Raw genomic sequence first — 57001 nt, 5'->3', positions numbered from 1 at the left:
TCAACTTCTCCGACGGTGCCGAGGCGAAGAACGGCCCCTGGGCGAGCGGCCCGTCGTTCGACGGCAAGGGCGAGTACTCGTACCACGACGGCCCGACGACCTCGGTCCCGATGCCCCCGCCCACGCACCCCGACGTCCGGCTCTACGGCACCACCGAGCTCCCGAACGTCGTCGAGAAGACGGCCGGCCTGGTGCAGGACAAGCTGAACAAGGAGTAGTCCCGACGGTCGCCCACGCGACCGACGGAACGACGGGAGGCCCGGCGCACGACGTGCACCGGGCCTCCCGTCCGTCAGGTGGTCACCGCACCGGCGGGGCGGACCCGCCCACGGTCATCAGCGCCCCCGTCTCGGGTTCTTCGTCACGTGGTGCCTCGAAGATGCCCGAGTAGGCGCGGGCGGCGCTCCACCCGGCGATCAGCAGGGCCGTGCCGAGGACCGCGGCGACCCAGGGGGCCAGGAACGACTGCTCGACGAGCCGGGGCGCGGCGACCCAGGCCAGGAAGGTGCCGGTCAGGCTGCCGGTGGCTCCGAGGAGCACGGCGGTGCGCCGGTCCAGGCTCGTCAGCGCGAGCGCCGCGGTGACGACGAGGACGGCGACCACCGCGTTCAGCAGGACGGACGTCATCGCTCAGCTCCTCACTCGGCGGTGGTGCCGGAACCGACCGCGAGCTGCTCGGACCCGCCGCCGACGGAGACGGCGATCTTGCGGGGCTTCGCGGACTCCTTGACCGGGATCGTGATGCTCAGCACGCCGTTGTCGTACCCGGCGGTGATGCGCTCGGCGTCCAGGCCGTCGCCGAGCGTGAGCTGCCGGACGAACGTGCCGGGCTGGCGCTCACGCGTGATCCACTGCGAGCCCTCCGGCGCACCGAGGGTGCGCTCGGCGCGGATCGTCAGGACGGAGCCGTCCACGTCGATGTCGACGGAGCCCGGGTCGATGCCGGGCAGGTCGACGTCGAGGACGTAGTGGTCCCCGGTGCGGTACAGGTCCATCGGCATCGAGCGCGGGCCGGCGGCGGTGCCGAGGAGCGAACCCGCGAGTCGGTCGAGCTCGCGGAACGGGTCGAAGTTCATCGTCATCGAAATCAACTCCTTCGTGGTTCTCGTTGAGTCCCCTCGACTCAACTGCCACCGTTTTAGCACTCGACCCTTGTGAGTGCCAAAAGAACGCTCAGAGGACGCCGAGAACTCAGCCGAGCAGGGGCTCGAGCCGTACGACTGCCATCCGCAGGTGCACCAGGGCCTTGCCGGGGGACTCCACCCGGGCCGCGGGCGCGGACAGCGTCAACCCCGCCACGAGCTCGCCGCGCTCGCCGCGGACGGGCAGTGCCAGGCACCCGAAGCCCCGCACGAAGGCACCGACCTGCGACGCCGAGGCACCGCCGGCGGCGTGCAGCCGCCCCATCGCACTCGACCCGGGTGCCGATCGCAGGGCGGTCGCGTCGAGGAGCGGGAAGTCCGGGTCGACGTTGACGTCGCAGATCCCGTCGGCGTCGTACCGGGCCAGGTGCACCCCGGCACGGACCGCCGATCGCACGTCGGACAGCACGGACCGGACGGCGCGGGGGAGTGGTGGGACTAACGGGGCCGCGGCCGGGGCGACGCCGGCGAGCTCCGAGACCTTGTGCCCCAGCGCGAAGCCGCGCAGGTCCGGCAGGCGCACCAGATACTCGTCCTCCACGAGCAGCGTGATGAGCCGGTAGGTGGTGGCCCGCGGCATCCCGAGCGCATCCGAGATCTGCTGGGCGGTGACGCCCGGCCCGGCGTGCGCGACCGCCTCGAGCACCGCGAGGGCGTTCTGGATCGCCTTCGGCTGCCGCGCGCGGAGACCGGGTTCGCTCACCGCACCCCCGTCCCGTGGCCGGGTCCGGCGGACGACCGGGAGGCGCCCAGCAGGTCCGCCTCGACCGGCACGTCGTACACTGCCCGGCTCCGACCCCGTCGCCAGGGTCGCCGACGGGTCGCCACCAGGAACGCGACCACCACCGCGGTGACCGCCCCGACGGCGAGGACGACGGCCGGCCACCGGGGCGATGCGGCCTCGACCCCGGCGTAGGTGAGCAGCACGGCGGTGAGCAGGACACCGGTCGTCACCGCGGTGGTCGCCACCCCGGTCGTCAGCTCGCCGATGCGTCGCAGGAACACCGGAGCTGCGAAGCACGTCATCGCGTACGCCGTCAGGTACCCGAGTGCCGCGACGACCAGTTCGGCCTCCATCAGGGACCAGGTCGGGATGCCGGTGAGGAGCCCGAGGACCGGCAGTGCGGTCAGCACCGAGCACGCCAGCACGCCCGCGACGAAGGGTGCCCGGAAGCGTGGTGACGCCCGCCCGAGCGCGGCCGGCAGCACCCCTTCACGGCCCATCGCGAACAGCACCCGGACGAGCGCCGTCGTCGAGGCGATCGCGCACGCGGCGAACGAGGCGGCGATCCCGAGGTCGAGCGCCCACCCGACCCACTGCATGCCGAACGCCGTGGCGAGCTCGTTGACCGGCGACGCGCTCGTGGCGAGGTCGGCGCCGATCGCGGCGAACCCTGTCTGCTGGGCGGCAGCGCTCACGACGTAGAGCACGCCCGCGACCAGGACGGTCCACGAGATCGCGCGGGGGATCGCCTGGAACGGGCGGCGGGCCTCCACGCCGAGCACCGACGCGCTCTCGAACCCGACGAAGGCGGTGACCGCGAGCGCCGTGCCCACCGCGAAGGGCGCCGGTGCGGTCGGGCCGAGTGCGAGGGCGGACGTGTCGACGGGCTGCAGCCGTGCGACCAGGGCGACGATCAGCACGACGATGACGGCGACGGACAGGGTCTCGACGAGCAGGGTGAGGCGCGTCGACAACCGGACCCCGAGGGCGATGACGGCGAACACCGTGGCGCCCATGGCGGTGATCACCACGACCGTGACCAGGGAGCCGGTGCCGGCAGTCGGGACGAACCGGGACAGCAGGTAGTCGAGGTAGTAGCCGCTGCCGGTGAGCGAGAACATCGCGATGAACCCATAGCCGAGCAGCAGTGCGGCGCCCGCGACCACACCGGCTGCCGGCCCCAGGCCGAGCGAGACGTAGGTGTAGAGCGAGCCGGTGCCCGCCACGCGTCGGACGAACTGGTTCACGGTGCGTCCGACCAGGAACGACAGCGCCATCGCGGCGAGCAGGGACCACGTCGCGCCCTGCCCGGCGACGGTCGCGACGAGCACCGGGATCGTGGTGGCCGCCGCCGACGGTGCGACCGCGGACACCGACTGCGCCAGCACGTCGACCGGGCCGATGCTCCGCCGGGACAGCCCGTCGACGGGTGAGCGCGTACCGATGCCCGGCACCCGGGGTGGGTCGGCGATGGCACGGTCGAGCGCGGTCATGCGGCAACGGTACGGGGGCTGCGTTGCCCCGGTGTCTCGGTCGTGTTTCGCGGTGGTCTCGGGCAAATGAGACGCCTCGTCCGGGCCGTCCCATTCGGGTGCGTGCGGGTTTCACACCCGTGGAACGGGGGCGCAACGGCAGCGCGGGACCGTGGTCCCACCCGACCCAGTCACCCGAACCGGAAGGCCACGATGTCCAGCATCACGAAGGACCCCGCGTCACTCGGAGCCGTACCCGCACCGCAGCGGACCATGCGCGGCTCGCTCGGCGTCACCGCGATCGTGTTCATGGTCGTCGCGGCCGCCGCCCCGCTCACCGTCGTCGGCGGTGCCGCCCCGCTGGGCATGCTGCTCGGCAACGGCGTCGGGTTCCCGTCGCTCTACGCCGCGTCCGCCGTGATCCTGCTGCTGTTCTCGGTGGGGCTGGCGGCGATGACCCGGCACCTGCCGCGACCCGGCGCCTTCTTCACGTTCGTGGGCCACGGGCTCGGTCGTCCGGCCGGTGCGGGGGCGGCCACGCTGGCGCTGCTGACCTACACGACGATCCAGGTCAGCGTGCACGGCTACATCGGGTACCTGCTCGGGGTGACCGTCACGGGCCTCGGTGGGCCTGACATCCCCTGGTACGTGTGGTCCCTGGTCGTCGTGGCGCTCGTCGGGGTGCTCGGCTACCGGCACATCGACCTGTCGAGCAAGGTCCTCGGCGTCCTGCTCGTCGGCGAGGTCGGGATCGTGCTCGTCCTGGTCGCCGGGATCGTGTTCCGCGGCGGTGCCGATGGGCTCTCGCTCGCGCCGTTCGAACCGACCCACGTCATGTCCGGCTCACCCGGCGTCGGCCTCATGTTCGCCATCGCGGCGTTCATCGGGTTCGAGGCGACCGCGATCTTCCGCGACGAGGCGAAGGACCCGGAGCGCACGATCCCACGGGCCACCTACACCGCCGTCATCGGCATCGGGGTGTTCTACACGCTGGCGTCGTGGGGACTCGTGATGGCCTGGGGTCCGGACGGCGTGCTCGCCGAGGCCGCGAAGGACCCGGGCGCGCTCATCCTCACCACGGCGGCGCGGTACATCGGCACCGCGGGCGAGGCCGTCATGAACGTGCTGCTGCTCACGAGCATGTTCGCCTGCGTCCTGTCCTTCCACAACGTCATCACCCGGTACCAGCACTCGATGGCGAACGCCTCGCTCCTGCCCGGTCGTCTCGGCACCGTGCACCGCAAGCACGAGTCGCCGCACACCTCGAGCGTCGTGCAGACCGTCACCGCCGCCGTGCTCATGGTCCTGTTCGCCGTCCTCGGCCTCGACCCGGTCCTGCAGGTCTTCAGCTGGTTCGCCGGCGTCGCCACCCTGGGCGTGGCGCTCCTGATGGCCGCGACGAGCCTCGCCGTCATCGTCTACTTCCACCGGAACCGTGCCGACCGCCGCATCTGGAACACCGTCATCGCCCCGGTCCTGGGGTTCGTCGGGCTCGTCGCCTCGGCCGTCCTGATCTGGGCGAACTTCCCGACGCTCGTCGGTGACGTCGACGGTTCCGGAGCGAGCGTCTTCGGTGTCGTCAGCACCGTGCTCACCGGCCTCGTCGTGGTCGTGCCCGCCGTCGGCGTGCTGCAGGCCGTGGTGCTGCGCCGGCGCGACCGCCGCCGCTACGACCAGATGCTCGACCGTCTCGCCAGCGACGGCTGACCGACCCACCCGACCCGCGCCTCCAGACCGAACCGAAGGAACCACCAGCATGACGCTCACCGATCCCGTCACCGCCACCACCCACCCGCTCGCGAACCTGAGCCCTGACGAGTTCACCGCCGTCCGCGACGTCGTCACGGCGCAGCCGGACTGGACCGACACCACGCGCTTCGTCTACGTCGGCCTCGACGAGCCGCACAAGCAGCAGGTCCTGGCCTGGCAGGCCGGCGACGGTCCCCTGCCGGACCGCCGTGCCCGCGTGATGCTCCTCGACATGGCGACCGGACGCTCCACCGACGGCGTCGTCTCGATCACCGACCGGATCGTCCTGTCCACCGACGTGCTCGACGGGTCCCGTGGACAGCTGCCCGTCCTCATCGAGGAGTTCGACGCCGTCGGCGAGATCGCGAACGCGGACGAGCGCTGGGTCGCCGCACTGGCGAAGCGCGGCCTGACGCCGGACGAGGTGAAGTGCGTTCCGCTGTCGGCCGGGTACTACGACTACCCGGAGGAGGAAGGGCGCCGGATCCTCCGCGTGCTCGCCTTCCGCCAGGACCACCCCGCCGACCACGTCTGGGCGCACCCCGTGGACGGCCTGTCCGTGTACGTCGATGCCGCCAACCGCGCGGTGACCCGCATCGTGGACGTCGCGGAGATGCCCGTGCCCGCCACGTCCGGCAACTTCGACGACCCCGCGGTGCAGGGCGAACCGCTCGACCTCAAGCCGATCGTCATCACGCAGCCCGAGGGGCCGTCGTTCTCGGTCGACGGCGAGTTCGTCGAGTGGGCGAACTGGCGGTTCCAGGTCGGGTTCGACGCCCGTGAGGGGCTCGTGCTCCGGCAGCTGTCGTGGCAGGACGGTGCGCGGCTGCGGCCGATCGTCTACCGGGCCTCGATCGACGAGATGCTCGTGCCCTACGGCGACCCGTCGCCGGTGCGGTTCTGGCAGAACTACTTCGACACCGGCGAGTACCTGTTCGGACGCTTCACCAACTCGCTCGAGCTCGGTTGCGACTGCGTCGGCGAGATCAAGTACTTCGACGCCGTCCTGGCCGACGAGCTCGGCAACCCGCAGACCATCCGGAACGGCATCTGCATGCACGAGGAGGACTTCGGCACGCTCTGGAAGCACGGGGACATCTACACCGGGTCACAGGAGGTCCGGCGCTCCCGTCGGTTGGTGATCTCGTTCTTCACCACGGTCGGCAACTACGACTACGGGTTCTACTGGTACCTGTACCTCGACGGCACGATCGAGTGCGAGGCGAAGCTCACCGGCGTCCTCTTCACCTCGTCGTACCCGGGTCGGACGGAGTCCGGTGCGGACTACCCGTACGCTTCCGAGGTCGCGCCCGGTCTCGGCGCCCCGTACCACCAGCACCTGTTCTCGGCGCGGCTGGACATGATGGTCGACGGGCTGTCGAACGCGGTGGACGAGGTCGATGCCGTCCGGGTCCCGGTCGGCCCGGGCAACGAGCACGGCAACGCGTTCACGAAGTCGGTCACCCGGCTGTCGTCGGAGTCGACCTCCGGCCGTCTCGCCGACGCGTCGAAGGCCCGGACGTGGTTCATCTCGAACACCGAGGAGCGCAACCACCTCGACCGCCCGACCGGGTACGTGCTGTACCCGCAGGACGCTCCGGTGCTGCTCGCGGACGACTCGTCGTCGGTGGCCGCACGCGCCGAGTTCGCGCGGAAGCACCTGTACGTGACGCAGTACGACCCGGCCGAGCGCTTCGCCGCCGGTGACTTCGTGCACCAGAACCCCGGCGGGGACGGCGTCGCCCGGTACGTGCAGGGTGACCGTCCGCTCGACGGCGAGGACATCGTGCTGTGGCACACCTTCGGCCCCACGCACTTCCCCCGGCCCGAGGACTGGCCCGTCATGCCCGTCGACTACGCCAAGTTCACGCTCAAGCCGTACGGGTTCTTCCCGCGGAACCCGGCCCTGAACGTGCCGGCGTCGATCGGGGCGTCCGCCGGGTCGCACTGCTCGCACCACGTCTCCGGCGCCGTCGAGGCCGCGCACAACGCAGCCGAGCACCAGCACGACCACGGGCACGACCACGGGCACGGACACTGACGTGACCGACCTGCTCGGGCTCGCGGCCATCGTGCCGGCGTCGGCCGGGGCCTGCTGCACGGTCGGGGCGTGGCGCCCCGGCCGTGCGGTCGACGTGGTCGCCGCGGTCGCGATGGTGGCGGCGATGGTGGACGGGGCGTTCGGGCCCCGGCTCCTGCCGGGTGTCCTGTGGTTCCTGGTGCTGGCGCTTCTCGCCGTGGTGGTCGCCGGGGTGCACCGGTTGCAGTCCACGTCCACCTGGAGGCGCGGGTCGGCTCAGCCGCCGGGCGCGGCCTCGGCGCACGGCCGGTACGGGCGGCTGCACGCGGCCCTGGGCCTGCTGGTGATGGGTGCGACGGGGGTCGGCATGGCGCACGACGCCGGGGCCGCGGGGATGCACCAGCACCTCGGGGTGGTCGCGGTGACGTGGCAGGTGGTGCTCGGCGGGTTGACCCTCGGGTACCTGGTGCTCACCGTCCACATGCTCCGTGACGGCGTCCGGCGACGATCACGTGCGCTGCCGCTGGTCGAGACCCTGGCGATGGGTGTCGCGGTCGCGGTGATGTCCGCGGCGATGGTCTGAGGCGCGAGCCGCGAGCCGCGAGCCGCGAGCCGCGTGCCGGTGGCGGTCCGTCCTGCTCAGCGCTCCAGGAACGGGTCGATGACCGCCCACGTCGCGTCGGGGGCCTCGAGGTGGGGCAGGTGCCCGGCCGCCGGGACCTCGGCGAACACCGCGCCCGGCACGGCCGCCGCCACCGCGCGACCGTACGCCGGGGTCACGACCCGGTCGCTCGCGCCGAACACCACGAGCGCCGGCACCCGTACGGCCCCGAGTCGACCGAGCAGGGTCGGGTCACTCATCGACCGGCCGGCGACGACCGCCATGGTCTGCCCGTTCGAGCGCTGCACCGCGCGCTGTTCCTCGGTGACGGACGCCGGGTCCTGGTACCCCCGCGCGGGATCGTGCCAGGCGACCTCGGCCAGCCCGCGGGCATCGAGGGCGAAGAAGTCGGCGATCGGTTCACCCTCGACCACGGCCCCCACGCCGTCGATGTCGACGACGGCACCGACGACCCCGGCGAACCGGTCGTCGGCAGCTGCCTGCACGGCCATCTCGAGGGCGATCCAACCGCCGATGGAGGAACCCACGAGCACGACGTCCTGCTCCCCGGCGGCGAGGAGCTGCTCGAGGTACACGGTCGCCAGGGCCGGGACGGAGTCGATGCCGTCCGGGCGCGGGGTTCCGTCCCACCCGGGGTGCGTGGGGGCGACGACGTGGAAGGCGGGTGCGAGGTGCGCGACGAGCGGTGCGACGGTCCGGGGGCCACCGCCGCCGTGCAGGACGAGCGCGGTGCGGGTGCGGGGGTCGGTCATGGGTTCTCCGTATCAACATGCTTATGTACGAGTATTGATACCGTAGCACCATGCCGACCGACCTCGAAGCCCTGGGCCACGCCGTCAAGCGGGCGCAGTACCGCAACCACCGCACGATGGACGCCGCCCTGCGCCACCTCGGCGTGACGCTCGTGCAGTGGGATGCCCTGCGCGCGATCGACCGGATGCCCCGCGCCTCGGGGCACGACCTCGCCGTCGCGACGTTCCAGAGCGACCAGGCCTTCGGCACCCTCGCGAACCGGATGCTCGACCGTGGGCTCATCACCCGGACCGCCGGGCGGGGTCGTCGGATCGAGCACACCGTCACCGAGGAGGGCCGGCGGGTGCTCGACGAGGGGCACCGCATCGCCGAGGGGGTGCTCGACTCCCTGTTCGCACCGCTCGACGAGCCGCGACGGGCGGCGCTCCTGCAGCTCCTCACGACCCTGGCGGACGACGCCCAACCGTTCGGCGCGCAAAACGTACACAGTGCAAATGGTTCGTTGAACTGACCGTTCACTTTGTGAAAGAGTTCAGCCGTCCGCAGGGGACACACGGCAAGCGAGAAGGGCGGGACACGACATGCACAGCACGTACTCCGGGATGCCTCGGACGGCACGGATCGGTGGCAGCCACACGCGCGTCGGTCTCACCGACCCGGCGATCATCGACGCGTACGTCGCGCGTCGCATCCAGGACCCGTCGCTGCTCGCCGGTCGTCCCGAACCGTCCTACGCGGACTTCTTCACCACCCCTGCCGCATAGCAAGGAGCGCATGACCCCATGCCGTTGACCGTCGTCCGTCGAGAGCACGTCCACCTCTACGCCCGCGAACCCGAGTCCCGGGCCGCGAAGACCGCCGTCGAGGCGCTGCTCCGCCTGCAGCACGCCGAGGACCAGCAGATCGAGTCCGCACGCATCGAGAGCGGCCTGTCGAAGAACGAGTTCCTCGCGGTCCGGTACATGCTCCAGGCGCACCGGGACGGCCGGACGATGGGGCCGAAGGACCTCGCCGTCATGCTCGCCGTCTCGAACGCCTCGGTCACCAAGATCGTCGACGGGCTCGTGCAGAAGGGGCTGCTGTCGCGCGCGGCGCACCCAACCGACCGTCGTGCGCAGGTGCTCGCCCCGACCGACCAGGCCGCCGAGAAGATCGACGCCTCGTACGCGCGCTTCCACGCGGCCGTCGTCGAGGTGCTCGAGCAACTGCCCGACGCGGACAACGCGATCCTGGCGGACTCGCTCACGAAGATCGTCGACGCGCTCGCCGCGGGCTCGCCCGCGCCGGTCGACGAGTACACGGTCGACGACGAGGACTGACGCGAGCGCACCCGGCTGACGCGACCCGGTGCGGACGGGAGGCCCGTGGTGCGCCCGCCACGGGCCTCCCGGGAAAAACCTTCCAGCGGTAAGTTGGGTGCATGACCCACCCCGCGGACGACGCCGACGCGGCCCAGCCGCGCCGCGGCGGGTACCGCAAGGGCGCCGAGCGGCGCACCCAGATCCTCGACGAGATGATCCGCATGGTGGCGGAGCAGGGCGTCGACGCATCGTCGCTCCGCTCGGTGGCCGAGGCCCTCGGGATCACGCACGCGGCACTCCGCCACTACTTCCCGAGCCGCGACGAACTGCTGCTCGCGGTCTACCGCGAGCACGAGGTCCGCGAGCAGGGCGCGCCCGACCGGATGAAGTCGGCGATCGGCGACATGCGCGAGAGCGCGTCGCGCAACCGGGCCGTGCCGGGGCTCGTGCAGCTGTACACGACCCTCGCGGCCGACGCCGTGCAGGAGGGCCACCCGGCCACGCGGGAATTCATGCGCGAGCGGTTCGCCCGGCTGCGTGCGGAGCTCGCCGCGTTGATCGAGGCGGACCAGGCGAGCGGCCGGATCCGTGCCGACCTGGACCCGGTCGACCTGGCGAGCCTGAGCATCGCGGCGTCCGACGGGCTGCAGGTCCAGTGGTTGCTCGACCCCGACGCCGTCGACGGCGAGCGGGTGCTGCGACTGCTCGAGCAGCTCGTCCCGCCGGTGCGCTGAGCGGCCAGGGGTACGCCCAGACCGCCGGTGGCACAGCGACCGGGCGGTAGAAGGGCAGCATGACCACTTCCACGCGCACCCCGCTCGGCGTCACGCTCGTCGACGGGGGCGCCAACGTCGCCCTGTTCTCGAGCACCGCCGAGCGGGTCGAGTTCTGCACCTTCGACGACGACGGCACCGAGCACCGCACCGAGCTCCGCAACCGCACCGGCTACACCTTCCACGACGTCGTGCCCGGCGTGACCATCGGCACCCGCTACGGCTTCCGCGTGCACGGAGCGTGGGACCCTGCGAACGGCCTGCGCCACAACGGCGCGAAGCTCCTGCTCGACCCCTACGCCACGGCCGTCGACGGCACCTACGAGTGGGGCCAGGCCCTGTTCGGCCACGACATGGACAATCCTGAGCAGCTGGACGACACCGACTCGGCCAGCGCGATGCCGAAGTCCGTCGTCGCCGACCGGTCCTTCGACTGGGACGGTGACACGCTGCTGCGGACCCCGCTCGCCGACACCGTCGTGTACGAGGTGCACGTCAAGGGCTTCACGAAGCAGCACCCCGACGTGCCCGAGGAGATCCGCGGCACCTACGCGGGCATGGCCCACCCGGCCGCGATCAAGCACCTCACCGACCTCGGCGTCACCGCCGTCGAGCTGCTGCCGACGCACCAGTTCGTGCAGGACTCGACGCTCCTCGACAAGGGGCTCCGCAACTACTGGGGCTACAACAGCATCGGCTTCTTCGCGCCGCACGACGAGTACTCGTCCGCAGGCAGCGCCGGGCAGCAGGTCGCCGAGTTCAAGGAGATGGTCAAGGCCCTGCACGCCGCGGGGCTCGAGGTCATCATGGACGTCGTCTACAACCACACGGCCGAGGGCAACCACATGGGCCCGACGCTGTCGTTCAAGGGGATCGACAACCGGTCGTACTACCGACTGGTCGAGGGTGACGAGGCCAACTACTTCGACACCACCGGCACCGGCAACAGCCTGAACGTCGGGCACCCGGCGGCCCTCGGGCTCATCATGGACTCGCTCCGCTACTGGGTCGAGGAGATGCACGTCGACGGCTTCCGGTTCGACCTGGCCACCACCCTCACCCGCCAGGACGGCGAGGCCGAGAAGCACTCCGCGTTCCTCGACATCATCCACCAGGACCCCGTGCTGCGCGAGGTCAAGATGATCGCCGAGCCGTGGGACACCGCCGGCTACCAGGTGGGCGGGTTCCCGGCCGACTGGTCCGAGTGGAACGGCAAGTACCGCGACGACCTCCGTGCCTTCTGGCGCGGCGACGAGGGCGCGCTCGGCGACGCCGTCCAGCGGGTCCTCGGCAGCCCGGACGTCTACGAGGGTTCGCGCCGCTCGCCGCTCTGCTCGATCGACTTCGTGACCGCCCACGACGGTTTCACGCTGGCCGACCTGACGATGTACGCCGACAAGCACAACGAGGCGAACGGCGAGGACAACAACGACGGCGAGAGCGACAACACCTCGTTCAACGGCGGCATCGAGGGGCCGACCGACGACGGCGCGGTGAACGACTACCGCGACCGGCAGCGCCGCAACTTCCTCGGCACCCTGCTGCTCTCCGCCGGCGTGCCGATGATCCTGGGCGGCGACGAGCTCGCGCGGTCGCAGGGCGGCAACAACAATGCGTACTGCCAGGACGACGAGATCTCCTGGTTCGACTGGGCCGCGGCCGACCAGGACCTGCTCGCCTTCACCACGGCGGCCATCGCGTTCCGTCGGCAGCACCAGGCGCTGCGTCCGGAGTGGTTCCGCACCGCGCCCGGTGACTCGGAGTCGACGGTGACCGTGCTCCGTGCCGACGCCGCCGGGTTCGAGGACGGCGACTGGGCCGACGGTGGCAACCGGGCCGTGACGCTCGTGCTGCACCAGGGGGACGACACCGTGGCCGTGCTGCTGAACGCGTCGGACACCACGGTGGAGTTCACGCTGCCGGAGCGTCCGGGTGGGGGCAGCTGGTCCCTCGGGCTGTCGAGCGACCCCGACCAGGCCGTGGTGGGCGACGCGGCGACGCTGCTCGTGCGCGACGCGTCCTTCACCGCGCTGGTCTGAGGCGGGAGCTCGCGCGGGTCGCTCGCGCGGCGCGGTTTCGCTTAGTGAGCAGAAATGGTCGGGTTCCTGTTCGGGACCCGACCATTCCTGCTCACGAAGTGCTGCGCGTGGTGCGCGCGGCGCTCCTAGGCGTTCGCGCCCGCGGTCAGCACGGCTGCCGCGGGGTCGAAGTCCTCGGGCAGCGGCGGGACAGCGTCGACGGTCGACGTGATGTCGACGGCGGAACCCGACTCGGCCGCGTCACGGATGCCGAGCAGCACGTCGAGCACGTGCAGCGCGACGGCGCCGGAGGCACGCTCGGGGCGGTCCTCCGCGATGGCGCGGGCGAGCTCGACGACACCGGTGCCACGACCCCAGGTGGAGCCGACCGCCTCGAGCGTCTCGGGCTCGTCCTGGCCGTAGCGCCAGAGCTGCGACGAGCCCTCGAACGTGTTCGGGTCCGGCAGCGAGATCGTTCCGAGCGTGCCGTTGATCTCGACGAAGCCCATGCGCGGCAGGGCGTGCTGGAACGAGAACGTCGACTGGGCGGACTGCCCGCCGGCGAACTCGATCAGGGCCGCGTGGTGCGTCGGGACCTCGACCGGGAACGTCTCGCCGGCGCGGGGGCCGGACGCGATCGTGCGACGGTCGAGCGACTTCGACGAGACGGCCTGCACGCGCGAGGCGGTGCCGAACGCGTGCACCAGGGTCGTCACGTAGTACGGGCCCATGTCGAACAGGGGGCCGGCACCGGTGGCGAACAGGAAGTCCGGGTTCGGGTGCCACGCCTCGGGTCCGGGGACGTGGAACAGCGTCGTCGCGGACAGCGGCTCGCCGATGTCACCGCGGGCGATGGCCCGGAGCGCCGTCTGGATGCCCGCGCCGAGCACGGTGTCCGGAGCGGTCGCGACGCGCAGGCCCTTGGCCTTCGCCGACTCGAGCACCGCGGCGGCCGACGCGTGGTCGGTCGCGATCGGCTTCTCGCTCCAGACGTGCTTGCCGGCGTCGATGATCTGCTGGTCGACCTCGGCGTGTGCGGCCGGGATCGTCAGGTTGATCACGATCGAGATGTCGTCGCGGGCGAGGAGTTCCTCGACCGATCCCGACGAGGCGACGCCGTACGTGGCCGCCTGCCCAGCGGCACGCTCGAGCAGTACGTCGGCGACGAAGCGGACCTCGACGTCGGCGAACTTGGTCAGGTTCTCGAGGTACTGCGTGGAGATGTTGCCGGCACCGATGATGCCGATCCCGACACGGCTCACTTGTCGTTGTCCTTGAGCCAGGTGAGGGACTCGGTGATGCCCTCGAAGACGTCGCCCTTGTAGGCGTCGAACTCGACCACGCGGATCGCCTGCGGTGCGGCGGCGAGGATGGCGGTCACGTCGACGTCGCCCTGACCGGCCGGCGTCTGGTTCTCGAAGGCGCGCTGCAGCGCCTCGGGCACGATGAGGGCGCTCTCGGACGAGGGCAGCGCGGTGCGGATGTCACCGTCGACCTTGCCGTCCTTGACGTGGATCGCGACGACGCGGTCGCCCAGGCCCTTGAGCACGGCAGGGGCGTCGGCGCCACCGACGGTCGCCCAGAAGGTGTCGACCTCGAGGACGGTCTCCGGCGACAGCTGCGAGACGAACAGGTCGTAGACCGTGCGGCCGTCGACCTTGTTCGTGAACTCCCACTGGTGGTTGTGGTACCCGAACTGCAGGCCACGGCCCGCGGCCTCGGCGGTCAGCTCGTTGACGCGCTCAGCGATCTTCGCGACGTCGTCGGCGGTCTGCCAGCGGTCCGTCGGGATGAAGGGGTCGATGACGGTACGGATGCCGAGGCGCTCGGCGGCGTCCCAGATCGGCGCGGTGTCCTCGGCGTCGATCACGGCGACGTGGCCGGACGGAGCCTTGAGGCCGGTGGCCGCGAACGCACGCTCGAGGTCGGTGGCGCGCTCGACGAACGCGTAGGGCTCGACGTTCTCGTACCCGATCTCGGCGACACGGGCGATGGCCTTGTCGAGGTCTTCGGCGATGGCGTCGCGCAGCGAGTACAGCTGCACAGAAGTGGTGGGCATTGCAGAGGCTCCTTCGATCCTGTCTGGGTGTCGCGGCCCGTCGAGGAGCGATGCTCCGCGGCGAGATCGATGACGACGCTACCCCAAAAACCACCCGGTGTGTAGTTTTTGCTGCCCCGTGTGACGACCCCGGTGTTGCAGACGACACGTGTCGATGTATGCTCGCGTCGAAAAACCTTGTCAGGCAAGGTTTTCATCGACTCAAGGAGGCGTCATGAGCACACCCGAACCCGGCAGCCCGGCACTGCTCAACCCGGAAGAGGGCATCACCCAGCCCGTCAGCACGGTGAAGGTGGGCATCGGCTACCAGATCGCCCTGTTCCTCGGGCAGTTCGGCCTCTTCGTCGCGCTCATGGCGCCCGTCTACGTGAGCATGCAGCTCAAGGCGCAGGCCCTGGTCGGCGACGACGCTGCGAACGTCATCGGCTCGGTGCTGCCGATCGGCGCGTTCGGTGCGCTCATCATGAACCCCCTCGCGGGCGCCCTGTCCGACCGCACCCGCACGCGCTGGGGCCGACGTCGCCCCTGGCTGCTTAGCGGTGTCGTGGTCTTCGCGATCGCCCTCGCGTGGATCGCCTACTCGCCCGACGTCCTCAACCTGACGCTGGCCTGGCTGCTCGCCCAGCTCGCCGCGAACGCCACGCTCGCCACCCTGCTCGCGAGCTTCGCCGACAACGTGCCGCAGCTGCAGCGCGGCCGGTCCTCGAGCATCATCGCGCTCGCGCAGAACATCGCCGTGCTCGCCGGCACCTACCTGTCGGTCTTCTTCGTCGCGAACCTGCCCGTGCTCTTCATCGCACCGGGCATCCTGGCGATCATCCTGGTCGCCGTGTACGCCGTCGTCGCCCGTGACGACCTGCCGACCTACAAGCTCAAGAAGTTCACGTTCCTGAACCTCATCGCGTCGTTCTGGACGAACCCGGTCAAGAACCCGGACTTCGCGTTCGCGTGGTGGTCGCGCTTCCTCATCATCCTCGCGACGTTCATGTTCACGACGTACCGCCTGCTCTACATGCAGGAGCACATCGGCATCGAGAAGCCGAAGGACGCCACGGCCGCCGTCGCCTTCGGCGTCCTGCTCTACACGATCGCGCTGCTGGTCAGCGCGGCGCTGTCCGGTTGGGCCTCGGACAAGCTCGGTCGCCGCAAGGTGTTCGTCGCTGGCTCCACGGCGATGTTCGCGGTGGGGCTCGTCGCGCTCGCACACGCCGACACGGTCACCGGCTTCTACGTGGCCGAGATCATCATGGGCTTCGCCTACGGCATCTACTCGGCCATCGACACGGCGCTCGTCGTCGACGTGCTGCCGAACGCCGACCGGCCCGGCAAGGACCTCGGCGTCATCAACATCGCGAACGCGTTGCCGCAGTCACTCGCTCCGGCGATCGCCCTGTTCTTCCTGAAGGTCGGGTCCGACGGAGCAGCCGACAACTACGAGCTCATGTGCTGGGCCGCCGGCGCGATCGCCCTCATCGGCGCAGTCGTCGTGATCCCCATCAAGCGGGTGCGGTAGCGCCCGTCGCGCAACGCGACCAGAAGAGGGACGGGCGCGGCACGCTCAGCGGTGTCGCGCCAGCGACACGCGGGCCGCGCCGACCGAGCCTGCGAGGGAGGGGTGGCGACGCCGCCACGGGCCTCCAGTCCGTCGCAGCAACCGACCCACCGGGCCGGCCCGGCGTCAGGGGGCGCCGGGGGCGGGCAGCTCCTGCCGGAGCGCCTCGGCCAGGCGGGAGGCGAACCGGCGGACCGCCGTCGCCTCGTCGACGCTCAGCGCATCGATGGTCTCGATCAGCGGAGCGTGGATGTGCCCGTACGCACGTGCGAGGTCCTGCTCGGCGGAGCCGGTCGCCGTGATGATGATGCTGCGCCGGTCCTCCGGATTCGGCCGCCGTTCCGCCCGCCCGTCGCGCACGAGCCGGTCGATGAGCTTCGTGATCCCGGCGGTCGACAGTCGCAACGCCCGCGCGAGCTGTGTCGCGTTCACCAGCTGTCCGTCACGGTGCGCGAGCACGAGGTGTCGCAGAGCGAGCGCGTCGACGGGCAACATCCCCAGGGTGCGGAGCGCCTGCTCGTCGGCCTCGTGCACGCTGTCACTGAGCGCCTGCAGGCTCGCGATCGCAGCGGCCCCCTCGGCGGTGCGCGGCTGCCGGTCGGACACGTCGGATCCGCGTTGCGGGTGGTCTTCGTCGCTCATCGTCGCCCCGTTCGGTCCGGCGTTCTGTGGACAAACGCCATGTTCCACCCCCTCCCTGAGAACCCAAACTGAGCGAGTAATCAGCCCGGCGAGACAACTGTCTCCACACGGCGCCACCGAAGCCCGGTGGCGGAGATCAGAAGGAGTGACCATGTCGAACACTGCAGGACGTCCCGCACGGAACGACTCGGTCGTGCGTGCCACCTGGAACGAGACCAAGTCCGCGCTCAAGACCACGGAGTTCTACGCCTGGCTGGTCGTGTCCATCGCGATCCTCGTCGCGTCGGCCGTCGTGGACAACGCGGACGAGGGCCACACCGGCTTCGGCGCCGACCAGGCCTGGCTGTACGTCGCGATCGTGACGGCCGCCTACGTCGTCAGCCGCGGCATCGCGAAGTCCGGCGTGCGCAAGCCCGACTGGAACGACGACGACCGACGCGACGTGAACGGCCGCTCGAACTGACGCCGAGCACCACGTGCAGCCGGCTCCCTGAGCCGGAACGAGGCCGTCCCGATCCCATCGGGACGGCCTCCGTCACGTCCGCTCGCCTCGTCGCCGCACCGATACCGTGAACCCCATGCTCGACGCCACGCCTGCCCCGTTCGACACCCCCGCCGGCCGCATCGTCGGGACGGTCGACGGCGACGTGGTGCGGGTGCTCGGGATCCCGTACGCGCAGGCCGAACGGTTTGCCCCGCCGCAGCCGATGCCACCGTTCGAGGGCGAGCTGCACGCGTCGACCCCGTCACCGGTGGCACCGCAGCCCCACGAGGAGTTCGTCGACCTGCTGCTCAACCCGATCCAGGGCATCGAGGTCGACGAGCACTGCCAGCGGCTCTCGATCACGCTGCCCGCCGACGTCCGTCCGGGCGAGCACCTGCCGGTGATGGTCTGGATCCACGGCGGCTCGTACGTCATCGGCGGCGGCGACCTCCCCATCTACGACGCCCGCGACCTGGTGACCGAGCAGCGCGTGGTCGTGGTGTCGGTCACGTTCCGACTCGGCGTGCTCGGGTTCCTCGGCGACGGCGAGACGATCCCAGCCAACCTCGGGCTCCTCGACCTGGTCGAGTCACTGCGCTGGGTGCGCGCGAACATCGGCGCGTTCGGCGGTGACCCCGACCTGGTGACGGTCTTCGGGCAGTCGGCCGGCGGGGACGCAGCTGCGCACCTGATGATCAGTGCCGGCGCCGAAGGGCTCTTCCGCCGCGCGATCATCCAGAGCGCTCCGCTCGGGCTGTCCCGCCGTCGATCCCGGATGAACCGCGCGATGGTCCGGGCGGTCGGCGCCGTGCACGCCGACACCCCGCTCGAGGACCTGCTCGACCGGCAGGCACTCGGAACCCGTGCCGCAGCGCCGTACGGGCTCGCCGCCGGCATGCCCTTCGGCACCCAGTACGGCTTCGCGCCGCTGCCCGCCGAGCGTGACCTCGACGCCGCGTGGAGCCGGGTCGCGCCCGACGTCGACGTGCTGATCGGGTCCGGTTCGGACGAGGCCGGTATGTACGTGCCGCTCGTGCCCGGCCTGCGTCGGGTCACCCGGTCGCGGGTGCTGCGGTCGGCCCTGCGGTGGTGGGTCGTGCGTCCGCTGTCCGACGTCATCTACGGGCGCGACGCCCGACGGTTCACCGAACGGCACCGACGCGCCGGCGGCCGGGCGACCTCGTACCGACTGCACCGCGGTGTCACGAGCGCCCCGACCGGAGCCGTGCACATGAGCGACCTGCCGCTGCTGCTCGGTGGCCGCGAGGCCTGGGCCGGCACCCGGTTCGTCCCCGAACGCGACTGGCCCGAGGTCGAGCGCCGCGGTCGGGCCTTCCGGGCGATCTGGGCCGACTTCGCCCGCACCGGCGAGGTCCGGGCCCCCGATGACGAGACGCTGACGTTCGACCGCGGCTGACCGGGAGCCGGCGACGGTGGCCGCGCCCCCTGAACTGGCGGTCGCGGGCCGCTGACCGGCCCCGCACAATCGTCAGCATGCCCACGACCGACGTCGACCTCCGCGCACGCATCGTCGCGGGGGCGATCAGCGCCTACCGCGTCGGGGACTTCCACCGAGTCGGACCCGACGAGGTCGCCGAGCACGCCGGGGTCTCCGCGGACGAACTCCGCCGCGCGTTCCCGATGTGGGAACTGCTGGTGGTCGCGGTCATGGACAAGTGGAACAACGGCAGCCGACGGCAGCTCTGGCCGATCGCCGAGCGCGACGGCACCGTCGCGTACCTGCGGGCCCGGCTTGTCGCGGGCATCGAGGACCCGGGGCTCGTGCGCCTCCGGGTCGCCGTGCTCAGTGCCGCCTCGAACCCCGACCACCCCGCCGCCGGGTGGTTCCGCACGCAGTACACGCGCGCGTTCGAGGACGTCACCCTCGCCCTGGTCCGCGACGTCGTCGCTGGCCGAGAGTCCCGTGGCGCCTCGCCCCGGCATGCCGCCGAGCAGCTCATGGCGCTGTACGAGGGGCTCCAGCTGCAGTCCGTCATCCGGGACGACGGGGAACCGCTCAGCGCCTTCGACCGGGCGGTCGCCCGGATGCGTGTCGGCTGGGCGGCGGCACGCGTCGACGCCTGATCCGGGTCGGGCGCGCACGTCGGGTCCGGGGCCTTGCGCGGCGAGCGGTCACGACTCCCCGCGCGGGCTGCGTCGCGTGGTCACGTTTCGTCGTTTGTGGGCGGCGGGGCCGACGGTCTGTGACCGCTCGGCATGCGGGCCGCGGGGGGTCGTGACCGGTCAGCGGGCTGGTGGAGCGTCCGCACCACCCCGGTCCACGGCCTGGAGGCCCGGCGCGGCTGGCAGACGTGGGTGCACCCACCTGGCATGGTCGGCCCATGGAGTACACGGACTACGACACCCGGCTCGCCGCCTACGGCGTGATCACGGACGGTGACCGCGTGCTCCTGGCGAAGCTGCGTCACCCCGACGCGGGCACGTGGACACTGCCGGGCGGCGGGGTCGAGTTCGACGAGACCGTCGAGCAGGCCGTCGTGCGCGAGATCCGCGAGGAGACCGGGTACGAGGCCCAGGCCGGTGCCCTGCTCGGGGTCCGACACCACATCGTCCCCGCCGAACGCCGCATCCACGCCAACGGCCGGCCGATGAAGGCCGTGCAGGTGGTGTTCCGGGCGACCATCACCGGGGGAGCCCTGCGCCACGAGCTGGACGGCTCGACCGACGAGTCGCGGTGGATCCCCGTCGCCGAACTCCCGCACCACCGCCACGGCCTGCTCGTGCCGATCGCCCTCGGCTGGGCGGGTGCCCTGGCCCGCTGACGGCTTGCGTCATCCCACGCGCAGCACCGCGAACTGCGGTGGGACCGCGGTGGGTTCCGGGGGCTGGACACCCCACCCGAGGTTGCGGAGCGACTGCGCGGTCTCTGCCGGGAACTGCCGAGCGGTTGCCTCGGCTTCTGCGCGGCGCCAACGACTGCGGAACCCCTGCACCGCGTCCCGCCACGTCGGCAGAGCGTCCACGCCGCACTCGACGATGACGAACTCGACCAGGTCGGCGAGGCTCGGCCGGAAGTGCGGGCCGCCGAGCGGGAAGTGCAACGAGGACAACCGTGCCGCATCCCGTCGGCCCGAGCCATGATCGCGCGCTCGGGCGAGCAGCGAACTGAACGCTCCGCGCTCGGCGTGCAAGTGCCAGTGCGACTGGGGCGTGGCCGTCAACGCCTCCTGGAACTCGAAGCGGACGAGTGGTTGCCGTTCGTCCGCGAGCAGAACGGCGTACCTGCTCTCGCTGACCACGAGAGCATCGAGGTGATCGACCCACCGGAACCGCATCCACGGGGCCAGGTCCGCGGTGTGGACATCGCCCACGGTCAAACGGACCGGGGTACCCCTTCCGGTCGCGGCGACTGACTGCATGATGAAGGTTCCACTGCGCTCGTCGAGGGCGTAGTCGATCGACGCACCGTGCTCGGGCAGGGCTCCGTCCAGGAGCGCTTGCGCGATCGTCGCCTGGTGCCGCGCCGCCGACGCGGCCTGCTCGTTCATCGCTCACCCAGCAGGGCGGAGATGCTGTCGAGCCAGTTCTGCGTGAGGTACTCGTCCGTGAACAGGTCCCGCCACTGCTCGGTCGGGGCGAACTCCCGATCGTCCAGGTTCCACTCTGCGCGGACCCTCGCCCGCTCCGCCAGGAGTTCCTCGCGGGTCCACTGCCGTCCCAGCACCTTCGTCATGGCCGTCCTCTCGTCGGTGAGAGGACGGTAGGACGATCAGCAGCGCCGACGCGAGCTTTCGGAATACAACATGTTCACTCCTCGATGACGCTGAGGACGTTGCCCGACGGATCCGTGAACCAGGCGATGAGCGGCCCGCCCTTCCGGTTCACACCCTTCTCGTCGGTCATCCCCTCGTACTGCAGGAACACGACACCCTTCGCGGTGAGCTCGTCGACCGCGGCGTCGATGTCCTCCACCGGGAAGTTCAGCACCGTGAAGGCCGCCGGTTCGTGCCCGGGACCCTTCGGGTAGACGAGCACCTGGTGCCCACCGCCGAGCTGCAGGAAGAGCATGCCGTGGTCCTCGGTGACCTCGACCCCCAGGACGTCCTCGTAGAACGCTTTCGCCTCGGGCACGTCGCGCACCGAGAACCCGCTGAACGCCTTCGTCGCATCGACCATGCGGCAAGTGAACCACCGCGGTCCGGCGTCGGTGCGCTCTGCGAGGATGAAGCCGTGAGCGACTCCGGCACGACCGTCGACCAGGCCGTCGAGCGCGCCGTCGAACTGGCCGGCTCGAACCGCCGCACCGTGCTCGGGATCGCCGGGGCACCGGGCGCCGGCAAGTCCACGCTCGCCCGCCGCATCGTCACCGCCGTCGACGAGCGCCTCGGTGCGGGCACGGCGGTGCAGGTCCCGATGGACGGCTTCCACCTGTCGAACGCGGCGCTCGACGCCCTCGGCCGACACGACCGCAAGGGCGCGGCGGACACCTTCGACGCCGACGGCTACGTCGCGCTCGTCCGCCGACTCGTCGCCGCCGACGAGGACGTGGTGTGGGCACCGGACTTCGACCGTCGCGTGGACGAACCCGTCGCCGGCAGCATCGCGGTGCCCCGCGCAGCCCGGCTCGTGGTGTCCGAGGGCAACTACCTGCTCGACGACACCGCACCGTGGTCGGCGCTGCCCGCCCTCTTCACCGAGACCTGGTTCTGCGCCGTCGCCGACGACGTGCGGCTCGACCGCCTGGTCGGACGGCACATGCGCCACGGCCGCGACCACGACGCGGCACGCGCGTGGGCGGTGGAGGTGGACGGCGTGAACGCCGCGAGGGTCGCACCCACGGCGATCCGGGCCTCCAGGACGGTGTGGACGTGACCGCCGGCCACCACGACGTGACCCGCCGGCCACCACGACGCGACCGCCGTCCACCACGACCTGACCGTCGGCCACCACGACGTGACCCAGACCACCACGACGCGACACCGACACGAGGAGCGCCCATGACCATCGCCATCACCGGAGCGACCGGCAACATCGGGGGCGCCGTGAGCGCCGCGCTCGCCGCGGACTCGGTGCCGTTCCGGATGCTCGTGCGCGACGCCTCGCGTGCGCCGGAGCTCCCCGGCACCGAGGTCGCGGTCGCGACCTTCGCCGACGTCGACGCGAGCCGGACGGCGCTCGAGGGCGTCGACGTGCTGCTCATGGTCTCGGCTGCCGAGGCCCAGGACCGCCTCGACCAGCACCGCGCGTTCGTCACCGCTGCAGCTGACGCGGGCGTGCGGCACGTCGTCTACACGTCGTTCCTCGGCGCGGCTCCCGACGCGACCTTCACGCTCGGACGCGACCACTGGGCGACGGAGCAGGCGATCCGCGAGAGCGGGATGGCGTTCACGTTCCTGCGCGACAGCTTCTACCTGGACTTCGTCGAGGACCTGGTCGGCGAGGACGGCGTGATCCGCGGACCGGCCGGCGACGGCGCCATGGCCGCGGTGGCACGTGCCGACGTCGCCCGCGTCGCGACCGCGGTGCTGCACGACCCGGACGCCCACCGTGACCAGACGTACGAGCTGACCGGCCCCGAGGCGATCACCCTCGCCCAGGCGGCGGCGATCGTGTCCGAGGTCCGCGGCCGCACGGTCAGCTACCACCCGGAGACCCTCGACGAGGCGTACGCATCACGTGCGCAGTGGAACCCGGAGCCGTGGCAGGCCGACGCCTGGGTGAGCACCTACACGGCCATCGCCGAGGGGGCGCTCGCGCACGTGTCCGGCGACGTCGAACGCATCACCGGGCGCGCGCCGATGTCCCTGCGTGAGGTGCTCGCCGCGGGCTGACCCGCGCTGGTGGCGTGCACCGGGCCCGACCGACGGACCGGGCAGGCCGCAGTGCCACACGGTCCACGCGATGCCGTCCGCCCGGTGCGGCTGCATCGGCAGGCGTGCGTGCCGGGCGCCGCTGCCCAGTGCTCGACAGCCCCCGGCCAGTGCGGCGCGCAGGACCGGGTCGGTGCGGGGTGCGTGGGCCTCGACGACGAGGACTCGCAGGCCGTGGGCGATCCTCCGGCGGATCTGGTGCGTCGTGAAGACGGGCACGGTGCCCGAGAACCCGCCGTCGGTCAGCACGGGGAGTCCCGTCGCGTCGATCACGGGTGCGGAGACGTGCCACGTGTCCGTCATGAAGAGCGGTCCGTCGTGCCGGTACCCCTCCAGGCGTCGCGCGGTCGCGACGAGTCGGCTGAGGGCACGCGGGTAGGGCGTCGACCCGCCCCACGGGTCCGGGCGCGACACGTGGAAGACGTCCGGGCTGCCGACGGGGATCGGCCAGCGCGCGGGCCACGGCCCGACCGACGCGTCGACGCCGCTGCCGTCGCGGGTCGCGTCGAGGGCTTGCAGTGAGAACGCCGCGGGTCCGGCGACGAGCGCGAGCCCGGCTGCGAGCGCGATGACCGTCCGGGAGGCCCGGTGCCGGTCCGGCCCTCGCGTCGCCTCCCAGCGGGGTCGCCACCACACCGCCACCAGCGTCGCGACGACGGCGACCGTCGAGACGGTGATCGCGGGCCCGGCGAGCACGCTCGGCATCGCGGTGCCCCGGGCGAGGAACACCACCCAGCCGAGCTGCGCCGCGGCGAGGACGACCGGGAGCGCCCGGAGCCCTCGAGCCTGCGCCCGGACCAGTCCGACCGCACCGCGCCACCCGAGGGCGGCGAGCAGGGCGAGCTGCACGCCGATCGCGGCGACGTAGGCGGTGTGCGGCACCGCGGCCACCGAGAGCACGGCGGCCGCAGTGCCGAACCAGGTGACCAGGACGGCGAGGGTGGCGGCTCCGGCACGGGTGTCGAACGCGTGACCGAACGGGGAGCCGAGGGCACCGGGCCGCTCAGCACGGCGGCGGACGAGCACCACGGCCGCGACCACCACGCCGAACACCGCCGCGGGCAGGAGCCAGGCGACCTGCGACGCCAGGTGTGGTCCGAGCAGCTTGCCGAACCCGGCCGGACCACCGCGCCAGGTGTGCGGACCGAACGGCACCGTGAACGACCGGACCGACCCGGGCACCGCGCCGGGCAGGAACCGGTCGATGCCGTTGTACCCGAACACCATGGCGAGCGGACTGTCGTCGGTGGAGCCGTCGGCCCAGGGCCGTGAACCCGACGGGGTGAGCGCGAGCGCGGTGACCCACGACAGGGAGGCCACGACCGCGACGATCCCGAGCACCCCGGCGCGGACCACCCGTGCGCCGAGGCGGAACGAGCGGCCGTCGTGCCGGGCCGTGGCCAGCAGGGTGCCGAGCAGCAGCGCCGGCAGGACGAACCAGGCCTGCACCATCTTCGCCTGGAACCCGACGCCGACGGCCAGGCCCGCGGCGACGAGCGGCCACCAGCGTCCGGTCAGTGCCGCGTGCTGCCAGCACAGCAGGGCGACGGCCAGCGCGGCGGTGACCATGCCGTCCTCCATCGGGTGCGCGAACATCGACACGAAGACCGGCGTCGACCCGGCGGCCGCTGCGGCGACGAGGCCCGTGCCCACGCCGGCCCAGCGGAGCCCGACCAGGGAGCAGGCCCACAGGGTGACGAGGCCCTCGACGACCTGGGGGAACGCGAGCGCGGCGGTGGAGTGCCCGAACAGCCGGAGGCTCAGCGCCTGCGGGACGGCGAAGCCGCTGAGCTTGTCGAGCGTCACCGTCGCCGAGGGGTCGAACGCGCCCGAGAACAGCGCCGGCCACGACTCGGACATCGACCGCGCCGACGCCTGGTAGTAGCTGAAGTCCCCGCCACGGCCCAGGTTCCAGGCGAGCAGCACGGTCGTGCCGGCCGCGATGACGAGCAGGGTGAGCCGTGCTGCGAGCGGCTGGTCCCGCCACCGGGCGGGTCGTCGGATGTCCACCCTCCGGACCTTGGCGGTCCGGGGTGACGGATGGCCGGGACCGTGCCGCCAGCTCGCCCCGAAGCCGGTCCGCGCGCTGAGGGGTCGTGCGGGTGCACGCCCCGTCGGTCAGCGGCTCGGGGGGCGAGCCGGAGCGGCGTCTCAGCCGGCGTTCGGGTTCGGGGTCAGGACACCCGTCGTGCGGCGAACGTCCCGACGACGCCGAGGGTGAGCACCGCGACGAGCACGACCAGCAGCGGTGCCGTCCAGGTCCCCGTCGCTCCGTGCAGGGCTCCGGCGACGAGCGGCCCGGCCGAGCCGAGCAGGTACCCGCCGCCCTGCACGAACGCGGACATGCGGCGGGCATCGGCGTCGCTCGAGACGATCCGCACGATGACGATGAAGATCACGGTGATGCCACCGCCCTGGGCCGCACCGCCGAGCACGGACCACAGCAACCAGAGCTCCGGGGCGAACAGCAGCCCGAGCGGCATCGCCAGCCACAGCGTGCCGACGAGCGCGATGATCGGTGCCGGACGCCAACGGGTCGCGAGCAGCGGGACGCCGAGCGCCCCGACGACGGCGAGGATCTGGAACACCGACGAGCTCGCACCCGACGACGCCTTCGAGAAGCCGATCTCGTCGTGCAGCAGCGTCGGGATCCAGGCGGTGAGGGCGTAGTACGAGAACGCCTGGCCGCCGAACGCCAGCGTCAGGCCCCAGGTGATGAGCCGTCGCGCCGGTCGGATGGGTTCGGCGGCGGCGACCCGTGCGGCCTCGGCGGCGCGGGCGGTGCGGATCGCCCCGGTGTCGAGCACCTGGTCGACCGGACCGGTGACGGGCAGTGGCTCGTCCTGCTCGGACGGCAGCGGGCGGCGCCACGCGGCACGAGCTCCGACCGCGTACGTCCAGGCAGCGGCGGCGATGAGTGCGAAGACCGCCCAGATCGCGATGGCGACCGGCCAGCCCCAGAGTGCAGCCAGGGGAGCGGTGCCGAGCGACGTGATCATCGACCCGACGTTGAGCGCCGACGTGTACACGCCGGTGACCAGGCCGACACGCTCCGGTGAGGTGTCCCGCCGGATGACCACCGGGATCACCACGTTGCCGATCGTGATGCCGATGCCGATGACCGCGGTGCCGATCAGCAGCGCCGCCGACGAGGGCATCGAGCGCACGACCGTGCCGGCGAGCACGATGACGAGCGACAGGGACACCGCGCGCTCGGGGTCGGTCTTCGCGATCACCCAGCTGGCGAACGGCGTCGCGAGCGCGAAGCACAGCACCGGGATCGTCGTCAGCAGCCCGGCGATCGTCGCGGTCAGGCCGAGGTCGGCGCGGACGTCCCCGATGACCGGGGCCGTCGCGACGATCGGGCCGCGGAAGTTCAGGGCGATGAGGACGATGGCCGCGGGCAGCAGCCAGGCGGCACCGCGCAGGCCCCGACGTGCGACGTCGTTCATGCGGACGGCGTCGCGGACGGCAGCAGGATCGGCAGCAGGTCGAGCGGGGTGGCGGCGCGGGCGATGGTGCCCTCCGCCTCGTCGGGGGAGCCGTAGCCCCACTCGGCGAAGACGACCGGGACGCCGTGCACGGTCGCGCCCTCGACGTCGTGCTTCCGGTCGCCGATCAGCACCGGACGGCTGATGTCGAAGCCGTGGGCCTCGAGGCGGCGCAGTGCCTCTTCGACGACGTCGGCCTTGCTCGACCGGACCTCGTCGTCGCTGGCGCCGGTGATGATGTCGATGTCCCCGGTGAGCCCGTAGTGCTCGAGGATGTAGGTCGCCGGGGTCTCCGGCTTGCTCGTCGCCGTCGAGATCGGCAGCCCCGCCTGGTGCAGGGTGTGCAGCACGACGTCGATGTCCGGGAACATCTCGGAGTCGAGCGCCCCGTGCGAGAAGTAGTGCTCGCGGTAGACGGCGAGGGTGCGGTCGGCGAGCTCGTCGTCCATGCCCATCGCGATCCGGAACGTGTCCATGATCGGCGGACCCACGAACGACATCAGGGTGTCGTGGTCCGGCACCGGGACGCCGACGGTGCGGAAGGTGTGCGTCAGGCTCTCGAGGATGCCCGGCGCGGAGTCGCTGATGGTGCCGTCGAGGTCGAACAGGATGGCGGAGAACGGGCTGGTCATGTCCTGCCCACCCTAGCCGGGCCGTGGCGGTGACCATCCGGGATCCGTCGGTGGCGGGGCGGGCGGGCGCCGCGCCTCCAGGCCGGGGACCGGACGGTCCTCGTAGCGCCCGGAGGGCGACGTCGACCGACGGCGCTCGCCGATCAGCGGCGTTTCCGCGAGAACCAACCCCCGGCGGTGAGCGAGAGGCCGGCGATCACGGCGATGACGACGATCCAGATGATTGTTGTGGTCTCCACGTTGTGCTCCTGTCGGTGTTGTGCGGCGGGTGTGGTGCTTGTCAGGGGTTCGGGTGCTGCGGGCGGGTCCGGGTCGCGCGGACCGACCTGCGGAGACGGCTGCGGCCGCCGGTGATGGACCGGTGGTAGACCCTCGCGCCGCCGACCGCGGCGATCACCGTGGCCGCGGCGATCACCGCCACGGACGCCACGAGGTCGACACCGGCGACCTCGCCGGCAGCGAGCCGCATCGGCATGAGGATCGCGGAGAACGGCGGGATCAGGCTCATCATGCGGACCCACGGATCCCCGATGCCCTGGAGCGCGAGGATCGCGACGACGAACACTGCTGCGTTCAGCAGCTGGAGGGGCAGCAACGACGAGGACAGTGCCTCCGGCCGCTTCGCGGTGGCGGCGACCGCCCCGTAGATGAAGCCGTAGAAGGCGAACCCGAGGACGAACCACATGATGCTGACGAGCGCCGCCGGGGCGATGAGGTCCTGCAGGCCAGCCGTCCCGAACACCCGCACGGCGCCGATCCCGACGAGGGCGAGGATCGCCATCTGGATGAGACCGAAGAGGCCGGTGCCGACGACCTTGCCGACGAGCAGGGACACGGGGCGCACGCGCGAGAACAGGATGTCGACGACCCGCGTCGTCTTCTCCTCCATCGTTCCCTGCGCGACCGACCCGCCGAGGCCAGCGATCTGCGTGAACAGCACGATGGACACGACGTACGCGAGCACGAGACGTGCTGCGTCGCCGGACGAGTCGGAGACTGCACGGACCACCGGTTCGGGGACCGAGACCGGACTCCCGGTGGCGTCGGCCACCATCATCTCGAGTGTGCCGGTCCTGATCGCGGCTGCGACGGCCAGGCCGGCGGCCTCGTCGGCGCTGTCGGCCATCGTGACCGTGACCCGGCCGTCGGCCACCGCTGCCGTGCCCGCGACGTCGCCGGCATCGAGGGCGCTGGCCGCCTCGCCCGCGGAGTCGACGGCACGGATGCCCACGCCGGGGACCGCGCCCCGGTCATGCGCTGAGAGCGCGGCGACGGCCTCGGGAGTCGCAGCGAACTCGAGCGAGGTCGAGTTCGTGTTGCCGGCCAGCAGCCTGGGCGCGAGCGCGAGCGCCACGATGAAGAGACAGCTGACCACCATGCCGATCCAGAACGACCGCATGCGCAGTCCGACGTGGACCTCGCGGCCGGCGATGTGGCCGACCTGTCGGAGGTCGAGCCGTGGTCGATCAGAGAGCATCCTGCGTCACCGCGTCTCGGTAGAGGTCGGACAAGGTCGCGCGGGCCCGCTCGACGCCGATCACGTCGATGCCGACGGCCAGGCGTCGGAAGACGTCCGCCTCGGTGCCGGACGGTACCCGGACCACGTGGCGATCCGGATCGGTCGTCGTGCCGCTGAGCGCATGGCGGCCGCTCGTCACGACGTCCGCACCGAGCTCGGCGAGCACACCCGGGGCGACGGGGGTGGCGGTGCGCACGACGTGGAGGTTCTCCGTCCCCTCGAGGAGGTCGTCGACCCGGTCCTCGGCGACGATCCGCCCGTCGTGGATGATGACCACCCGGTCGCACACGCGTTCCATGAGGTCGAGCTGGTGACTCGAGAACAGGATCGGGCGGCCGGAACGTGCGGTGTCGGCGAGGACCGCGCCCATCGCGTCGACGCCGCTCGGGTCCAGGCCCGAGAACGGTTCGTCGAGCACGAGCGCCGTGGGGTCGCCGAGCAAGGCGGCGACGAGCTGCACACGCTGCCGGTTGCCCAGGCTGAGTTCACGGACGACGTCGCCGAAACGATGCCGGATCCCCAGCACGTCCCCCCACCGCGCGACCTCGGCACGAGCCTGTCGGCGTCCCATGCCGTGGAGCCGGGCCAGGTACACGAGGTGGTCACCGACCCGCATCTCCGGGTAGAGACCCTGTTCCTCCGGCATGTACCCGATGCCGCTGCGGTAGGCGGAGTCGATCGGGCGCCCACCGACCGAGACCGTCCCGTGGTCGGCCTCGAGCAGGCCCAACAGGATCCGCATCGTCGTGCTCTTGCCGGCGCCGTTGCTGCCGATGAAGCCGGTGACCTGCCCCGACGGCACGGTGAAGGAGACCCCGTCGAGCACGAGCCGGGACCCGAAGCGCTTGTCGAGGTCGCGGACCTCGATGGTGCCGGCCGGGTTCATGCCGGCCGCCGGAGGACCGCGACCCAGAGCGGGTTCTCGCCCGCTTCGTAGGGTGTGCCGTACCAGTCGCCGAGCAGCGCGACCCGTTCGAGGCCGGCGTCCTCCGCCCACGCGGCGAGTTCGTCGGGCTCGACGAAGGCGACCCGTTCGTCGAACTGCGTCACGGACCGCGGTTCCTCCCACCGGTGCGCGACGGACCAGGTGTCCGCCGCCGTGTCCAGGCGGTAGGTCGACGTCAAGCGTGCACCGTCCGGGCGTTCGGTGACGACCGGCAGGGGCTCGATGCCGAACCTGCCGACCGCGGTCGCTCGGTCGTACGCCTCGACCACGAGGTGGCCACCCGGCGCGAGCCAGGACGAGGCTCGTCGCACAACGCCTTCCCGGTCGGCCGGGTCGGGCAGGCAGGAGATCGAGCCGAGGACACAGGCGACGAGGTCGGCCGATCCGCTCGTTTCGGAGTGGTCCCGCATGTCCGCGTCGACCACCGTCGTCCGGGCTCGGGTCGAGGCATCCTCGGCACCGAGGTTGTCCCGCAGGCGGTCCACCATCGCGGACGACACCTCCACGGCGCGCACGGTGTGTCCCGCGCGCGCCAGCGGGATCGCCACCCGGCCGGTCCCGGCACCCAGTTCGACGATCCGGGACGCGGGAGCGACGAGGCTCCCGAGCGCCTCGGCCTCGAGCGCGCCACCGTGCTCGAACACCCGGTCGTAGACGCTCGCCCACGCTCCGCCGTACCCGCCGGAGCGATCGATGTCCTGGCGGTCCCGGTCGATGTTGCTGTCGATCACGATCGGTCCTCCGTCGGCGCGGGCAGTTCCGCACCCTCGATCCGCGGGACGAGCCCGGAGACGAAGCGGTACTCGGGATCGCCGGACTCGTCGTAGCCGCTGTAGAGCACCACCATGAACTGGAAGGCGTCGCTGCCCGGTTCGAGGTCGCCGGAGCGCTCTCGGCGTTCGACGGCGTGCCGGATGTAGTTGGCCACGAGCCGGTACGAGGACGCCTGCTGCATCTGCTCGACCTCGAGCGAGTTGAGCGCGATGAGGTCGATGCCGACGTCGAAGAACGCTTTCTCACGGCGTCGGCCGGGGAACCAGAACGCGTGCACGAGTCGCCGGCGGACGATGCTGGAGGCCTCGTGCCACGGGGACACCTGGCCGTCCGCACCGCGTGTGCGGTACATCAGGTGGAAGTCCTGGGTGGCCGGCTCGGGAGCGAAGAACCGCCAGTTCGGGATCGTCAGCCCGACCGGGTCCAGGCTCCGGAGCCGGTCGAAGCTCCGCTGCGGGTGCTGGGTCAGGAGCGTCAGGACGAACCAGCCAGCGAACACCGCCTCGACGGCGGTCGTGATGACGGTGGTGGATGCGGGTCGGCGGCCCATCAGCGCGCACCCTCCGCTTCCACGGGTACCCGCGGTGTCGTGTGCTCGAGGACGACGGCGGCGATACGGGTGACGACGGCGCGGTCGGCGAGGAGACCGAGGTGATCGGTGTCGTCGACCACGGTGAGACGACCGTCGTCACCGGCGGCCACGAACTCCTCGTCGAGCGCCCGCTGGTGCGGGTGTTCACGCAGGGTCCGGTCGGCAGCGACGACGTCGACACGAGCCGAGGTCGGCGGCAGGCTCCCCACCGGTGCGCGGAACACCTGGTACAGGCTCGTCCACTCCCGTTTGGCGGTGGACCACAGGGCGTGGTCCCGCAGCTCGGCCCGCAGCCGCGCTGCGACCTCGTCCGGGTAGAGGAACACCCACGGCGGGACGTCGAGCATCACACCGAGTCCGAGCCGGAGCGAGGGTGCGACGAGTCGCATCGACATGTCGAGCATGCGGGCACCCTCGGCCTGCACCGCGGACACGGCGACCTCGCCCGGGTGTGTCGGGTCGATGAGCACGACCCCGGTCACCCGTGACCCCAGGCGCTCCGCCGCACGGGTGACGAGGTACCCGCCGAGCGAGTGCCCCACCAGCACGACGTCCCGATCGGCGGCGACCGCGTCGACCAGGTCGACCAGGTCGTCGACGGACTCCTGCAGGCTGTAGCTGTCACGTGAGAAGTAGCTGCTCGCGCCGTACCCGGCGCGGCTGTAGAACAGGGTGTCGACCTGTCCGGCGAGCTCCTCGCCGTACCAGTGCCAGTAGGTGGCGGAGGACTGGTGGCCGCTCTCGAACACGACGAGCGGCAGAGCCTCCGCACCGGGTGCGCGCCGGAGGCGGTAGGACAGCACGTTCCGTGACGGGGTGCGGTGCCTCCGGGCCTCCGGCCCGTCCGCTCGCTCGATCCCGGCGCGGCGCACCAGCGCGGAACCGACGCCGACGACGGTGAGGATGCCGGTGACCGAGGCGACGATCGCCGGGAGCCGAGCGGGCGAGCGGTGCGCGCCTGCCGTCAGCGACCGCGCCGCGCGCCCCTGTACCACCGAGAGGATGGCCGGGTAGGTCGCCATGAAGGCCCACACGAAGCGGGCGAGTCCCATGTACCGCGCGTTCGCCAGGTGGAACGCGGCCATCGCGCCGACGACCCCGTAGGCAGCGCGGGTCGGCAGCACGAAGACCAGCGGGAACGCGGTCTCGAGTACGAGGACGGCGTGCGCGGCGAGTCGGGAGAGGCGGGGGTGCGCGGTCAGGAACCGGTAGAGGCCCTCGTCGCCGTACGTGCGGGTGCGCAGGATCCCCGGGAGCGCCTCGCCGGTCCGCCACGTCCGACTCACGATCTTCACCAGGCCGGAGACGCTGTACGACAACGCGGCCTGCATCGCCAGGAACCACACCGCCGCTTCGGCCGCTCGGGGTGAGCCGCGACCGACACGGCCGAGGGCTGCCGAGGTCTGCACGAGGAAGGCGAGCTGGTCGGACCCGTCCGAGCCGTAGTGGTTCTTCGGGTGCAGCACGAGCGCGCTCGCAGCGAGGAAGGCGTTCGCCGGGGCCCGGTGTGCCGTCACGTGCAACGGCAGGAAGAGCGACAACCCCGCGCCGATCCGGAGCACGTGGACGACGTTGTCGATCTTCTCGTCCGAGACGCGGTCGAGGAAGGGCATCAGCCGAGGGAACCGGGTAGCCATCGCGCTGCGACCGTACGTCCAGTCGCCCAGGCCGCCGGGACGTTGGTCACGTCGGCTGAAGAGGTACTCGACGCTGCTGAGCACCTGCGTGACCGCGCTCATCCGTTCGGCCGCGAGCAGTGCCGTGCGCGGTCGCGACACGGCGGTCAGCACGTCGCCGATGCCGGCTGTGATCGCCCGGAGACGGGGTGCGCGGAGCGGAGGAAGGTGCGCGAGGACGGACCGGGCGTTCACGCGCGGTCCCCGCTCGCGGGTCGCTGGTGCATGTGTGTGTGGCCTCCTGGGCGAGGGAGTCGCTTGTGCGACCCGTCTGGACGAGGACGTACGTGAGCCGACCGCTGCGCGGTCGAGCGGGGTGCCGGCCGACGAGGAACCGTCGGCCGGCACAGGTGGTCAGCCGATGGCCTGACCGATGGTGAACCCGGCGGTGAAGGCGGCGGCACCCGCCGCTGCGCCCTTGAACGCAGCGACGAAACCGGGGCAGAAGGCCGCGGCCGTGGCGGGCGTCGCGAGGACCGGGACGGAGGCGCTGAACCCTCGGCTGGACACGTCGGCGAAGGGCAACGTCGCGAGCGCGGCGTCCGCGTTCACTTTCTCGAGCAGCATCGTCACCACCCCTAGTCGGCCGTCGCGACGCCGACCCACACGCCGGCACCGAACAGCCCGGCGAAGGCAGCCGCGCCGGCGACCGCTCCCTTGTTGGCTGCCACGAACGCGGCAGCGGCCGTGACGGTGGCCGGGGTGGCCAGCACGGGCAGCTCCCCTGGTGCTCCGGACCAGTTGGTGCGGTCCATCTGCAGGTTCGCGATCGATCGATCGCTGTTCACACGTGACGCGAGTGACGTCATGGTCTTCCCCATTCCTCTTCCGTTATCGACATCGATCACGGCCGGCACCGCCCCGGAGGGCGACGAGATGACGGAGGACAGCTGCGCCGGTCGCCCCGCGACTCCCCCCTGTCAACTCTTACAGGTTTGGTCACAGGGGTCGCGGGTTCGCCCCTCTTTCGAGGGGTGTCACATGCGATTGACACGGAAACCTCAGGTCTCCGTACCCCAGAAGGAGGACCCGGGTCCGGCCTGCTTCAGAACAGGCGGGTGTGCCCGCCCTCGATGCCGCGCATCGCGTCGTAGTCGAGCACGAGGACGCGGATGCCGCGGTCCTCGGCGAGGGTGCGCGCCTGCGGAGCCACCGTCTGCGCCGCCAGCACGCCCTGCACCGGACGCAGGTGCGGATCGCGGTTCATGAGCTCGAGGTACCGGGTGAGCTGCTCGACCGCGTCGATGTTGGCGTTGCGCTTCATCTCGACCGCGACGCTCGCCCCTGCGTCGTCACGGGCCAGGATGTCGACCGGCCCGATCGCCGTCATGTACTCGCGGCGGACCAGGGTGTGGCCGTCACCGAGGAGCTCGATCTGCTCGGCCAGGAGCTGCTGCAGGTGCGCCTCGACCCCGTCCTTCACCAGGCCCGGGTCGACGCCCAGGTCGTGGGTCTCGTCGGACACGACCTCGTACAGGGAGACGATGAGCTTGTCCTGCGTCTTCTTCTGCGTGACCGTCCACACCTGGGTGATGCCGGCGCTCGACTGCTCCTCGTCCGGCTCGGTGATCTCGATCGAGCAGGGCGGGCTCATCCAGTTCAGCGGCTTGTAGCTGCCGCCGTCGGAGTGCACGAGCAGGGAGCCGTCCGCCTTGAGCATGAGCAGGCGGGTCGCGAGCGGCAGGTGGGCTGAGAGCCGGCCCGCGTAGTCGACGGAGCACCGGGCGATGACGAGACGCACCCCGGAAGCCTAACCGGCGCGGTGTGATGAGCCGGACCGGGCGCGCGGCCTGTGCAGCGCGCACGGATTCACATGCCTGTAACGACGTTCTGCACATGTACCGCAATCCCCTGCCGTCCTACCGTGGCTGACACCCCGATCGGCCCACGCCGACACCCCTCCCCGAGGAGCCACGATGGCCAGCGAGACCGCAGTGTCAGCACCACGAACCCCCCGTTCCGAGTCGGTCGCCGTCGACGACTACTCGCTCAGCCGAGTCCCGATGTCCGCGCGCTACGGCTGGTTCCAGGTCGCCGTGCAGCGCTTCGGGCAGATCTCGGCCCTGTCCCAGTTCCTGCTCGGTGCGACGCTCGGCTTCGGCATGAGCTTCTGGGACGCCTTCTGGGCGATCACCCTGGGCGCCGTGATCCTGGAGATCGTCTCGGTCCTCGTCGGCGTCATCGGCGTCAAGGAGGGCCTGAACACCTCGGTCATCGCCCGCTGGACCGGGTTCGGCAAGGCCGGCTCGGCGCTGGTCGGGCTGGCGATCGGGCTGAGCCTGATCGGCTGGTTCGGCATCCAGTCGGGTGTCTCCGCGGCCGGCCTCGTCTCGATCCTGCCGATCCTGCCCGCGTGGGCGTGGTCGCTCGTGTTCGGGCTGCTCGTCACCGCGATCGTCCTGCGCGGGTTCCACTCGATGCAGTGGCTGGCGAACGTGACCGTGCCGCTGTTCCTGGTGCTCGTCGGCTGGGCGGTCATCGTCGAGCTGAGCCGGCACTCGATCGCCGAGCTCGCCGCGCGTGCCCCGGCCGGCCCGGAGCTGAGCTTCGTGGCCGGGACCACCCTGGTGGCCGGCGGGTTCATCGTCGGTGCGGTGATCACGCCGGACATGACCCGCTTCAACCGGTCGGTCGGCGACGTCGTCAAGCAGACGCTGCTCGGTGTGACCCTCGGCGAGTACGTCATCGGCCTGGCCGGTGTCCTGCTCGCCCACGCCGTCGGCTCCGCGGACATCACCCGCGTGATCACGTCGAGCGTCGGTTGGGTCGGCATCCTCGTGATCCTGCTCGGCACGTTCAAGATCAACGACTGGAACATCTACAGCTCGAGCCTCGGCGTCACGAACTTCATCGACGCGGTGTTCGGCAAGCAGGTGAACCGCGGGCTCGTGACGCTCGTGATGGGCGTCGTCGGCTCGGTGCTCGCCGCGGTCGGGTTCCTCGGGGCCCTCACACCGTTCCTGTCCGTGCTCGGGGTCGTCTTCCCGCCCATCGCCGGGATCATGGTGGCGGAGTACTTCGTGGTGAAGCGCTGGCGCCGCGAGCTGAGCGACGCCGAGAACATCCCGGCGACCTCGCCCACCTGGGTGCCGGCCACCCTGGTGATCTGGGCGATCGCCTCGCTGATCGGGTACTTCGTCGCCGTCGGCATCCCGTCGATCAACTCCGTGGTCATCGCCTTCGTGCTCTACGTGGTCGCCGGCAAGGTCGGGCTGATCCGCGGCGTCGGTGTCAGTCGGACCGAGGCAGCGCCGGTCGCCGCCGCGCCCGCCGCACCGGCCACCCCCGCCGCCTGACCCGGGCGGTCCCCGAACGGCCGGTCGCGTCGCCGCACCCCTGATCCGCGCGACGGCGCGGCCGGTCCCCACGAACAAGCACCACGCTACGAACCACCACCACCCCCGCGAAGACCGCGCGAACACCCCGCACCCGCACCCCGCACCCGCACCCCGCACCCGCACCACCGCACCCGCACCACCGAAGGAACCCCCATGCGCATCGGCATCGACGTCGGCGGCACCAACACGGACGCCGTCCTGATGGACGGCAGCACCGTCCGTGCGGCGGTCAAGCGGTCCACCACCCCCGACGTGACCTCGGGCATCGTCGCCGCGCTCGACGGTCTGCGCGAGCAGCACGCCTTCGGGCCCACGGACATCGACGGCGTGATGATCGGCACCACCCACTTCATCAACGCCCTGGTCGAGGCACGCGGCCTCGCCCCGACCGCCGCGGTCCGCCTGGGCCTGCCGGCGACGGCGTCGCTGCCCCCGTTCACGGACTGGCCCGCGCACCTGGTGTCGGCCGTGCACGCACAGCCGTTCCTGGCCCACGGCGGCCACGAGTTCGACGGCCGCGTGATCTCGGAGCTCGACCCCGAGGAGCTCAAGCGGCACGCGGGCGCCATCGCCACCGCGGGCATCCGCTCGGTCGCCATCTCGTCGGTGTTCTCCCCGATCAACGACGAGTTCGAGCAGCGCGCGCAGGAGATCATGGCCGCCGAGCTCGGGCCGGACGTGGCGTTCTCGCTGTCGTCCGAGATCGGTCGCATCGGCCTGCTCGAGCGCGAGAACGCGACGATCATCAACGCGGCGCTCCGTGAGCTCGCCGACCGCATCGTCGACGGCCTGGCCGGGTCGGTCACGGGCAGCGGCATCGACGCGCCGCTGTTCCTGAGCCAGAACGACGGCACCCTGATGGACGTCGAGTACGCCCGCCGCTACCCGGTCGCGACGTTCGCCTCGGGCCCGACGAACTCGATGCGCGGCGCAGCGGTGCTGTCCGGCTTCGACACCTGCGCGGTCGTCGACGTCGGCGGCACGACGAGCGACGTCGGCGTCCTGACCGCGGGCTTCCCGCGTGAGGCCACCGGCGAGGTCGCCGTCGCCGGCATCCGCACGAACTTCCGGATGCCCGACGTCCTGTCCGTCGGCATCGGCGGCGGCTCCCGCATCCGTGAGGACGGCAGCGTCGTCGGCCCGGACTCGGTCGGGTACCGCCTGACCGAGGAGGGCCTGGTCTTCGGCGGTACCACCCTGACCGCCACCGACGTCGCCGTCCGCGGTGGCCGTGGTGCGATCGGGGACCCGTCGCTCGTCGCCGGGGTGCCCGCCGAGGTCGCCGCCCGCGCGCTCGACGTCATCGCGGAGCGCGTCGCCGACATCGTCGAGCGGATGCGCACCTCGTCCGACCCGCTGCCGGTCGTGGCGGTCGGCGGCGGCTCGGTGCTGCTGCCGGACACCCTGCCCGGACTCGGCACCGTGCACCGCCCGGAGCACTACTCGGTCGCCAACGCCATCGGCGCGGCGATCGCGCAGGTCAGCGGCGAGGTCGACAAGGTCTACGCGATCAGCGACGGCCGCCGGTCCGCCGTGGTCGACGAGGCTCGGCAAGAGGCCGTCGACCGTGCCATCGCGGCCGGCGCCGACCCCGGCTCGGTGGACATCGTCGACTTCGACGAGGTCCCGATCCCGTACCTGCCGGGCAACGCGACGCGGATCCGCGCGAAGGCCGTCGGCGACCTGGCACTCGGGGCGCTGGTCCGATGAACGTCACGCACGCCGCGCCCCGCGCCGCAGCCGCGCAAGCCGCAGCAGCGCAAGCCTCAGCCACGCAAGCCGCCCCCACAGCACCCCTCCTCACCGCCATCGGCGCCGACTGCTCCGCCCTCGCCCGCGGCGCCGCGATCCTCGGCACCGGCGGCGGCGGTGACCCCTACATCGGCCGCCTGCTCGCCGAGGCCGCCGTCCGCGCCCACGGCCCGGTCGAGATCGTCCAGGTCGAGGACCTGCCCGACGACGCCGTGGTGCTCTCGGTCGCGATGATCGGCGCTCCCACGGTGATGGTCGAGAAGCTGCCGTCCGCCGGTCAGTTCGCCGAGGCCATCCGCAGCCTGTCGGCGTTCCTCGGGGTCACCCCCACCCACCTGGCCTGCATCGAGGTCGGCGGCGTGAACTCGACGACCCCGATCGTCGCCGCGGCCGAGCTCGGCCTGCCCCTGGTCGACGGCGACGGCATGGGCCGCGCCTTCCCCGAGGTGCAGATGGTGCTGCCGACCCTGTCCGGGGTCAGCGCGACACCGATGGCCCTGGCCGACGAGAAGGGCAACACCGTCGTCTTCGACACGGTGGACAACCGGTGGGCAGAGCGGCTCGCCCGCACGGCGACGGTCGAGATGGGCTGCTCCGCGATCACGGCGCAGTACGCCATGTCCGGCGCGCAGGTGAAGGAGTCGTTCGTCCGCGGCAGCCTGTCGCTGAGCGTCCGGCTGGGCGAGACGCTGGTCCGCGCACGCAGCGAGAACGCCGACCCCGTCACGGCGGTCACCGAGGTGCTCGGCGGCACGGTCGTGTTCGAGGGCAAGGTCGCCGACATCGAGCGCAAGACCGTCACCGGGTTCGCCCGTGGCACGGCCCGCATCGCCGCTTCCGGCAGCGACACCGGCCTGGAGGCGGTGCTCCGGTTCCAGAACGAGCACCTGCTGGTCGAGGTGGCCGGCCAGGTCCGCACCACGGCTCCCGACCTCATCATCACCCTGGACGCCGAGACCGGCGAGCCGATCACCACCGAGGCCCTGCGCTTCGGCGCCCGCATCCGGATCGTCACCGCACCGGCCGACGAACGCTGGCACTCCCCGGACGGCCTGCGCCTGGCCGGCCCGCGGTACTTCGGCTACGACACCCCCGCGGTCCGCCACGACGGCACCACGAGCGCGGGCGAGACGAACACGGGAGCGCACCGATGAGCTGGATCCTCGACGTCGACGACCTGCCCGACCTGGCCCGCGGCGCCGCGCTGCTCGGCACCGGCGGCGGAGGCGACCCCACCATCGGGATGCTGCTGGTCCGTGCCGCGATCGAACAGCACGGCCCCGTCACGATCCTCGACCCGTCCGAGGTGCCCGACGACGCCCTCGTCATCCCCACCGCGCAGATGGGCGCACCGACCGTGGTGCTCGAACGCATCCCCGCCGGACCGGAACCCCTCGGCGCCCTCCGTCGGCTCGAAGCCCGCCTGGGCCGGACGGCGACCGCGACGATGCCCATCGAGTGCGGTGGCATCAACTCGATGATCCCGCTGCTCGTCGGTGCCACCGGCGGCCTGCCCGTGGTCGACGCGGACGGCATGGGCCGCGCGTTCCCCGAGCTGCAGATGGAGACGTTCTCGGTCTACGGCGTCCCCGGCAGTCCGCTGGCGATCAGCGACGAGAACGGCCACGGCGTCATCATCGAGACCGGCACGGACAACAAGAAGATGGAGTGGCTCGCCCGCGGGGTCACCATCCGGCTCGGCGGCGTCGCCTACATCGCCGAGTACGCCATGTCCGGCCGCCAGGTGCGGGAGACCGCCGTCCCACGCACGCTCTCCCTGGCACTCGCCGTCGGTCGGGCCATCCGGGTCGCCCGCGAAGCCCACCGCGACCCCATCGACGCGCTCGCCGAGGCCCTCGGCACGACGATCTACACGCACCTGCGCGAGCTGTTCGACGGCAAGGTCGTCGACGTCGAGCGCCGCACGGTCGACGGGTTCGCCCGCGGTCGTGCCACCGTGCAGGGGACCGACGGCTCCGAGCTCGAACTCCGGTTCCAGAACGAGAACCTCGTCGCCCGGCGGGACGGCCGCCTCGTCGCCGTCGTGCCCGACCTGATCTGCGTCCTCGACGCCGAGACCGCCGAGCCCATCACCACCGAGCGGCTGCGGTTCGGGCAGCGCGTCCGGGTGATCGGCATCTCGACGCCCGACCTGATGCGGACCCCGGAGGCGCTCGCCGTGTTCGGGCCGTCGTGCTTCGGGCTCGACGAACCGTTCGTCCCGGTCGAGGACCTGCACGAGCACGTCCGCCCGGCCGCCCCGGCGGTCGGCTGACGAACGGCCGCGCGCCGACGCCGGCGCCCGGCCCACGCACCCGACCCCGGGCCCCGACCCCGTGCTCCGGCCCCGGGCTCCGGCCCCGGGACGCGACCACGGCAGCAGAATGGACCCATGGACCAGGGTGAGCGGCGGGGCGGCGGTGTGGCGGGCCTCCAGGCGGACGACGCGACCGTCTTCGGGCGCGGCACCGCCCTGCTCGGCTGCGGCGGTGGCGGCCGCGTCGACCACATGGTCAGTGCGCTCCGCTTCGCGCTCGGCGACCGCAGCGTGCCGGTCGTCGACCTCGACGATCCCGTGCTCGGATCGGTGGTGGCCGTCGGGCTGATCGGCTCGACGACCGTGCTCGAGGAGAAGATGCCGAGCGGCGAGGAGCTGCCGGCCGCGCTCGCGGCGGTCGAGCGCTGGACGGGCACCCGTGCCGACGCCGTCGTCGCCGCGCAGATCGGCGGCGTGACCGGACCGGCTGCGGCCCTCACCGCACACGCCGCCGGACTGCCGCTCGTCGACGCGGACCTGGTCGGCCGCGCGGTCCCGCGCATCGACCAGCTGTCGGTCTTCGTCGGCCCGACCACGACGGTCACGGCCGCCGCGGCGACCACGAGCGGTCTGCGGATCGTCGTCGACGCTCGGCACCCCCACGACGTCGAGACGGTGTGGCGCGAGGCCGTCTCGCACAGTGGCGGCTGGGCCGCCTTCGCGATCGGCCCGGTCCCGGTGGCGCTGCTGCGCGAACGGGCCGTCGTCGGCAGCGTGCAGCGCGCCCTCCGGATCGGACGCGCAGCGGGTGGCGCACGCGACGCGGCGGAACTCGCCGCGCTCATCGGCGGCCGCGTCGTCGCGCAGGGCCGGGTCATCGACGTGCAGCGCGAGGGGGACGCGCTCGCGTTCGTGCGCAGCAGCCTGGCCATCCGCGACGCCGGCACCGGCGCGGTCGCCCGGGTCGAGGCGGGCAGCGAGTACGTGCACTGCCTGGTCGACGGCCTGCCCGTCGCCAGCACGCCGAGCGTCATCACCGTCGTCGACGCGCGCTCGCTCGCGCCGGTGGCGACCGACCGCACGCGGGTCGGCAACGAACTCGCGGTGCTCGTGCTGCCGTCGGCACCGTGGTGGTGGGCGGACCCCGACCGCACCGCGCGCATGGGACCGCGGGCGTTCGGCATCGACGCCGACGTCGTGCCCGAGGCCGTGGGCCAGGTGCTCGCGTGAACGCCGTCGGTGACCTGCTGCCGCTCCTGCCGCCCGGCACCCGCCTGCTCGTCGGCCACGGCAGCACCGCGGTCCGGAGCGTCCGCGGGGTGGTGGGGACCCCCGACCAGGTCGGCCGGTCCCTGTCGCAGGGCGACGACGTCGTCGTGCTGCTCACCCCCGTCGACCGCGCGGATGCGCGCTTCGACGTGCTGCTGCGCCGGGCGTCCGCGGCCGGCACCACCCTGCTCGTCGTCGACGGGGCGCTGGAACTCGGCCCCGGCACCACGACGCTCGCCGACCGGCTCGGCGTCGCCGTGCTCGCCACCCCGGACCCCTGGGCGACCTCGGTCCGCCTGCACGAACTCATCGGCACCGGGATGGGGCCGGCGGCCCGGGCAGCCCTCGACGCCTCCCGCGTCGCGCTCGACGCCGGCCCCGAACTCGACGACCTGTTCGCCCGGCTCGACCGCTCGCTCGGCCACCCCGTGCGGTTCCTCGACGCCTCGGGCCTGGCACTCCGCGGAGCCGCCGTTGACGACACGGCCCGCGCCGTGCTCGTCCGCCGCGCCGGCACGAGCGACGTGCTGATCGCCGAGGGCGTCGACGAGACGCTCGTGGCGATCCCGGTCGGCACCGGCATCGGACCGCGCGCCTGGCTGGCTGTCGGCCTGCCCGTCCCGATCACCGCCGAACAGCAGGTGGTCGCGAGTGCCCTGCAGGTCGCCGCCGTCGCCGTCGGGCACCGGCTGCTGCTCACCCGGCTCGACGACGAGCGTGACGCCCGCTACCGGATGGCCATGCTCGACGAGCTCCGCGCGGCCGACGGAGCACCGGCCCCGCAGCTCGTGCAGCGGACCATCGCCGCCGGGTGGCGGCTGGACGCCTGGCACGTCGGTGCGCGCGTGGTCGCGCGGCAGGGCGTCGACCTGGTCGCGCTCCGCCAGCAGGTCGACGCCGCGGTGCGGGCCGAGGGACTCGACGCGGTCGTCGTCGAACAGGCGGACGGCTGGGTGCTGTGGCTGTCGGAACCCGACGAACCCGGCCGGGAGGCAGTGGCCGACATCGCGGGTCGGCTGCGGCGCGCGCAGAACACACTCCGCACCACCGTGGAGACCAACGTGGGCGTCGGCAGCCTGCAGGCGGGCCCTGCCGGGCTGGTCCGGACGCTCGGCGAGGCGGGCGACGCCGCCCGCCTCGCCGCCAGCCGTCCGGAGTCGGGGCACTTCGTGCACGTCGACCGGCTCGGGCTCGCGCAGCTGCTGCTCGCGTGGACGCAGACGGACACGTTCCTACCGGCCTCGCGGCAGTTGCTCGCACCGCTCGAGCGTGGTGGCGGTGCGCTCCTGACGACGCTCGCCGCCTACCTGGACGCGGAGTCGTCGATCGCCGAGACCGCCGCGGTGCTCGGCGTGCACCGGAACACCGTGTCCGACCGCATCGCGCGGGTGGAGCGGCTGCTCGGGGTCGACCTGTCCGACCCCGAGACCCGGCTCGCCCTGCACCTGGCGACGCGGGCGCGGGCGGGGGACGGCGGCTGAGGGCGGGGTGCGTCAGCTGCGCTTGCTGGCCCGCTCGGCCTCGCTGTCGTGCTCGTGCTCGTGCTCGTGGTCGGTCGTGCTCGTCGTGTCGGTTCCGCGGGCGGGCCGGGCGGCGGCACCGGTCTCGCGCGCTGCACCCGAGGCCAGACCGGCCGCGATGATGAAGACGAAGACGATCAGCAGTGCACCGAGCAGGCCGATCTCCTCGCCGAGGAACCCGATCAGCGGCGGCCCGGCCAGGAACGCCACGTAGCCGATCGTCGCGACGGCGCTGACCTTGGCGGCTGCGGTGCGGGGGTCGTCGGCCGCGGCGGACATGCCCATCGGGAAGCCGAGGCTGGCACCGAGGCCCCAGAGCACGACACCCACGATCGCGAGCGGCACGTTGTCGATGAAGATGAGCATGCCGAGGCCGACCACCGCGACGGCGGCGCTGATGCGCAGGATCGGCACGCGGCCGAACTTGTCGATCAGCGGGCTGCCGGCGACGCGGCCGGCGGTCATCGCGGCGAGGAACACCGTCAGCACGGCTGCGCCGCCGGCGTTGTCGAGCCCGTGGCCGTCGATCATCGCGAGGGGCAGCCAGTCGTTCGCGGACCCCTCGGCCAGCGCCATGCCGAGCGCGATCACGCCGATGAGCAGGGTGGACGGCTGTGCCCAGACCTGCCAGCGGGTGAGGGGTGCCGCGATCGGGCTGGTGTCGGTGGACACCGGCTGCTCGACGAGGTGCTCGTCCTGGAACTTCGTGACAGCGACGAGCATGGCGGCGCTCGTGACGACGACGAGCACGATGAAGTGCCACGAGACCGGGATCTCGAGCTTCTCGGCCAGCGCACCGAGGCCTGCGCCGGCGAGCGTGCCGAGGCTGAACGCGGCGTGGAACAGCGGCATGATCGTGCGTCCGCCGGCCTTCTCGGCGGCGGCGCCGGAGACGTTCATCGACACGTCGCACAGGCCGTTGCCGAAGCCGAAGGCGATGAGCGCGATCCAGATGGCGGCGAAGCCCCACTCGAGCGTCACCGCGACCCCGGCGAAGATCATGCCGAGCGCCAGGCAGGCCGCAGCCACCTGCACGCCCCGACGGGCACCGAGCTTCGCGACGATGTGCCCCGCGAACGTCAGACCACCGATCGAACCGACCGCCATGCCGAGCACGAGGATCCCCATCTCGAACGTGCTCGCGCCGAGGGAGTCGCGGACGCTCGGGATCCGGCCCAGCCAGGTCGCGATGTCGAGCCCGGACAGGGTGAACACCACGAACACCGCGATGATCCAGGCCTTGGTGGTCGGGACGGTGCGGGTGGACGGCGTCGTCATGGTGGTTCCCATCGTGCTGCGGCGAGCGTGGTGCTGCGCGTTCTGGTGCGTGTCGGTGCTGGTCTTGCGGCTGTCGAATCGATTCGACTGCTCGTTCCGGCTACGCTAACGGGCGATGGACGAACCGGCAACAGGACCCGGCGCGTCGCCTTCCCGCGGCGGCGCTGCTCGTCCGTCGCGCCCGACGCTGGCCGCGGTCGCCCGTGCCGCCGGGGTCGCGCCGTCGACGGCCTCGCTCGCCTTCAGTGGTCTCGGCCCGGTGTCCGAGGACGCCAAGGCACGCGTGCTGGCCGCCGCCGCCGACCTCGGTTACGGCGGCCCCGACCCCCGTGCCCGTTCGCTGCGCCGCGGTCGTTCCGGCGTCATCGGCGTCGTGATGGACGAGCGCTTGAGCGATGCCTTCCGCGACCCGGTCAACGTCCTGACGCTCGACGGCATCGCCGAGGTCGCCGGTGCCGCCGGTGCCTCACTGTTGCTCGTCCGGAGTCCGCTCGACGACGAACAGGGCGCCGGCCCGCTGGTGGATGCCCCGATGGACGCCGTCGTGCTCGTCGGGTGCAACGTCCGGATCGACCCGGCCGTCGCGGTGCTGCGCCGTCGGCAGATCCCCGTCGTCGCGATCGAGGCGGACGAGATCGAGGGCGCTGTCCCCGTCCAGCTCGACAACCGCGATGCCTCACGCCGTGCTGCGGAGTACTTGCAGGGGCTCGGCCACCGGGACGTGACCGTCGTGACCCTGCCCCTCGACGCCGCACGCCGCCGTGGCCCGATCGACGCAGCCCGGCAGGACGAGGGCATCGCCTTCACCACACTCGAACGTCTGCGTGGTGTGCGGGAGGTCTACCCGAACGCCGTCGCGATCGAGACCGCCGGCAGCTCGGTGGAAGAGGGACGTCTCGCCGGCACCGAGCTCTTCGCAGCCGACGGTCCCCGCCCCACCGCCGTCATCGCGCAGAGTGACCTGATCGCCGTCGGGGTGATCTCGGCCGCTCTCGACGCCGGACTCCGTGTCCCCGAGGACGTCAGTGTCGTCGGCTTCGACGGCATCACGGTGGACGACAGCCTGCTCCACCGCACCCCGATCCGGCACCTGACCACCCTGGTGCAGCCGTTCGTGCAGAAGGGCCAGGCCGCCGCACGTGCCGCCCTGGCCATGCTCGAGGGGGCGGAACCACAGCCGGCGTCGTTCACGTCGGAGTTGCGGGTGGGGGATACGACGGGGCCGCCGCCGGACACCCGCACCCACCGACACTGATATCGGCCCGGTGATTGTGCGGCAGGGCGTCTAGACCTGCGCGCACTCCTGTGGTCTATGGTCGTTGCTCAACCTCAGAACAACACGTGCACGCGACCGGGTGATTGTGGAGTTGAGGTATACCTCAACTCGAAAGAGGCATCATCTCTTTTGCACCTCACTCCGCGAACATTGTGCCTGACGCTGCCGGTCTTGCCCAAGTTCGGCAGCGGCTGGACACTACGAGAGCTGGGAGGTATCGCGCTCCAGCATCTTCACAATCCGGCGAACCTCTGCGTTGAACCGCTTAGTCAGTTCCTCAGAGGTTAAGCGGTCGAGCTGTTCCGCCTTGAGGTCCGGAACCAGCGTCAGCAAGAAATGACGCTGGTCGACGCCTGCGAATCGGTCGAAATTCGGAATGTACGCAGGCGTGTTGCGCTGCGGCTTTCGGATATGCCAATATGCACGGGTAAAGGACTTCAGCTTGACCGAGTCGGGAACCTTGTATCTAGCGCGCAAGCGTTTGACATAGGCGTCCAGTCTGCTTAAGAGGGTGAAGTCATCCATTTGAGAAAAATAGTGTAACCATCCTCTTGCGGCACCTTCATGCACACAGCCGGTTATCACAAGATTAACCCTTGCAGTTAGGGCATCCGTGGCCCGAAGTTTACGGGCATCGTGCTCCGCGGTCGCGAGCTCGTGTTTATAAGCCGTGAACAGACCGACTATGGTGGACTCAAGCTTGTGAGTGCTAGATTTGCGAACCGTGATTCCGGAGGGTCCCAACTCGTAGCCTAGGAAATCGAAGGTTCCCTGCAGAGAACCAACTTGGGACTTAGAGCCCTCTGCTATATCGTGAACAGTGAGTCCGATGCGTGCGAGCGAGGTTCGTACTTCATCAAAGAGGGCTGTTGCCTCGGTAGATGTGCAAAGCAGCAGAATATCGTCGACGTAACGGAAGTAGGCCACGCGCGGGTTTGTCTGGTACGCGGCGTCAATCTCAGACATGGCGAGCTCCGCGAGGGCATTGGATAGGGGGAGGCCCTGCGGCACGCCGTAAAGGCTCGAGTAATGCGGCCGCGGAGCTTTCATTGGTACTGTAGGGGTCGAGATTGCGCGTCTGATCAGAAGCAGAAGGTTTCGCTGCCGAATCTTTCGTCCGAGATGCTTCATAATAACCGCGTGCGGAATCGACGGGTAGAAGTCTTTAACGTCGATTCGAATGAATGTATCGAATTTTGAGTCGGCGAGGACGCGGACCAGTTCGACTATCCGTGTTTGCGCCAGCGGTGTTCTAGTAGCTGGGAAGACGTCGGTTATAACAGAAGCCAGCGCTTTCAGCACAATGCGGTCGCGAGCGGTCGCGATTGAGACAACCCGTGGACGTGATCGAGACCCCTTCGAGAGGAGGTTCTCGCGATAGCTCGTATATTGATACGATCCATTGCGCAGTTTCTCCTGAAGGAGTGCCGCTATACCGTCCCAGTCGCTCTCAAGCGCATTAGCGTGCTGGCCATCACGCCCGACGCTTGTGCTGTCGAAGACGTAGGTACGGAATATGTGCCTTAAATGCCTCCTAGCAGTATTGTGGCGAAATGATGAGGACGCGGACATCTACACTCCGCCGCGGATGGCCCACGCAACGAGCGGTACTAGAACCAGTACTGGGACGATCAAGCCTAAGTAAGGTGCGAATGTCAGGGTGCTGGACGCTCGTCGATGCCATGGTGTTACCGTGGACTTCTGGTCCACGTGCGCGTAATCGGCGGGCGTGTGATTTTCCGAATCGTCGAGTAGAGCGTTGTAGCGGTCAAGGAGCTGCTTGACGGTGTCCTCGGCAACGGCAGGGTTTTCTTGGAGCGCCTCCGCCTCCACTGCGATTCGCTGTAGAGCTCTATAGTTCATAAACATATCTCGGCTACGAACTCCGTAGTTCAGCCCCGCCACCGAGATAGAAACTGCCAGCCCAAGTATTGATACGCACACAAGCACCGTCGGCCCGGTAGTCCCATAAATCTGGTCATCGCTCAGTAGGGCAACGGACGCCGCCGTGGTCGCAACTGAAAGCGCGAGAAGGCAAGTGTTCCAAGCCCGCTGGCGTGCCTGGAGCCGCTCGGCAGCCTTCAGTCGAGCCTTGTAGGTCTTATAGGAGCGCATAGCGATCCGGTCGAGCTCGTTCATCTATCCCCCCTGATTAGGGACCCGGCTGCTCATCGCATAGCGATGGTGTTGCAATCAATCAAAGCCCGTCACCGAGCCTCGCCAGTAGCGAGCGGTATTACCGCGGTTTTTCAGTAACGCCCCAGTCCTGGAGCGAGCAGCCGGGCCACTGTTAACTTAGCGCAATTCTCCAGCGCATGGCCATGCTCTGATCCCTCCGGCGCGGGTGACCAAGGTGGTCGCGGGTGGCGGTGAGAACCGCGCTGCTGCGCAAGGAGGCTAACGGCCCGTCGCGACCGTCCTCACGCAACTTCGCGAGGGCCCCGAGGCATCGAGCGCCCATCGGCCTGACCAGCTCCGGTCTTATGCGACCTGGGAATGAGGCCCTTCCGTGTCTTGCATGGGCCCCCGAAGACAAGATCGTCAACCACCTTCAGGAGCACCGGCAGGCATCCTCGATCTCTGCCAGTTTTACGCGGCAACCGGTACGAGATCTCGCACGAAACCGCGTACGTCGTCCGGGTTGAGATTTAATGCTGCGGAAGCATCGCGGACCGTCACCTTGCTCGCGGAGCCGAACATCACCTTACGAAGGAGCTGGGACGTCTCGGGGATGATGCCGCCCGGCTCAGACGACCTGTAGCCCTGATCCGAAAGCGTGACGCACATCGTCCGATACTGCCAATTGTTGAGCAACTGCAGTTCGTGGAGCCGGTGTGTGAGAGACATCGCGGAGACGCGCCAGTACGATCGTGCGGCCAGTATTCGATCAAGACTAGCTGCACGCATCGACTGCGCAAGTACTGCACTCTTGGGCATAAGGAAGGCTGCGGCAAATCGATTCGCTTCGGCTTCCCGTTCCTTCGACGTGCTCGGGGACATGTCGATATCGCTGTGCAGAACGAGGTGACCCAATTCGTGTGCAGCATCGAAGCGTTGGCGCTCGCCTGACTTCGACGTGTTGAGGAAGACATACGGCGTACTGTCTCGAAGAAAGCAAAACGCATCAATGTCGCTGTACTCATGCCTTAGTGCGGCGATGCGAACACCTTTGGACTCGAGCAGATGAACGAGATTGGAGATCGGACGGTCCCCGAGGCCCCATTGGCGTCGCACGATTTCAGCGGCTTGTTCTGGTTCGAGCTTGTCGAGAGTCGAAATGTCCGGGCTTGGCAGAGTGAATTGCTGCGCGATGTGCTCGTAGAACTCGACGGCGAGGCTTGCGGCGGCGAGCACGGCATCCCGCCGGGTGGCGGTTGTCTTGCTGAGCTTCCGGAAGCTCGCTGCGTCGACGGGCACAGCTTCGAGCGCCTCACGCTCGAAGAACGACAGTGGCACAGCTAGCGCATCGGCGATCTTGCCGAGTGATTCTTCACTCGGTGGCCGTTCCCCCGTCTCGAAATTGGTAAGGGAACGGGGGGACACACCGCTCTTTTCAGCCAACGCCGTCAGCGTCAGTCCAAGGCGCTGGCGCGCTAGTTTCAAGCGTTCTGGGGAAAACATGATGCGCGGCCGGTGTCAGGAACGAGGCGCAACGGGTACATCGAAGTCTCCGTCGTCGGGGTTGTTGAAGATCGAGAGGTCACCATCAAGGTCGAGGAAGCCGATCAGGATGCGCTCTTCCCATGCCACAACGGCGCCTGCCGGAGTCATCCTGCCCGGGCGCGAGAACTCTAGGTTCAGTCCACGTTCGGTGCGCTCGTGCACTAGGAACCACAGCGGCGCCTGCGCTGCCGCCGACACTAGATCGGCAGCTTGCTCCACGTTCGGGTCCTCGAAGAGCGACAGGACGTCAACCTGTGGGGCAGCCAGCGATTTTCGCGTTGCCTTGCCCTTCTTTCGCGTGCGCGGCGACTTCCGGTGGTCGGAGGCGGCGACGTTGGTGCCCGAGGCGAGGGTGAAGGCGATGAGGGCATCGGGGTGCAGGAGGCGGGGCTGGCGGTCGACCCATACGAGCTCCCAGCCCTCGTCGGCGAGGGCCAGTGCGAGCTGCTCCATCGTGTCGTGGTAAATGTCGGTGCCAGCGGAGGATGGGAGTGCCATGGCCGTGCGGTTGGCTGCCCGGGACAGGCCGGGGCGGAGGGCTGCGTGGATAGCCCCAGTCGTCAACCCCAAGTCGTTGAGGCGGCGCTCGTCACCTTCGCCAGCGGGCAGTGCGGTTGCGGTGGCTGCCATCAGATCTCCCATGCTCGGTTGCATCAAACGCTACCACATCCGTGGTCACAAAACACGCAAATGGACGCTCTCGCAGCAATCGCGATCGCCGTCTGGCGGCGCGGGTGCATAAGACATACGAGGTTGGTACGGGCTGCTCCTCGAGTGAACTCGACTGTCAGCGCCGAGACGCGTACCCGGACGAGGGGTGTCGAAGCTGTGTCGGATCTCTAAGCTGAAGCAATGTCAGCAGCACCTGCCGGTTGGTACGACGATAAGGATCCGCGGTTCGTTCGCTACTGGGACGGCCAGGCCTGGACCGAGCATGTGCAGCTCAAGCAGTCGCCGCCGGGCGATCGCGGCAGCCGGCCATCGGACGCCCGTGGGTCGGCAGCTCCGCAGACACGTCGCGCTGCCCGAGCAGCGGAGCAGCCGCCGCGTTCGGCCATCCCAGCGGCCCAGGATAAGCCAGTCGAGAAGTTGTCGAAGCGGGAGGCACGAGAGCGTTTGCGTGCCGCGGAGGCACGGATCGAGGCGGGTGAGGCGGTTGTTGCTCGTTACCACATGCGCGCGTTCGACGACGTCGATGCGTACCGGGCTGAGCAAGAGCGTCAGCTTGCCACCCTTCGAGCGGAGTTCGAGGCTGAGCAATCGGAGGCGCGCGAGCTTTGGGCGGAGGAGCAGGCCGACGCGCGCGAACGGTTCGCCGCTGAGCAGGCGTCGCAGCGGCTCAAGGGCGAGCAAGCGGTTCAGACCGCCGAGGACCGCGTTCGTGCCGCTGAACAGCAAGCCCGGGAGGCACGTGCGACGCGCGACGAGATCAACGCGGGGATCAGCGCCCGAAGAGCAGAGTTGGTCGATTTGACTGCCGCGGTGGAACTACAGGCGGTCGGGCTTTTCGACTTCGAGAACCCAGCCGCGTCATCAACGGAGCTTGCGTCGAAGTTGGAAGCGCTGCGCTACCGCATCAAGAACGCGGTTCGTGACAAGCGCGCGGTGACGACGGCCCCACGATTCACCTTCAACAACTCCGAAGCGCAGGGCCGGAAGTTCATGACGGACATGGCGAAGGTGTTGCTGCGGGCCTACAACGCGGAAGCGGAGAACGCCATCAAGGCCACTCGAGCCGGCAACTTGCACGTCGCGCAGACGCGGCTCAGCAAGGCCGCGGAGCAGATCGCGAAAAGCGGCACCATGATCGATCTTCGCATCGAACCGAGCTACCACCAGATGCGGCTTGAGGAGATCGCCCTCGCCAACGAACACCTCCAGACGGTGCAGGCGGAAAAGGAGCGCGAGCGAGAACGACGAGCGGAACTCCGTGAGCAGCAGCGTGCCGCCGCTGAGTTGCAAGCCGAGCACGACCGACTCGAGAAGGAACGTCAGCACTACCTCTCCACCCTCGCGGCCTTGCAGGCAAACGGCGACGCGGAAGGCGCCGCTCGCGTCCAAGCGCGGCTTGAGGATGTCGACCGCGCCATCACCGATGTCGACTATCGAGCAGCAAATGTGCGAGCGGGCTACGTGTACGTGATCTCCAATGTCGGAGCGTTCGGGGAACGCATGGTGAAGATCGGCATGACGAGACGCCTGAAGCCAATGGACCGCGTCATCGAACTCGGTGACGCGTCAGTGCCGTTCCGCTTCGACGTACACGCTTTGTTCTTCGCCGACGACGCGGTCGGAGTGGAAACGATGCTGCACCAGACGTTCGCGAACCAGCGGGTGAACAAGGTCAACCTCAGACGCGAGTTCTTTTACGTCACGCCAGCCGAAGTGCTCGGAGCCCTCAAGAGCCATGCAGTCGAGGTGGTCGAGTACACCGTGGAGCCCGCCGCGGAAGAGTTCCGGACGAGCGAGCTTGCGGCTGACACCTTCACACCAGCGCCTCCGAGCGGCGGATCGATGTCTTACATGGGATCCGTCGCGTCAGCCGAAGACTGACTGACATCGGCATCAGGGCGCTGCGCGCAGCGTTGCGGGGCTCGGATGCCACCGGGCTCAACGCAGTGTCCTGGACGCCTGTCTTGGTGCTACCGAGTCGCCCCGTCGTCCGGCTCGGCGCCGCCGTGGCGCAGGCTCGTGTCGCCGGCATCGCGCGGCTCGACGCGGAGCTGCGCGCTCGCGGCGTCGACCACGGCACCACCCTGTTCGGCGGGTACATCATCGTCGCGTGGAAGCCGCACTTCCCACCGCCCCCTGGGACCTGGGAGCGGGACGCCGACGACCTCACCGCAGTCGTCCAGGGCGTGGATGAACGGTTCCCGATGTGGCCGGGAGTGGCGTCGTTCCTCCGCACCCACCACGACGAGCTCGAGAACTTCACCGTCGACGAGCTCCAGGTGTGGATCCCCGAGCACGGTTCGATCCGGGAACGTGACGGCGAGCTCGAACTGCCCCCGTAGCGGCGCAGCAGCGACCCCCTGACCGGCGGGGCCGAGGGAACTCGCCGCACCACGGCCACGGGCTCCCGCGCACGAAGCGTCCGCGGCCTAGTCGTCGGCGGCGGACAGTTCAGCCGTCATGCTCCACCCCTGACCTTCTGTCCACGACAGCGTGACCCAGCAGTCCTTCGCCCGCTTGTCGACAGGGTGCACGAAGACGCCGACGATGGTCGTCATCACCGCGTCGTTGGAGGTGACCTTCGCACCCGGTGTCAGGAGCGGCTCGCAGACCTTCCACGCCCTGACCGCGCCGGAACGCTGATCCTGTCCCACCGCCGACACGAAGCGGTGTTCGTCGTGATCCTCGAGACCCTCGACCGCTGCTTGTCTCGCGGCGGTCTCCGAGGCGTCGGAGGGTTCGCCTCCGACGTCGGTCGGGACGTTGTGTCCGGAGCAGCCGGCCAACGCGACCGCGGCGACGATCCCGATGCTCGTGAGCAGCGGGGTCCGCGAGTGGTTCCGTGCGAGCTTTATGCGACATTCCCTACGGATTGTCGAGGCACGGCGCTGGTGCGCACCCCGAGCCCCACCACCGCAACCAGGTTCACCGCACTCCCCACCAAGAATCCCGTGGTGCCACCAGCGACACCGGCGACGGGTCCGAGCACCGCCATGAGCCCAGCCCCGACGACGAACCCGGCGACCGAGGCCAGTGCGACCTGGCGTGAGCGTCCAGCGGCGAGCAGCAGCGCCGCGGGCACGAGCCCGACGGTGAACACCCACACCGCGACCATCAGGTACCGCAGGTCGGCGACGGCAGCTGCTCCCTCGGCGGGGTAGACGATGGGCAGGAACCACCCGGCGAGCAGGGCGACCAGGCCGAAGACGACGGCGGAAGCAGCAGCGAACCCGACGACGAGCAGCAGGGCGCCGCGGGAGCGCAACGATCCACCATCGGTCCGGTGCGCGAACGCCGGCACGAGCACCTGCCCCAACGCCTGCCCGAGCATCGACGCAGGCGTCGCCAGGGTGAACGCGGCGGCGTAGACACCGGCGTCGTGCGCCGACGACGTCACCTGCGCCGAGATCATCGTCAACTGCAGCAACCCGTTCGAGGTCACCACCGCCAGCACGTTCCACGCCGCGAACCCGAGCACCCCGGCAGCGGATTCGCGCGAAGCCGGCGCGAAGCCGTTGCCCCGCGGCCAGCACGCGATCGCGAACACCGTGTACCCGATGGCCAGGGGCAGCAGCACGAAGGGCTCGAGCCGGGCGACGCACGCCACCACGAGCAACCCGAGCGCCAGCACGCTCGTCACGGAGTCCCACAGCGCGACCCGGGGTGCCCGGTCGTAGCCGAGTTGGGCGCCGCGGGCGTAGCAGTAGAGGCCATAGCCGACGACGACCGCGGCACCGCCGAACACCATGCCGGGTCCGTTGCCCCAGGCCAGCGCGATCGGAACGGTGACCGCGGCGAGCACCACGCTCGACACCAACATCGAGACCCCGAGCAGCCGGTTCACCGCGGCGTCCGACCGTCGACCCCGCAGCGCGATCGCCAGGAACCGCGACGCGGTGTTGCCCGCGGCGTTCGGCCAGAGCAGCGCGACGAACACCGAGAGCGACAGCAGCGCCGTGGTCTGCCCGAGGGTCTCGGTGCCGAACACCCGACCGACGACGACGGTCACGAGCAGCTTCGCGACGCCCTGCACCCCGATGCCGACCGTGGCGAGCACGGCGGACGAAGCCACCGAAGACGACGGTGCCGCAGAAGGATCAGGCCCGGAGGACGAAGCGGGCCCAGCCGGAGACGGCCCGCTCACCGCGCCAACGCCTGTTCCACCCATCCGCGTCGGTGCGCCCGCACCCCGAGCGTCACCGCCCGGACCCCGATGTAGCCGAGGGCGAAGGCCGCCCACAACCCCGCGAGCGTCCCGCCGGCCCACCAGAGCAGCGGCAGGTACACGACGAGGTTCAGGCCTCCGGCGATGGCCAGGTACCGCGCGTCGCCGGCGCCGATCAGCACCCCGTCGAGCACGAAGACGTACCCGGCGACGGGCATCCCGACCGCGATGAGCACCAGCACGACGGGCAGGGCGTCCCGCACCGCCTGCGAGTCCGAGAACACCGGCCCGAGCACGCCGCTCACCGCCAGGGTCAGCACCCCGAGCAGCACACCACCGGCGATCCCGAGCAGCACGAGCCGTCGCGTCACCAGTCGCACCCGCTCCGGGTCACGCCCGCCGAGTCCGTGCCCGACGAGCGCCTGCCCGGCGATCGCCAGGGCGTCGAGCGCGAACGCCAGCGTCGAGAAGACGGTCAGCCCGACCTGCGTCGTCGCCAGCCCGGTGGTCCCCAGCCCGGCAGCGGCCCCGACGGTCGCGAGCATCGCGATCCGCAGCGACGCGGTCCGCAGGAACAGCCAGGCCCCCGACCGCAGGGCCCGGGCGACGCCCGAGGCGCCGGGTCGCAGCGGCGCCCCAGACGAGCGAGCGGCCCGCACCGCGATGCGCACGTAGACGACGGCCATCGCCCACTGCACGATGACGGTGCCGGCGGCGGATCCCTCGACGCCCCAGCCGGCGCCGTAGATCAGGACGGCGTTGAGCAGCCCGTTCGCGACGAACCCGATGGTCGCGACGACGAGCGGGGTCTTCGTGTCCTGCAACCCACGCAGCAGCCCGGTCGAGGCCGTCACGACCAGGATGCCGGGCAGCCCGATCAGCGAGATGGTCAGGTACGCGGTCGCGGCGGCCGACACCTCGGCCGAGGCGCCGAACAGGTCGACGAGCGGCCCGGCGAGCGGCCACCCGACCAGCGCCAGCACCACCCCCAACACGAGCGCGAGCCACATCCCGTCGATGCCCGCGTGCACGGCTCCGCGGCGGTCGCCACCACCGAGCGCCCGCGCCACGGCCGGGGTCGTCGAGTACGCCAGGAACACCAGCAGCCCGGTCACCGTCGACAGCACGGCACTCGCGAGCCCGACGGCCGCCAGCGGCGTCGCCCCGAGGTGCCCGACGAGCGCGGTGTCGGTCAGCAGGAACAGCGGCTCGACCACGAGTGCGCCGAGCGCCGGCACCGCCAGCCGCACGATGTCGCGGTCGACCGCGCGCCGCTCAGCGGTCACAGCGGGTCGCGTCGGTCGGTGCACCGCCCCATTCTGTCGGCGATGCCGACCCGTCGTGGTCACCAGGCGCTCGCCCACCGGAACGTCGACCGAGACGGAGGGGTGAACCAGACGCGGAGTGCGCCCTCGTCCACGCCGCGGTCGAGTGGCTCGCCCGTCTGGCCTCGGGCAGCGTCAGGGACAGGCCCATCCGCTCCCGAACGCCTCGTGCACGCGCCGGAGGGCTTCCGGGTTGCCCCACTCCTGCACGTTCGAGCAGTCGGCGTCCGCCCGAGCCGCGGCGAGTCCCCAGTTGCCGACGCTCTGGTACGCGTAGTGGTCGCCCGACCCCGAGGTCGACGCGCCGCCGCCGCCCGGTTGCTCCGGCAGCTGGATCTGCTCGCCGTCGGGGAAGACGAGGGTCTGCCCGATCGGATCACAGGTGGGCAGTTCCTCGGTCCGCAACGCCTCGACCTCCACCGGCGCTGCGGTCGGGCAGGCCGACAGGGTGGCCTCGCCCGCAGTCAGCGTGAGGTACCCGTCATCCTGACCCTGGTGGGTGCAGCTCGTGATCGACAGCGAAGCGGCGAGGAGCAGTCCGGAGACAGCAAGTGCGCGGAGGTTCACGGGGACGAGTCTGCCGCTGATCTGCCGTGGGCGTCGTCCCCGTTGCCCAGCCCGAGCGGAACGCTGTCCCGATCGCGGCGCGCGCCGTGACGGACTGGAGGCCCGGGGCGGCGCCGCCACGGGCCTCCAGTCCGGTGGTCCCACGTCGTCGGACCGGACGCGCGTTCCGGCCGACCACTCGCGTCAGTCGGCGCGCGGTTCTGCGGGGACGGCGCCGGTGGCGGCGTGCGCGGGGTCGGCGGCCTCGGTCGAGGGCTCGTCGGTGCCGCGGGCCCGGCCGATGACGTCCATCAGGTGGTAGACGACGATCGCGGCGATCGTGCCCACGATGATGCCGCCGAAGCTCGCCTGGCCGAACGTGAACGTGAAGTTCGCGATGCCGATGATCAGGGCGATGCCAGCCGTCAGCTGGTTCTTCGGCTTCGAGAAGTCGACGCGGTTCTCGACCCAGATCCGGATGCCGATGATGCCGATCAGGCCGTAGAGCGCGGTGGTGGCGCCGCCGAGCACGCCGGCGGGCACCGAGGAGATGACGGCGCCGATCCTCGGCGACAGGCCGAGCAGGACGGCCGCGATGGCGGCGACCCAGTAGGCGGCGGTCGAGAAGACGCGGGTGGCGGCCATGACGCCGATGTTCTCGCCGTAGGTGGTGGTGGCGGAGCCGCCGCCGACGCCGGCCAGCACGGTCGAGATGCCGTCGGCGAAGAGCGCGCGACCGGTGAGCGGGGTGAGGTCACGGCCGGTCAGCTGCCCGACACCCTTGACGTGGCCGACGTTCTCGGCGACCAGCGCCAGCACGACCGGGACGAACGCCAGGTAGATCGGGAGCTGGGACGGGTCGAACGCGGGAGCGGTGAACTCCGGCAGGCCGATCCACGGTGCTGCGCCGACCTTGGAGAAGTCGACCTGGCCGCCGATGAGCGCTGCGACGTACCCGACGAGCACGCCGATGACGATCGACAGGCGGCCGATCAGGCCCTTGAACAGGACCGTGACCAGGATGATCGCCGCCAGGGTGATGAGCGCGATGACCGGGGCCGCCGTGAAGTTGTCGCGGGCCGCCGGAGCCAGGTTGAAGCCGATCAGGGCGACGATCGCGCCGGAGACCACCGGGGGCATCAGCCGGTCGATCCAGCCGGCGCCGGCC

The 57001-nt window shown here is 70.8% G+C and carries 56 protein-coding genes and 1 pseudogene (2 of these 57 running past the window's edge); 25 read left to right on the top strand and 32 right to left on the bottom strand.

Features of this window, described 5'->3' with window-relative positions:
- On the top strand, positions 1-218 hold the 3' end of the coding sequence (locus tag KK097_RS04045) for a manganese catalase (protein WP_071404423.1). The gene continues 664 nt to the left of window position 1, outside the view; 218 of the gene's 882 nt are visible here — the last part of the coding sequence; its start codon lies off the left edge, out of view; its stop codon occupies positions 216-218.
- Positions 219-300: 82 nt separating this feature from the next.
- Here the strand turns inward: KK097_RS04045 and KK097_RS04040 are convergent, their stop codons facing one another.
- From KK097_RS04040 to KK097_RS04025, 4 genes are all read right to left on the bottom strand, one after another.
- Positions 301-627: a hypothetical protein gene (locus KK097_RS04040; protein ID WP_214529220.1), complete on the bottom strand. Its 327-nt coding sequence runs from the start codon at positions 625-627 to the stop codon at positions 301-303.
- Between the two features lie 11 nt (positions 628-638).
- Positions 639-1082: an Hsp20/alpha crystallin family protein gene (locus tag KK097_RS04035; protein ID WP_214529219.1), complete on the bottom strand. Its 444-nt coding sequence runs from the start codon at positions 1080-1082 to the stop codon at positions 639-641.
- 109 nt (positions 1083-1191) lie between these two features.
- The gene (locus KK097_RS04030) at positions 1192-1845 is read right to left on the bottom strand and encodes a helix-turn-helix domain-containing protein (RefSeq protein WP_307858374.1); all 654 of its coding nucleotides are present in this window, start codon (positions 1843-1845) and stop codon (positions 1192-1194) included.
- Entirely contained in the window at positions 1842-3359 is a 1518-nt protein-coding gene (locus KK097_RS04025) for an APC family permease (RefSeq protein WP_214543786.1), read from the bottom strand. The genes KK097_RS04030 and KK097_RS04025 overlap by 4 nt, the downstream gene beginning before the upstream one ends.
- Positions 3360-3551: 192 nt before the next feature.
- Here KK097_RS04025 and KK097_RS04020 point away from each other — a divergent pair, with 192 nt between their 5' ends.
- Genes KK097_RS04020 through KK097_RS04010 form a run of 3 tightly spaced genes read left to right on the top strand, consistent with a single transcriptional unit; the run spans position 3552 to position 7690 of the window.
- Positions 3552-5045: an APC family permease gene (locus KK097_RS04020; protein ID WP_214543785.1), complete on the top strand. Its 1494-nt coding sequence runs from the start codon at positions 3552-3554 to the stop codon at positions 5043-5045.
- Positions 5046-5094: 49 nt separating this feature from the next.
- Positions 5095-7128, top strand: coding sequence for a primary-amine oxidase (locus KK097_RS04015; protein ID WP_214543784.1), 2034 nt, complete (start codon positions 5095-5097; stop codon positions 7126-7128).
- Position 7129: 1 nt separating this feature from the next.
- Positions 7130-7690, top strand: a complete 561-nt coding sequence (locus KK097_RS04010; protein ID WP_214543783.1) for a hypothetical protein — start codon at positions 7130-7132, stop codon at positions 7688-7690.
- Between the two features lie 56 nt (positions 7691-7746).
- On the opposite strand, the gene KK097_RS04005 is transcribed toward KK097_RS04010, so the two are convergent.
- Positions 7747-8481 (bottom strand): alpha/beta fold hydrolase, encoded by a 735-nt coding sequence (locus KK097_RS04005; protein WP_214543782.1) that lies wholly within the window; start codon positions 8479-8481, stop codon positions 7747-7749.
- Positions 8482-8531: 50 nt separating this feature from the next.
- Here KK097_RS04005 and KK097_RS04000 point away from each other — a divergent pair, with 50 nt between their 5' ends.
- The 5 genes from KK097_RS04000 (at position 8532) to glgX (ending at position 12595) form a co-directional block, all read left to right on the top strand.
- Positions 8532-8993, top strand: a complete 462-nt coding sequence (locus KK097_RS04000; RefSeq protein WP_214543781.1) for a MarR family winged helix-turn-helix transcriptional regulator — start codon at positions 8532-8534, stop codon at positions 8991-8993.
- Positions 8994-9063: 70 nt separating this feature from the next.
- Positions 9064-9246: a hypothetical protein gene (locus KK097_RS03995; RefSeq protein WP_214529218.1), complete on the top strand. Its 183-nt coding sequence runs from the start codon at positions 9064-9066 to the stop codon at positions 9244-9246.
- A gap of 18 nt (positions 9247-9264) precedes the next feature.
- Positions 9265-9801, top strand: a complete 537-nt coding sequence (locus tag KK097_RS03990; RefSeq protein WP_214543780.1) for a MarR family winged helix-turn-helix transcriptional regulator — start codon at positions 9265-9267, stop codon at positions 9799-9801.
- A gap of 101 nt (positions 9802-9902) precedes the next feature.
- The gene (locus KK097_RS03985) at positions 9903-10517 is read left to right on the top strand and encodes a TetR/AcrR family transcriptional regulator (RefSeq protein ID WP_214543779.1); all 615 of its coding nucleotides are present in this window, start codon (positions 9903-9905) and stop codon (positions 10515-10517) included.
- Between the two features lie 59 nt (positions 10518-10576).
- Positions 10577-12595: a glycogen debranching protein GlgX gene (glgX, locus tag KK097_RS03980; protein ID WP_214543778.1), complete on the top strand. Its 2019-nt coding sequence runs from the start codon at positions 10577-10579 to the stop codon at positions 12593-12595.
- A gap of 125 nt (positions 12596-12720) precedes the next feature.
- Here glgX and KK097_RS03975 read toward each other — a convergent pair whose 3' ends face one another.
- Entirely contained in the window at positions 12721-13836 is a 1116-nt protein-coding gene (locus KK097_RS03975) for a Gfo/Idh/MocA family protein (protein WP_214543777.1), read from the bottom strand.
- Positions 13833-14633: a sugar phosphate isomerase/epimerase family protein gene (locus KK097_RS03970; RefSeq protein WP_171907779.1), complete on the bottom strand. Its 801-nt coding sequence runs from the start codon at positions 14631-14633 to the stop codon at positions 13833-13835. Before KK097_RS03970 ends, KK097_RS03975 begins: the two co-directional genes overlap by 4 nt.
- A gap of 214 nt (positions 14634-14847) precedes the next feature.
- Here KK097_RS03970 and KK097_RS03965 point away from each other — a divergent pair, with 214 nt between their 5' ends.
- Positions 14848-16146 carry an MFS transporter gene (locus KK097_RS03965; RefSeq protein ID WP_214529213.1) on the top strand — a complete coding sequence of 433 codons (1299 nt, stop codon included), beginning with the start codon at positions 14848-14850 and terminating at the stop codon, positions 16144-16146.
- A gap of 165 nt (positions 16147-16311) precedes the next feature.
- Here KK097_RS03965 and KK097_RS03960 read toward each other — a convergent pair whose 3' ends face one another.
- Positions 16312-16827 carry a MarR family winged helix-turn-helix transcriptional regulator gene (locus KK097_RS03960; RefSeq protein WP_214529212.1) on the bottom strand — a complete coding sequence of 172 codons (516 nt, stop codon included), beginning with the start codon at positions 16825-16827 and terminating at the stop codon, positions 16312-16314.
- A gap of 151 nt (positions 16828-16978) precedes the next feature.
- Between KK097_RS03960 and KK097_RS03955 the strand changes: the two genes are divergently transcribed.
- The 4 genes from KK097_RS03955 (at position 16979) to KK097_RS03940 (ending at position 20094) form a co-directional block, all read left to right on the top strand.
- Positions 16979-17290 (top strand): hypothetical protein, encoded by a 312-nt coding sequence (locus tag KK097_RS03955; protein WP_071404437.1) that lies wholly within the window; start codon positions 16979-16981, stop codon positions 17288-17290.
- Between the two features lie 115 nt (positions 17291-17405).
- Entirely contained in the window at positions 17406-18728 is a 1323-nt protein-coding gene (locus KK097_RS03950; protein ID WP_250896423.1) for a carboxylesterase family protein, read from the top strand.
- 77 nt (positions 18729-18805) lie between these two features.
- Positions 18806-19396: a TetR/AcrR family transcriptional regulator gene (locus KK097_RS03945; RefSeq protein WP_214543775.1), complete on the top strand. Its 591-nt coding sequence runs from the start codon at positions 18806-18808 to the stop codon at positions 19394-19396.
- 257 nt (positions 19397-19653) lie between these two features.
- Positions 19654-20094, top strand: a complete 441-nt coding sequence (locus KK097_RS03940; RefSeq protein ID WP_214529209.1) for an NUDIX hydrolase — start codon at positions 19654-19656, stop codon at positions 20092-20094.
- Positions 20095-20103: 9 nt separating this feature from the next.
- On the opposite strand, the gene KK097_RS03935 is transcribed toward KK097_RS03940, so the two are convergent.
- From KK097_RS03935 to KK097_RS03925, 3 genes are all read right to left on the bottom strand, one after another.
- On the bottom strand, positions 20104-20820 hold the full coding sequence (locus tag KK097_RS03935) for a hypothetical protein (protein WP_111223471.1): 717 nt from the start codon (positions 20818-20820) through the stop codon (positions 20104-20106).
- Complete coding sequence (locus KK097_RS03930; RefSeq protein WP_017887761.1) at positions 20817-21005, bottom strand: hypothetical protein; 189 nt, start codon at positions 21003-21005, stop codon at positions 20817-20819. The genes KK097_RS03935 and KK097_RS03930 overlap by 4 nt, the downstream gene beginning before the upstream one ends.
- A gap of 74 nt (positions 21006-21079) precedes the next feature.
- Positions 21080-21448 (bottom strand): VOC family protein, encoded by a 369-nt coding sequence (locus tag KK097_RS03925; RefSeq protein WP_214529208.1) that lies wholly within the window; start codon positions 21446-21448, stop codon positions 21080-21082.
- A 54-nt stretch (positions 21449-21502) separates the two neighbouring features.
- On the opposite strand from KK097_RS03925, the gene KK097_RS03920 reads away from it, so the two are divergent.
- Together KK097_RS03920 and KK097_RS03915 are read left to right on the top strand one after the other, a co-directional pair.
- Positions 21503-22144, top strand: coding sequence for a nucleoside/nucleotide kinase family protein (locus tag KK097_RS03920; protein WP_214543774.1), 642 nt, complete (start codon positions 21503-21505; stop codon positions 22142-22144).
- A gap of 125 nt (positions 22145-22269) precedes the next feature.
- Positions 22270-23103 carry an SDR family oxidoreductase gene (locus KK097_RS03915; RefSeq protein WP_214543773.1) on the top strand — a complete coding sequence of 278 codons (834 nt, stop codon included), beginning with the start codon at positions 22270-22272 and terminating at the stop codon, positions 23101-23103.
- A 1353-nt stretch (positions 23104-24456) separates the two neighbouring features.
- Here the strand turns inward: KK097_RS03915 and KK097_RS17880 are convergent.
- The 11 genes and pseudogenes from KK097_RS17880 to nucS all read right to left on the bottom strand — a co-directional run.
- Positions 24457-25002 (bottom strand): annotated as a pseudogene (locus tag KK097_RS17880) (ArnT family glycosyltransferase); the annotation flags it as partial.
- A 314-nt stretch (positions 25003-25316) separates the two neighbouring features.
- The gene (locus KK097_RS03910) at positions 25317-26594 is read right to left on the bottom strand and encodes an MFS transporter (RefSeq protein WP_214543772.1); all 1278 of its coding nucleotides are present in this window, start codon (positions 26592-26594) and stop codon (positions 25317-25319) included.
- Positions 26591-27265 (bottom strand): HAD hydrolase-like protein, encoded by a 675-nt coding sequence (locus KK097_RS03905; RefSeq protein WP_214543771.1) that lies wholly within the window; start codon positions 27263-27265, stop codon positions 26591-26593. Before KK097_RS03905 ends, KK097_RS03910 begins: the two co-directional genes overlap by 4 nt.
- A 280-nt stretch (positions 27266-27545) precedes the next feature.
- Positions 27546-28742 (bottom strand): ABC transporter permease, encoded by a 1197-nt coding sequence (locus KK097_RS03900; RefSeq protein WP_214529203.1) that lies wholly within the window; start codon positions 28740-28742, stop codon positions 27546-27548.
- Complete coding sequence (locus KK097_RS03895; RefSeq protein ID WP_214529202.1) at positions 28732-29670, bottom strand: ABC transporter ATP-binding protein; 939 nt, start codon at positions 29668-29670, stop codon at positions 28732-28734. The genes KK097_RS03900 and KK097_RS03895 overlap by 11 nt, the downstream gene beginning before the upstream one ends.
- Positions 29667-30461 (bottom strand): class I SAM-dependent methyltransferase, encoded by a 795-nt coding sequence (locus tag KK097_RS03890; RefSeq protein WP_214543770.1) that lies wholly within the window; start codon positions 30459-30461, stop codon positions 29667-29669. The genes KK097_RS03895 and KK097_RS03890 overlap by 4 nt, the downstream gene beginning before the upstream one ends.
- Positions 30458-31054 (bottom strand): DUF5819 family protein, encoded by a 597-nt coding sequence (locus KK097_RS03885; protein ID WP_214529200.1) that lies wholly within the window; start codon positions 31052-31054, stop codon positions 30458-30460. Before KK097_RS03885 ends, KK097_RS03890 begins: the two co-directional genes overlap by 4 nt.
- A complete protein-coding gene (locus tag KK097_RS18570) occupies positions 31054-32967 on the bottom strand; it encodes an alpha/beta fold hydrolase (protein ID WP_214543769.1) in 1914 nt (637 codons plus the stop codon). Before KK097_RS18570 ends, KK097_RS03885 begins: the two co-directional genes overlap by 1 nt.
- 159 nt (positions 32968-33126) lie before the next feature.
- A complete protein-coding gene (locus KK097_RS03875) occupies positions 33127-33339 on the bottom strand; it encodes a hypothetical protein (RefSeq protein ID WP_214529198.1) in 213 nt (70 codons plus the stop codon).
- Between the two features lie 11 nt (positions 33340-33350).
- Positions 33351-33593, bottom strand: a complete 243-nt coding sequence (locus KK097_RS03870) for a hypothetical protein (protein ID WP_123339258.1) — start codon at positions 33591-33593, stop codon at positions 33351-33353.
- A gap of 224 nt (positions 33594-33817) precedes the next feature.
- Positions 33818-34513, bottom strand: coding sequence for an endonuclease NucS (gene nucS, locus KK097_RS03865; RefSeq protein ID WP_214543768.1), 696 nt, complete (start codon positions 34511-34513; stop codon positions 33818-33820).
- 175 nt (positions 34514-34688) lie between these two features.
- Here nucS and KK097_RS03860 point away from each other — a divergent pair, with 175 nt between their 5' ends.
- From KK097_RS03860 to KK097_RS03835, 6 genes are all read left to right on the top strand, one after another.
- Entirely contained in the window at positions 34689-36068 is a 1380-nt protein-coding gene (locus KK097_RS03860; RefSeq protein ID WP_214543767.1) for a purine-cytosine permease family protein, read from the top strand.
- Between the two features lie 195 nt (positions 36069-36263).
- A complete protein-coding gene (locus KK097_RS03855) occupies positions 36264-37820 on the top strand; it encodes a hydantoinase/oxoprolinase N-terminal domain-containing protein (RefSeq protein ID WP_214543766.1) in 1557 nt (518 codons plus the stop codon).
- Entirely contained in the window at positions 37817-39016 is a 1200-nt protein-coding gene (locus tag KK097_RS03850) for an S-methyl thiohydantoin desulfurase family protein (RefSeq protein WP_250896422.1), read from the top strand. Before KK097_RS03855 ends, KK097_RS03850 begins: the two co-directional genes overlap by 4 nt.
- Positions 39013-40137 carry an S-methyl thiohydantoin desulfurase family protein gene (locus tag KK097_RS03845; protein ID WP_214543765.1) on the top strand — a complete coding sequence of 375 codons (1125 nt, stop codon included), beginning with the start codon at positions 39013-39015 and terminating at the stop codon, positions 40135-40137. Before KK097_RS03850 ends, KK097_RS03845 begins: the two co-directional genes overlap by 4 nt.
- 117 nt (positions 40138-40254) lie before the next feature.
- Positions 40255-41349, top strand: coding sequence for a DUF917 domain-containing protein (locus tag KK097_RS03840; protein WP_214543764.1), 1095 nt, complete (start codon positions 40255-40257; stop codon positions 41347-41349).
- Positions 41346-42869, top strand: coding sequence for a helix-turn-helix domain-containing protein (locus KK097_RS03835; protein ID WP_307858392.1), 1524 nt, complete (start codon positions 41346-41348; stop codon positions 42867-42869). The genes KK097_RS03840 and KK097_RS03835 overlap by 4 nt, the downstream gene beginning before the upstream one ends.
- A 12-nt stretch (positions 42870-42881) precedes the next feature.
- Here KK097_RS03835 and KK097_RS03830 read toward each other — a convergent pair whose 3' ends face one another.
- Positions 42882-44186, bottom strand: coding sequence for an MFS transporter (locus KK097_RS03830; RefSeq protein ID WP_214543763.1), 1305 nt, complete (start codon positions 44184-44186; stop codon positions 42882-42884).
- Positions 44187-44301: 115 nt separating this feature from the next.
- Between KK097_RS03830 and KK097_RS03825 the strand changes: the two genes are divergently transcribed.
- Positions 44302-45441: a substrate-binding domain-containing protein gene (locus tag KK097_RS03825; protein WP_214543762.1), complete on the top strand. Its 1140-nt coding sequence runs from the start codon at positions 44302-44304 to the stop codon at positions 45439-45441.
- Positions 45442-45660: 219 nt separating this feature from the next.
- Here the strand turns inward: KK097_RS03825 and KK097_RS03820 are convergent, their stop codons facing one another.
- The 4 genes from KK097_RS03820 to KK097_RS03805 all read right to left on the bottom strand — a co-directional run bounded on the left by KK097_RS03820 (position 45661) and on the right by KK097_RS03805 (position 49755).
- Positions 45661-47034: a reverse transcriptase domain-containing protein gene (locus KK097_RS03820; RefSeq protein WP_214543761.1), complete on the bottom strand. Its 1374-nt coding sequence runs from the start codon at positions 47032-47034 to the stop codon at positions 45661-45663.
- Positions 47035-47601: an SLATT domain-containing protein gene (locus KK097_RS03815; protein ID WP_214543760.1), complete on the bottom strand. Its 567-nt coding sequence runs from the start codon at positions 47599-47601 to the stop codon at positions 47035-47037. It abuts the gene before it with no gap.
- Between the two features lie 450 nt (positions 47602-48051).
- Positions 48052-49083 carry a helix-turn-helix domain-containing protein gene (locus tag KK097_RS03810; protein ID WP_214543759.1) on the bottom strand — a complete coding sequence of 344 codons (1032 nt, stop codon included), beginning with the start codon at positions 49081-49083 and terminating at the stop codon, positions 48052-48054.
- Positions 49084-49098: 15 nt separating this feature from the next.
- Positions 49099-49755 carry a hypothetical protein gene (locus KK097_RS03805; protein ID WP_214543758.1) on the bottom strand — a complete coding sequence of 219 codons (657 nt, stop codon included), beginning with the start codon at positions 49753-49755 and terminating at the stop codon, positions 49099-49101.
- Positions 49756-49977: 222 nt separating this feature from the next.
- On the opposite strand from KK097_RS03805, the gene KK097_RS03800 reads away from it, so the two are divergent.
- Both KK097_RS03800 and KK097_RS03795 read left to right on the top strand, forming a co-directional pair.
- Positions 49978-51678 (top strand): SNIPE associated domain-containing protein, encoded by a 1701-nt coding sequence (locus KK097_RS03800; protein WP_214543757.1) that lies wholly within the window; start codon positions 49978-49980, stop codon positions 51676-51678.
- Positions 51679-51761: 83 nt separating this feature from the next.
- The gene (locus KK097_RS03795; RefSeq protein WP_214543756.1) at positions 51762-52139 is read left to right on the top strand and encodes a hypothetical protein; all 378 of its coding nucleotides are present in this window, start codon (positions 51762-51764) and stop codon (positions 52137-52139) included.
- 87 nt (positions 52140-52226) lie between these two features.
- Here KK097_RS03795 and KK097_RS18330 read toward each other — a convergent pair whose 3' ends face one another.
- The 5 genes from KK097_RS18330 to KK097_RS03775 form a co-directional block, all read right to left on the bottom strand.
- Complete coding sequence (locus tag KK097_RS18330) at positions 52227-52355, bottom strand: hypothetical protein (protein WP_284730990.1); 129 nt, start codon at positions 52353-52355, stop codon at positions 52227-52229.
- Positions 52356-52648: 293 nt separating this feature from the next.
- Positions 52649-53869, bottom strand: a complete 1221-nt coding sequence (locus KK097_RS03790; RefSeq protein WP_214543755.1) for a lipopolysaccharide biosynthesis protein — start codon at positions 53867-53869, stop codon at positions 52649-52651.
- A gap of 68 nt (positions 53870-53937) precedes the next feature.
- On the bottom strand, positions 53938-55248 hold the full coding sequence (locus KK097_RS03785; RefSeq protein WP_111109590.1) for an MATE family efflux transporter: 1311 nt from the start codon (positions 55246-55248) through the stop codon (positions 53938-53940).
- A gap of 174 nt (positions 55249-55422) precedes the next feature.
- Positions 55423-55854, bottom strand: a complete 432-nt coding sequence (locus KK097_RS03780) for a hypothetical protein (RefSeq protein ID WP_214543754.1) — start codon at positions 55852-55854, stop codon at positions 55423-55425.
- Between the two features lie 183 nt (positions 55855-56037).
- Positions 56038-57001, bottom strand: the 3' portion of a protein-coding gene (locus tag KK097_RS03775; RefSeq protein WP_214543753.1) for a uracil-xanthine permease family protein. The gene runs 374 nt beyond the window's last position; the window shows 964 of its 1338 coding nt (coding positions 375-1338); its start codon lies off the right edge, out of view; it ends in the stop codon at positions 56038-56040.

This window comes from Curtobacterium flaccumfaciens, assembly GCF_018598405.1.
Lineage (GTDB): Bacteria > Actinomycetota > Actinomycetes > Actinomycetales > Microbacteriaceae > Curtobacterium > Curtobacterium aurantiacum.
This window is presented reverse-complemented; position numbering and strand designations above follow the sequence as displayed.

Coding starts and splice junctions, on each gene's coding strand:
- KK097_RS04040 (WP_214529220.1), bottom strand. CDS start 627: ATGACGTCCGTCCTGCTGAACGCGGTGGTCGCCGTCCTCGTCGTCACC.
- KK097_RS04035 (WP_214529219.1), bottom strand. CDS start 1,082: ATGACGATGAACTTCGACCCGTTCCGCGAGCTCGACCGACTCGCGGGT.
- KK097_RS04025 (WP_214543786.1), bottom strand. CDS start 3,359: ATGACCGCGCTCGACCGTGCCATCGCCGACCCACCCCGGGTGCCGGGC.
- KK097_RS04020 (WP_214543785.1), top strand. CDS start 3,552: ATGTCCAGCATCACGAAGGACCCCGCGTCACTCGGAGCCGTACCCGCA.
- KK097_RS04015 (WP_214543784.1), top strand. CDS start 5,095: ATGACGCTCACCGATCCCGTCACCGCCACCACCCACCCGCTCGCGAAC.
- KK097_RS04005 (WP_214543782.1), bottom strand. CDS start 8,481: ATGACCGACCCCCGCACCCGCACCGCGCTCGTCCTGCACGGCGGCGGT.
- KK097_RS04000 (WP_214543781.1), top strand. CDS start 8,532: ATGCCGACCGACCTCGAAGCCCTGGGCCACGCCGTCAAGCGGGCGCAG.
- KK097_RS03995 (WP_214529218.1), top strand. CDS start 9,064: ATGCACAGCACGTACTCCGGGATGCCTCGGACGGCACGGATCGGTGGC.
- KK097_RS03990 (WP_214543780.1), top strand. CDS start 9,265: ATGCCGTTGACCGTCGTCCGTCGAGAGCACGTCCACCTCTACGCCCGC.
- KK097_RS03985 (WP_214543779.1), top strand. CDS start 9,903: ATGACCCACCCCGCGGACGACGCCGACGCGGCCCAGCCGCGCCGCGGC.
- glgX (WP_214543778.1), top strand. CDS start 10,577: ATGACCACTTCCACGCGCACCCCGCTCGGCGTCACGCTCGTCGACGGG.
- KK097_RS03970 (WP_171907779.1), bottom strand. CDS start 14,633: ATGCCCACCACTTCTGTGCAGCTGTACTCGCTGCGCGACGCCATCGCC.
- KK097_RS03965 (WP_214529213.1), top strand. CDS start 14,848: ATGAGCACACCCGAACCCGGCAGCCCGGCACTGCTCAACCCGGAAGAG.
- KK097_RS03960 (WP_214529212.1), bottom strand. CDS start 16,827: ATGAGCGACGAAGACCACCCGCAACGCGGATCCGACGTGTCCGACCGG.
- KK097_RS03955 (WP_071404437.1), top strand. CDS start 16,979: ATGTCGAACACTGCAGGACGTCCCGCACGGAACGACTCGGTCGTGCGT.
- KK097_RS03950 (WP_250896423.1), top strand. CDS start 17,406: ATGCTCGACGCCACGCCTGCCCCGTTCGACACCCCCGCCGGCCGCATC.
- KK097_RS03945 (WP_214543775.1), top strand. CDS start 18,806: ATGCCCACGACCGACGTCGACCTCCGCGCACGCATCGTCGCGGGGGCG.
- KK097_RS03940 (WP_214529209.1), top strand. CDS start 19,654: ATGGAGTACACGGACTACGACACCCGGCTCGCCGCCTACGGCGTGATC.
- KK097_RS03935 (WP_111223471.1), bottom strand. CDS start 20,820: ATGAACGAGCAGGCCGCGTCGGCGGCGCGGCACCAGGCGACGATCGCG.
- KK097_RS03930 (WP_017887761.1), bottom strand. CDS start 21,005: ATGACGAAGGTGCTGGGACGGCAGTGGACCCGCGAGGAACTCCTGGCG.
- KK097_RS03925 (WP_214529208.1), bottom strand. CDS start 21,448: ATGGTCGATGCGACGAAGGCGTTCAGCGGGTTCTCGGTGCGCGACGTG.
- KK097_RS03915 (WP_214543773.1), top strand. CDS start 22,270: ATGACCATCGCCATCACCGGAGCGACCGGCAACATCGGGGGCGCCGTG.
- KK097_RS03910 (WP_214543772.1), bottom strand. CDS start 26,594: ATGAACGACGTCGCACGTCGGGGCCTGCGCGGTGCCGCCTGGCTGCTG.
- KK097_RS03905 (WP_214543771.1), bottom strand. CDS start 27,265: ATGACCAGCCCGTTCTCCGCCATCCTGTTCGACCTCGACGGCACCATC.
- KK097_RS03900 (WP_214529203.1), bottom strand. CDS start 28,742: ATGCTCTCTGATCGACCACGGCTCGACCTCCGACAGGTCGGCCACATC.
- KK097_RS03895 (WP_214529202.1), bottom strand. CDS start 29,670: ATGAACCCGGCCGGCACCATCGAGGTCCGCGACCTCGACAAGCGCTTC.
- KK097_RS03885 (WP_214529200.1), bottom strand. CDS start 31,054: ATGGGCCGCCGACCCGCATCCACCACCGTCATCACGACCGCCGTCGAG.
- KK097_RS03875 (WP_214529198.1), bottom strand. CDS start 33,339: ATGCTGCTCGAGAAAGTGAACGCGGACGCCGCGCTCGCGACGTTGCCC.
- KK097_RS03870 (WP_123339258.1), bottom strand. CDS start 33,593: ATGGGGAAGACCATGACGTCACTCGCGTCACGTGTGAACAGCGATCGA.
- KK097_RS03860 (WP_214543767.1), top strand. CDS start 34,689: ATGGCCAGCGAGACCGCAGTGTCAGCACCACGAACCCCCCGTTCCGAG.
- KK097_RS03855 (WP_214543766.1), top strand. CDS start 36,264: ATGCGCATCGGCATCGACGTCGGCGGCACCAACACGGACGCCGTCCTG.
- KK097_RS03850 (WP_250896422.1), top strand. CDS start 37,817: ATGAACGTCACGCACGCCGCGCCCCGCGCCGCAGCCGCGCAAGCCGCA.
- KK097_RS03845 (WP_214543765.1), top strand. CDS start 39,013: ATGAGCTGGATCCTCGACGTCGACGACCTGCCCGACCTGGCCCGCGGC.
- KK097_RS03840 (WP_214543764.1), top strand. CDS start 40,255: ATGGACCAGGGTGAGCGGCGGGGCGGCGGTGTGGCGGGCCTCCAGGCG.
- KK097_RS03830 (WP_214543763.1), bottom strand. CDS start 44,186: ATGACGACGCCGTCCACCCGCACCGTCCCGACCACCAAGGCCTGGATC.
- KK097_RS03825 (WP_214543762.1), top strand. CDS start 44,302: ATGGACGAACCGGCAACAGGACCCGGCGCGTCGCCTTCCCGCGGCGGC.
- KK097_RS03820 (WP_214543761.1), bottom strand. CDS start 47,034: ATGTCCGCGTCCTCATCATTTCGCCACAATACTGCTAGGAGGCATTTA.
- KK097_RS03815 (WP_214543760.1), bottom strand. CDS start 47,601: ATGAACGAGCTCGACCGGATCGCTATGCGCTCCTATAAGACCTACAAG.
- KK097_RS03810 (WP_214543759.1), bottom strand. CDS start 49,083: ATGTTTTCCCCAGAACGCTTGAAACTAGCGCGCCAGCGCCTTGGACTG.
- KK097_RS03805 (WP_214543758.1), bottom strand. CDS start 49,755: ATGGCAGCCACCGCAACCGCACTGCCCGCTGGCGAAGGTGACGAGCGC.
- KK097_RS03800 (WP_214543757.1), top strand. CDS start 49,978: ATGTCAGCAGCACCTGCCGGTTGGTACGACGATAAGGATCCGCGGTTC.
- KK097_RS18330 (WP_284730990.1), bottom strand. CDS start 52,355: ATGACGACCATCGTCGGCGTCTTCGTGCACCCTGTCGACAAGCGGGCG.